Origin of the sequence: Xenorhabdus griffiniae (assembly GCF_015163655.1) — a bacterium.
GTDB classification, from domain to species: domain Bacteria; phylum Pseudomonadota; class Gammaproteobacteria; order Enterobacterales; family Enterobacteriaceae; genus Xenorhabdus; species Xenorhabdus griffiniae.
In genome coordinates, this window is record NZ_JADEUF010000001.1 from 1 (window position 1) to 57,671 (window position 57,671).

Annotated in this window: 51 protein-coding genes and 5 tRNA genes (1 of these 56 running past the window's edge); 14 read left to right on the top strand and 42 right to left on the bottom strand. The window is 43.2% G+C overall.

Annotated features, from left to right (window positions below; translation table 11 throughout):
* The first annotated feature begins 201 nt into the window (after positions 1–201).
* The gene (locus tag IQ211_RS00005; RefSeq protein ID WP_189760394.1) at positions 202–1,545 is read left to right on the top strand and encodes an anaerobic C4-dicarboxylate transporter; all 1,344 of its coding nucleotides are present in this window, start codon (positions 202–204) and stop codon (positions 1,543–1,545) included.
* Between the two features lie 110 nt (positions 1,546–1,655).
* Here IQ211_RS00005 and rplS read toward each other — a convergent pair whose 3' ends face one another.
* The 5 genes from rplS to ffh form a co-directional block, all read right to left on the bottom strand.
* Positions 1,656–2,009, bottom strand: a complete 354-nt coding sequence (gene rplS, locus IQ211_RS00010) for a 50S ribosomal protein L19 (protein ID WP_189760393.1) — start codon at positions 2,007–2,009, stop codon at positions 1,656–1,658.
* A 65-nt stretch (positions 2,010–2,074) separates the two neighbouring features.
* Positions 2,075–2,827, bottom strand: coding sequence for a tRNA (guanosine(37)-N1)-methyltransferase TrmD (trmD, locus tag IQ211_RS00015; protein ID WP_189760403.1), 753 nt, complete (start codon positions 2,825–2,827; stop codon positions 2,075–2,077).
* 37 nt (positions 2,828–2,864) lie between these two features.
* Entirely contained in the window at positions 2,865–3,413 is a 549-nt protein-coding gene (rimM, locus tag IQ211_RS00020; protein WP_189760392.1) for a ribosome maturation factor RimM, read from the bottom strand.
* An 18-nt stretch (positions 3,414–3,431) separates the two neighbouring features.
* The gene (gene rpsP, locus IQ211_RS00025; RefSeq protein ID WP_189760402.1) at positions 3,432–3,680 is read right to left on the bottom strand and encodes a 30S ribosomal protein S16; all 249 of its coding nucleotides are present in this window, start codon (positions 3,678–3,680) and stop codon (positions 3,432–3,434) included.
* Between the two features lie 137 nt (positions 3,681–3,817).
* A complete protein-coding gene (gene ffh / locus IQ211_RS00030; protein WP_189760391.1) occupies positions 3,818–5,179 on the bottom strand; it encodes a signal recognition particle protein in 1,362 nt (453 codons plus the stop codon).
* 195 nt (positions 5,180–5,374) lie between these two features.
* Here ffh and IQ211_RS00035 point away from each other — a divergent pair, with 195 nt between their 5' ends.
* Positions 5,375–6,166: a cytochrome C assembly family protein gene (locus tag IQ211_RS00035; protein WP_189760390.1), complete on the top strand. Its 792-nt coding sequence runs from the start codon at positions 5,375–5,377 to the stop codon at positions 6,164–6,166.
* A 51-nt stretch (positions 6,167–6,217) separates the two neighbouring features.
* On the top strand, positions 6,218–7,480 hold the full coding sequence (locus IQ211_RS00040) for an HlyC/CorC family transporter (protein WP_189760389.1): 1,263 nt from the start codon (positions 6,218–6,220) through the stop codon (positions 7,478–7,480).
* Positions 7,481–7,800: 320 nt separating this feature from the next.
* Here the strand turns inward: IQ211_RS00040 and luxS are convergent, their stop codons facing one another.
* The 19 genes from luxS to gpt form a co-directional block, all read right to left on the bottom strand.
* Positions 7,801–8,316 carry an S-ribosylhomocysteine lyase gene (gene luxS, locus IQ211_RS00045; protein WP_189760388.1) on the bottom strand — a complete coding sequence of 172 codons (516 nt, stop codon included), beginning with the start codon at positions 8,314–8,316 and terminating at the stop codon, positions 7,801–7,803.
* Between the two features lie 162 nt (positions 8,317–8,478).
* The gene (gene gshA, locus IQ211_RS00050; protein ID WP_189760387.1) at positions 8,479–10,038 is read right to left on the bottom strand and encodes a glutamate--cysteine ligase; all 1,560 of its coding nucleotides are present in this window, start codon (positions 10,036–10,038) and stop codon (positions 8,479–8,481) included.
* 192 nt (positions 10,039–10,230) lie between these two features.
* Positions 10,231–10,307, bottom strand: a tRNA-Arg gene (locus tag IQ211_RS00055).
* Positions 10,308–10,393: 86 nt separating this feature from the next.
* A tRNA-Arg gene (locus IQ211_RS00060) sits at positions 10,394–10,470 on the bottom strand.
* 80 nt (positions 10,471–10,550) lie between these two features.
* Positions 10,551–10,627: transfer RNA gene (locus IQ211_RS00065), tRNA-Arg, on the bottom strand.
* A gap of 81 nt (positions 10,628–10,708) precedes the next feature.
* Positions 10,709–10,785: transfer RNA gene (locus IQ211_RS00070), tRNA-Arg, on the bottom strand.
* Between the two features lie 7 nt (positions 10,786–10,792).
* A tRNA-Ser gene (locus IQ211_RS00075) sits at positions 10,793–10,885 on the bottom strand.
* 452 nt (positions 10,886–11,337) lie between these two features.
* Positions 11,338–11,523 carry a carbon storage regulator CsrA gene (csrA, locus tag IQ211_RS00080; RefSeq protein ID WP_010845367.1) on the bottom strand — a complete coding sequence of 62 codons (186 nt, stop codon included), beginning with the start codon at positions 11,521–11,523 and terminating at the stop codon, positions 11,338–11,340.
* 247 nt (positions 11,524–11,770) lie between these two features.
* A complete protein-coding gene (gene alaS / locus IQ211_RS00085) occupies positions 11,771–14,398 on the bottom strand; it encodes an alanine--tRNA ligase (protein WP_189758068.1) in 2,628 nt (875 codons plus the stop codon).
* 341 nt (positions 14,399–14,739) lie between these two features.
* The gene (recA, locus tag IQ211_RS00090; RefSeq protein WP_189758067.1) at positions 14,740–15,816 is read right to left on the bottom strand and encodes a recombinase RecA; all 1,077 of its coding nucleotides are present in this window, start codon (positions 15,814–15,816) and stop codon (positions 14,740–14,742) included.
* Positions 15,817–15,919: 103 nt separating this feature from the next.
* Entirely contained in the window at positions 15,920–16,423 is a 504-nt protein-coding gene (gene pncC / locus IQ211_RS00095) for a nicotinamide-nucleotide amidase (RefSeq protein WP_189758066.1), read from the bottom strand.
* Between the two features lie 25 nt (positions 16,424–16,448).
* Positions 16,449–17,633: a lysophospholipid transporter LplT gene (lplT, locus tag IQ211_RS00100; RefSeq protein WP_189758065.1), complete on the bottom strand. Its 1,185-nt coding sequence runs from the start codon at positions 17,631–17,633 to the stop codon at positions 16,449–16,451.
* Positions 17,634–17,637: 4 nt separating this feature from the next.
* Complete coding sequence (aas, locus tag IQ211_RS00105) at positions 17,638–19,788, bottom strand: bifunctional acyl-ACP--phospholipid O-acyltransferase/long-chain-fatty-acid--ACP ligase (RefSeq protein ID WP_189758064.1); 2,151 nt, start codon at positions 19,786–19,788, stop codon at positions 17,638–17,640.
* Between the two features lie 128 nt (positions 19,789–19,916).
* A complete protein-coding gene (aroL, locus tag IQ211_RS00110; protein ID WP_189758063.1) occupies positions 19,917–20,447 on the bottom strand; it encodes a shikimate kinase AroL in 531 nt (176 codons plus the stop codon).
* A gap of 166 nt (positions 20,448–20,613) precedes the next feature.
* Positions 20,614–21,867, bottom strand: coding sequence for a glutamate-5-semialdehyde dehydrogenase (proA, locus tag IQ211_RS00115; protein WP_189758062.1), 1,254 nt, complete (start codon positions 21,865–21,867; stop codon positions 20,614–20,616).
* A 29-nt stretch (positions 21,868–21,896) separates the two neighbouring features.
* Positions 21,897–23,000, bottom strand: a complete 1,104-nt coding sequence (gene proB / locus IQ211_RS00120) for a glutamate 5-kinase (protein ID WP_455570253.1) — start codon at positions 22,998–23,000, stop codon at positions 21,897–21,899.
* 118 nt (positions 23,001–23,118) lie between these two features.
* Positions 23,119–23,520, bottom strand: coding sequence for a sigma factor-binding protein Crl (gene crl, locus IQ211_RS00125; RefSeq protein ID WP_189758060.1), 402 nt, complete (start codon positions 23,518–23,520; stop codon positions 23,119–23,121).
* A 71-nt stretch (positions 23,521–23,591) separates the two neighbouring features.
* Complete coding sequence (frsA, locus tag IQ211_RS00130; RefSeq protein WP_189758059.1) at positions 23,592–24,839, bottom strand: esterase FrsA; 1,248 nt, start codon at positions 24,837–24,839, stop codon at positions 23,592–23,594.
* A 15-nt stretch (positions 24,840–24,854) separates the two neighbouring features.
* Entirely contained in the window at positions 24,855–25,316 is a 462-nt protein-coding gene (gene gpt, locus IQ211_RS00135) for a xanthine phosphoribosyltransferase (protein WP_074020156.1), read from the bottom strand.
* Between the two features lie 258 nt (positions 25,317–25,574).
* Between gpt and pepD the strand changes: the two genes are divergently transcribed.
* On the top strand, positions 25,575–27,035 hold the full coding sequence (pepD, locus tag IQ211_RS00140; protein WP_189758058.1) for a beta-Ala-His dipeptidase: 1,461 nt from the start codon (positions 25,575–25,577) through the stop codon (positions 27,033–27,035).
* A gap of 63 nt (positions 27,036–27,098) precedes the next feature.
* On the opposite strand, the gene dinB is transcribed toward pepD, so the two are convergent.
* Complete coding sequence (gene dinB, locus IQ211_RS00145; protein WP_189758057.1) at positions 27,099–28,154, bottom strand: DNA polymerase IV; 1,056 nt, start codon at positions 28,152–28,154, stop codon at positions 27,099–27,101.
* A gap of 249 nt (positions 28,155–28,403) precedes the next feature.
* Positions 28,404–30,446, bottom strand: coding sequence for a choline transporter (locus IQ211_RS00150; protein WP_189758056.1), 2,043 nt, complete (start codon positions 30,444–30,446; stop codon positions 28,404–28,406).
* 209 nt (positions 30,447–30,655) lie between these two features.
* Between IQ211_RS00150 and betI the strand changes: the two genes are divergently transcribed.
* The 3 genes from betI to betA are packed head-to-tail and all read left to right on the top strand — an operon-like array spanning position 30,656 to position 34,465.
* On the top strand, positions 30,656–31,252 hold the full coding sequence (gene betI, locus IQ211_RS00155; protein WP_189758055.1) for a transcriptional regulator BetI: 597 nt from the start codon (positions 30,656–30,658) through the stop codon (positions 31,250–31,252).
* Positions 31,253–31,279: 27 nt separating this feature from the next.
* Positions 31,280–32,758, top strand: coding sequence for a betaine-aldehyde dehydrogenase (gene betB / locus IQ211_RS00160; protein ID WP_189758054.1), 1,479 nt, complete (start codon positions 31,280–31,282; stop codon positions 32,756–32,758).
* A gap of 27 nt (positions 32,759–32,785) precedes the next feature.
* Positions 32,786–34,465 carry a choline dehydrogenase gene (betA, locus tag IQ211_RS00165; protein ID WP_189758053.1) on the top strand — a complete coding sequence of 560 codons (1,680 nt, stop codon included), beginning with the start codon at positions 32,786–32,788 and terminating at the stop codon, positions 34,463–34,465.
* A gap of 109 nt (positions 34,466–34,574) precedes the next feature.
* Here the strand turns inward: betA and IQ211_RS00170 are convergent, their stop codons facing one another.
* Complete coding sequence (locus IQ211_RS00170) at positions 34,575–35,015, bottom strand: GNAT family N-acetyltransferase (RefSeq protein WP_189758052.1); 441 nt, start codon at positions 35,013–35,015, stop codon at positions 34,575–34,577.
* Positions 35,016–35,304: 289 nt separating this feature from the next.
* Positions 35,305–35,787 carry a YtxH domain-containing protein gene (locus IQ211_RS00175; RefSeq protein ID WP_189758051.1) on the bottom strand — a complete coding sequence of 161 codons (483 nt, stop codon included), beginning with the start codon at positions 35,785–35,787 and terminating at the stop codon, positions 35,305–35,307.
* A 209-nt stretch (positions 35,788–35,996) separates the two neighbouring features.
* On the opposite strand from IQ211_RS00175, the gene IQ211_RS00180 reads away from it, so the two are divergent.
* Both IQ211_RS00180 and IQ211_RS00185 read left to right on the top strand, forming a co-directional pair.
* Positions 35,997–38,291, top strand: coding sequence for a TonB-dependent hemoglobin/transferrin/lactoferrin family receptor (locus tag IQ211_RS00180; protein WP_189758050.1), 2,295 nt, complete (start codon positions 35,997–35,999; stop codon positions 38,289–38,291).
* A gap of 111 nt (positions 38,292–38,402) precedes the next feature.
* Complete coding sequence (locus tag IQ211_RS00185) at positions 38,403–38,918, top strand: sigma-70 family RNA polymerase sigma factor (protein WP_189758049.1); 516 nt, start codon at positions 38,403–38,405, stop codon at positions 38,916–38,918.
* An 89-nt stretch (positions 38,919–39,007) separates the two neighbouring features.
* Here IQ211_RS00185 and nqrM read toward each other — a convergent pair whose 3' ends face one another.
* The 8 genes from nqrM to IQ211_RS00225 form a co-directional block, all read right to left on the bottom strand.
* A complete protein-coding gene (gene nqrM, locus IQ211_RS00190; protein ID WP_074020165.1) occupies positions 39,008–39,232 on the bottom strand; it encodes a (Na+)-NQR maturation NqrM in 225 nt (74 codons plus the stop codon).
* 17 nt (positions 39,233–39,249) lie between these two features.
* On the bottom strand, positions 39,250–40,233 hold the full coding sequence (locus tag IQ211_RS00195; protein WP_399477613.1) for an FAD:protein FMN transferase: 984 nt from the start codon (positions 40,231–40,233) through the stop codon (positions 39,250–39,252).
* A gap of 157 nt (positions 40,234–40,390) precedes the next feature.
* Positions 40,391–41,617: an NADH:ubiquinone reductase (Na(+)-transporting) subunit F gene (gene nqrF / locus IQ211_RS00200; RefSeq protein WP_189758047.1), complete on the bottom strand. Its 1,227-nt coding sequence runs from the start codon at positions 41,615–41,617 to the stop codon at positions 40,391–40,393.
* 15 nt (positions 41,618–41,632) lie between these two features.
* On the bottom strand, positions 41,633–42,229 hold the full coding sequence (gene nqrE, locus IQ211_RS00205) for an NADH:ubiquinone reductase (Na(+)-transporting) subunit E (protein ID WP_189758046.1): 597 nt from the start codon (positions 42,227–42,229) through the stop codon (positions 41,633–41,635).
* Positions 42,230–42,237: 8 nt separating this feature from the next.
* Complete coding sequence (locus IQ211_RS00210; RefSeq protein WP_047769693.1) at positions 42,238–42,867, bottom strand: NADH:ubiquinone reductase (Na(+)-transporting) subunit D; 630 nt, start codon at positions 42,865–42,867, stop codon at positions 42,238–42,240.
* A complete protein-coding gene (locus IQ211_RS00215; protein ID WP_189758045.1) occupies positions 42,860–43,654 on the bottom strand; it encodes a Na(+)-translocating NADH-quinone reductase subunit C in 795 nt (264 codons plus the stop codon). The genes IQ211_RS00210 and IQ211_RS00215 overlap by 8 nt, the downstream gene beginning before the upstream one ends.
* Positions 43,647–44,885, bottom strand: a complete 1,239-nt coding sequence (locus IQ211_RS00220; protein ID WP_189758044.1) for an NADH:ubiquinone reductase (Na(+)-transporting) subunit B — start codon at positions 44,883–44,885, stop codon at positions 43,647–43,649. The genes IQ211_RS00215 and IQ211_RS00220 overlap by 8 nt, the downstream gene beginning before the upstream one ends.
* A gap of 3 nt (positions 44,886–44,888) precedes the next feature.
* Entirely contained in the window at positions 44,889–46,232 is a 1,344-nt protein-coding gene (locus tag IQ211_RS00225; protein WP_189758043.1) for a Na(+)-translocating NADH-quinone reductase subunit A, read from the bottom strand.
* Between the two features lie 107 nt (positions 46,233–46,339).
* Between IQ211_RS00225 and IQ211_RS00230 the strand changes: the two genes are divergently transcribed.
* Entirely contained in the window at positions 46,340–46,624 is a 285-nt protein-coding gene (locus tag IQ211_RS00230) for a hypothetical protein (RefSeq protein ID WP_189758042.1), read from the top strand.
* 167 nt (positions 46,625–46,791) lie between these two features.
* Here IQ211_RS00230 and IQ211_RS00235 read toward each other — a convergent pair whose 3' ends face one another.
* Both IQ211_RS00235 and lpcA read right to left on the bottom strand, forming a co-directional pair.
* On the bottom strand, positions 46,792–47,559 hold the full coding sequence (locus tag IQ211_RS00235; protein ID WP_189758041.1) for a class II glutamine amidotransferase: 768 nt from the start codon (positions 47,557–47,559) through the stop codon (positions 46,792–46,794).
* 23 nt (positions 47,560–47,582) lie between these two features.
* Positions 47,583–48,164 (bottom strand): D-sedoheptulose 7-phosphate isomerase, encoded by a 582-nt coding sequence (gene lpcA, locus IQ211_RS00240; protein WP_189758040.1) that lies wholly within the window; start codon positions 48,162–48,164, stop codon positions 47,583–47,585.
* Between the two features lie 253 nt (positions 48,165–48,417).
* Between lpcA and fadE the strand changes: the two genes are divergently transcribed.
* Entirely contained in the window at positions 48,418–50,865 is a 2,448-nt protein-coding gene (gene fadE / locus IQ211_RS00245; RefSeq protein ID WP_189758039.1) for an acyl-CoA dehydrogenase FadE, read from the top strand.
* Between the two features lie 105 nt (positions 50,866–50,970).
* On the opposite strand, the gene IQ211_RS00250 is transcribed toward fadE, so the two are convergent.
* Entirely contained in the window at positions 50,971–51,462 is a 492-nt protein-coding gene (locus IQ211_RS00250; RefSeq protein WP_189758038.1) for a hypothetical protein, read from the bottom strand.
* A 145-nt stretch (positions 51,463–51,607) separates the two neighbouring features.
* Positions 51,608–52,870 carry a diaminopimelate decarboxylase gene (lysA, locus tag IQ211_RS00255; RefSeq protein ID WP_189758037.1) on the bottom strand — a complete coding sequence of 421 codons (1,263 nt, stop codon included), beginning with the start codon at positions 52,868–52,870 and terminating at the stop codon, positions 51,608–51,610.
* A gap of 135 nt (positions 52,871–53,005) precedes the next feature.
* Between lysA and IQ211_RS00260 the strand changes: the two genes are divergently transcribed.
* A complete protein-coding gene (locus IQ211_RS00260; protein ID WP_189758036.1) occupies positions 53,006–53,935 on the top strand; it encodes a LysR family transcriptional regulator in 930 nt (309 codons plus the stop codon).
* Here IQ211_RS00260 and IQ211_RS00265 read toward each other — a convergent pair.
* Entirely contained in the window at positions 53,918–54,832 is a 915-nt protein-coding gene (locus IQ211_RS00265) for a LysR family transcriptional regulator (protein WP_189758035.1), read from the bottom strand. The two genes, IQ211_RS00260 and IQ211_RS00265, sit on opposite strands and share 18 nt — an antisense overlap.
* A gap of 140 nt (positions 54,833–54,972) precedes the next feature.
* On the opposite strand from IQ211_RS00265, the gene IQ211_RS00270 reads away from it, so the two are divergent.
* On the top strand, positions 54,973–55,857 hold the full coding sequence (locus IQ211_RS00270) for an MBL fold metallo-hydrolase (RefSeq protein ID WP_189758034.1): 885 nt from the start codon (positions 54,973–54,975) through the stop codon (positions 55,855–55,857).
* A gap of 702 nt (positions 55,858–56,559) precedes the next feature.
* Here IQ211_RS00270 and IQ211_RS00275 read toward each other — a convergent pair.
* The gene (locus IQ211_RS00275; protein WP_189758077.1) at positions 56,560–56,994 is read right to left on the bottom strand and encodes a prepilin peptidase; all 435 of its coding nucleotides are present in this window, start codon (positions 56,992–56,994) and stop codon (positions 56,560–56,562) included.
* A 360-nt stretch (positions 56,995–57,354) separates the two neighbouring features.
* Here IQ211_RS00275 and rsmE point away from each other — a divergent pair, with 360 nt between their 5' ends.
* On the top strand, positions 57,355–57,671 hold the start of the coding sequence (gene rsmE / locus IQ211_RS00280) for a 16S rRNA (uracil(1498)-N(3))-methyltransferase (RefSeq protein ID WP_189758033.1). 415 nt of this gene lie beyond the right edge of the window; only the first 317 of its 732 coding nucleotides appear in the window; its start codon is at positions 57,355–57,357; the stop codon falls past the right edge of the window.

Here is a 57,671-nt window from a genome sequence, read left to right on the forward strand (position 1 = left end):
TTTATATAAATATTCTAATAATATTAATATGCGTTTTTAATGTTTACTTGAAACTATAAAACAATATTTATAAACAATAGCTATATCCAATAGATCTGAAGTTACGACTAACAGCTTGTAAATGAAGTTATAAGTTATGCAGATGCAAGAGTCTGTATTACCAACTTTTATTTATTTTTCAAACACTTGTTAAGGACAGATATGATAACGCTGCAATTTACCATAATAATCATATGCTTATTGATAGGTACGCGTTATGCGGGAATGGGATTGGGACTGATCAGTGGTATTGGGCTTTTTATACTGACATTTGTCTTTGGCTTGGAACCAGGTAACCCCCCTGTTGATGTAATGCTGACTATTCTTGCTGTAATCGGTTGTGCTTCCGTTTTACAAACAGCAGGCGGGCTAAATGTTATGATGCAATTTGCAGAACGCTTACTGCGCCGTCATCCACAACACATCACCATTTTGGCACCACTGACCACTTGGATGCTCACTTTTCTTTGCGGTACTGGTCATGTGGTTTATACCATGTTTCCAATCATTGGCGATATTGCATTGAAAAAAGGTATTCGCCCTGAACGGCCAATGGCTGTTGCTTCTGTCGCTTCCCAAATGGCAATTACCGCTTCTCCTGTATCTGTCGCCGTTGTTTCTTTAGTGTCAATTATTGCTGCCAGCCATGGTATTGGGCAGGCGTACGGGATCTTGGACATTTTGGCTGTTTCAATACCAGCATCACTCACTGGAGTAATACTTGCTGCATTATGGAGCTTACGTCGAGGAAAAGATCTTGATCAGGACGAAGAATTCCAGGCGAAAATCAAAGATCCAAAGCAACGTGAGTTTATTTATGGTGGTTCTGACACACTATTAGATCAAGTCTTTCCTAAGCAAGCTTATTGGGCAACCTGGATTTTCTTTTCCGCAATTGCTGTCGTAGTCTTATTTGGTGCATTCACCGACTTACGCCCTGCTTTTGAAGTAAAAGGTACACTAAAACCCCTTTCTATGAATCTGGTGATCCAGATGATGATGTTAATTGCAGGCTCCATTATATTGATGGCCTGTAAAGTCAAAACCAGTGAAATCGCCAACAGTGCCGTGTTCAAAGCAGGTATGGTTGCGATTTTTTCTGTCTTTGGTGTGGCATGGATGAGTGACACCTTCTTCCACTCACATTTAGGTGAATTAAAACTCGTCCTGGAAGATGTGGTTCAGGCACAACCGTGGACTTATGCCCTTGTACTGTTTTTGGTATCAAAATTGGTTAACAGCCAAGCCGCCGCCTTAACAGCTATTGCGCCAATGGGATTACAACTTGGCGTTGATCCTAAGCTTCTTATCGCTTTCTTCCCTGCTGCCTATGGCTATTTTGTTTTACCTACTTATCCAAGCGATTTGGCTTGCATTGGTTTTGACCGTTCAGGTACAACAAAAATCGGGAAATTCATTATTAACCACAGTTTTCTGTTACCAGGATTGATTGGCGTCAGTAGCGCCTGTACAGTAGGGTATATTTTAGCCAGTGCGTTTATGTAGCTTACTCCCCCTTATCTGACTTATCACTGAAAAATCAGTTGTCTGATTTAGAATGTAAAAAGGCCAGCATGTGCGCTGGCCTTAAAACTTTCGGATGTAGCGAAAGCGTATTATTTTGCGTTCAGACGCTCTTTAATACGAGCTGCCTTACCAGAACGCTCACGCAGGTAGTACAGTTTAGCTCTGCGAACAGCACCACGACGTTTCACAGCGATGCTGTCTACGACTGGGGAATGAGTCTGGAATACACGCTCAACGCCTTCGCCGTTAGAAATCTTACGAACAGTGAATGCAGAGTGCAGACCGCGGTTACGAATCGCAATAACCACGCCCTCGAATGTCTGCAGACGCTTTTTAGAACCTTCAACGACCCATACCTTAACTTCCACGGTGTCACCCGGACGGAATGAAGGTACGTCTTGCTTCATCTGCTCTTGTTCAAGTTGTTTAATAATGTTGCTCATAATAACTCTCTTACCCTAGGTAAACTGATATATCAAAGACATCCCTTCAACGGGATATGTCTGGATTAATTCGTTGCCTGATCTCGATATTCCCGTTGGAACTCAGATAGCAACATCCTTTGCTCGTCAGTCAGAGCTAGGTTTTCTAGAAGTTCGGGCCTTCTTAACCAGGTTCGGCCAAGCGACTGTTTCATTCGCCAGCGATTAATTTCTGCATGGTTTCCCGACAGCAAAACTGAGGGAACTTCCATACTATCTAACACTTCAGGGCGAGTATAATGTGGGCAATCCAACAATCCATCAGCGAATGAGTCTTCTTCTGCCGATGCTTGACGCCCCAATACTCCCGGAATAAACCGTGATATCGAGTCAATCATCGTCATTGCAGGAAGCTCTCCCCCGCTAAGAACGTAATCACCGATAGACCATTCTTCGTCAATTTCGGTTTGGATGATACGCTCATCAATACCTTCATAACGCCCGCAAACCAGAATTAATTTCTCATTTGCTGCCAGTTCACAAACTCCCTGTTGATCGAGTTTGCGTCCCTGAGGTGAAAGATAAATCACCTTTGCACCATCACCTGCCGAAGCTTTAGCTGCATGAATGGCTTCCCGTAATGGTTGCACCATCATCAGCATGCCTGGACCACCGCCATAAGGGCGATCATCAACAGTACGATGCCGGTCGTAGGTAAAATCCCTGGGATTCCAGCATTCGATACTCAACAGGCCATTTTTTACTGCCCGACCAGTTACCCCGTAATCGGTTATTGCGCGGAACATTTCAGGAAACAGGCTAATAACCCCAATCCACATACTGCGTCCCACTCATTTAAACCGTTTTTACCGGAGATTAAAAACCAGGATCCCAATCTACCTCAATGGTTTTGGTAGCGAGATCGACTTTCTTGATAACCTGCCCATCAAGAAACGGAATCAACCGCTCCTTGATACCGAATGCATCTTTCAGGTTTGCTTTGATTACCATCACATCATTAGAACCCGTTTCCATCATGTCATGAATGGTCCCAAGGTTATAACCGGCGGTATTTATTACTTGGCAACCAATAAGGTCTTTCCAGTAATAATCACCCGCTTCCAGTTCTGGTAATTGGCTACAATCCACCACAACTTGACAGTTAGTGAGTAAATTCGCCGCATCCCGATCGTCAATACCTTTAATTTTGACAATAATATCTTGGTTATGGTATTTCCATGCTTCCAGTTCAACATGTTGCCACTGGCCTAAGCGTTGAATAAACCACGGTTGATATTCAAAAATGTCTTCGGCGTGTTCGGTGGAAGAAAAAACTCTGAGCCAACCACGAATGCCATATGCAGATCCTAATTTTCCCAATACAATTGGCTCAACAGGGTGCTTCAGGCCAGATTGTTTGCTCATTGTTACCACCGCGACAGATTAAGCTGCTTTCTTAGCGTCTTTGATCAGTGTAGCAACACGATCAGACACAGATGCACCCAGACCAATCCAGTGTTCGATACGGTCCAGATCTAAACGCAGAGTTTCTGCTTTTCCTGAAGCGATTGGGTTGAAGAAACCAACACGCTCAATAAAACGACCATCACGCGCATTGCGGCTATCGGTCACGACTACTTGATAAAACGGACGCTTTTTTGCGCCGCCACGAGCTAAACGAATTGTTACCATAACATCCTCATTAGTTAGCAAAACAACCAGACGCCATCGAGGAATGGCGTCCGGCTGTCCATTTAAAAGCCCGAAAATTTTACTCACTTTGGCGCAAAAAGCAATCCAAAGAACATTTTCTTTCGCAACTTTATTGATTATCGCCCCATAAATCCTGGTGGCAGCATACCTTTCATGCCTCGCATCATTTTTGCCAACCCACCTTTCTTCATCTTTTTCATCATACGCTGCATTTCATCAAACTGTTTCAATAAACGGTTGACATCCTGCACTTGTGTGCCCGATCCCATCGCAATACGACGCTTACGGGAACCTTTGATGATTTCTGGTTTTTCACGCTCTTTACGCGTCATGGAATTAATGATAGCTTCCATTTTGACCAGAATTTTGTCATCCATTTGAGATTTGACCGCATCAGGGATCTGCGACATTCCCGGCATTTTGCTCAACATGCTAGCCATTCCGCCCATATTACGCATTTGTTTAAGCTGTTCTAGAAAATCGCTTAAATCAAAACCGTCACCTTTTTTCAGTTTGGACGCCAATTTTTCCGCTTGGGTACGGTCAACTTTGCTTTCAAGTTCTTCAATCAGTGAAAGCACATCTCCCATGCCTAAAATACGAGATGCAATGCGATCAGGATGGAAAGGTTCTAATGCATCCGTTTTTTCACCAACGCCAAGAAATTTGATGGGCTTACCCGTAATATGGCGGATGGAAAGCGCAGCACCACCACGTGCATCACCATCGACTTTTGTCAGAACAATCCCAGTTAAGGGCAATGCTTCATTGAATGCTTTTGCTGTATTTGCCGCATCTTGACCTGTCATTGCATCAACAACAAACAGGGTTTCAACAGGATTGATAGCTGCATGAACCGCTTTGATTTCATCCATCATAGCTTCATCAACATGCAGACGACCTGCTGTATCGACTAACAGTACATCATAGAATTTCAACTTAGCATGTTGGATCGCTTTATTGACAATATCAACAGGCTTTTCCTGTGGATCAGAAGGGAAAAAGTCAACGCCAACTGTTTCAGACAAAGTTTCAAGCTGTTTGATCGCCGCGGGTCGGTATACGTCAGCAGAAACAACCAAAACTTTTTTCTTGTTTTTCTCTTTCAGCAACTTACCTAGTTTAGCCACGCTGGTCGTTTTACCTGCACCTTGCAAACCAGCCATAAGAACCACCGCGGGAGGTTGTGTGGAGAGGTTCAGTTCACTGTTGACTTCTCCCATCGCCTTAACCAATTCATTTTGAACGATTTTGACGAATTCCTGACCTGGTGTCAGACTTTTGTTAACCTCATGCCCCACAGCGCTTTCTTTGACTCGTGCAATAAAATCACGCACAACAGGTAATGCAACATCCGCTTCGAGCAAAGCCATACGAACTTCGCGCAGCGTATCTTTAATATTATCTTCAGTCAGTCGTCCACGACCGCTGATATTGCGCAATGTGCGCGATAGTCTGTCAGTTAAATTATCAAACATTGTCTCAGCTCAGATATCTACAAATGGGTCTACCTGTAAGGCAAATTTCGCAAATTATAGCACGATGATTATGTGATCTCTGCAAAGAGATTCCCAAGTATGATTAACAACGGTTGGAGGCTACTCCTGCTAGCGGTATACTTAAATTTCAGGTTCAATCCATACCCGGATTCCATTGCGAAAACGATACACGTTATGCTGATATTTTCAATTATTGCTCTACTTGCCTATCTCATTAGCCTGACGCTCATCGTGCCAGGTTTATTGCGCCAACAAAACAGTTATCAAAAACTGGCACTTTCTTTTGCCATTGTTGCGTTAATCGCTCACGCGATTGCATTAAAATATCAAGTGTTTCATGTTAGCAGCGGGCAAAATCTCACTTTATTGAATTTAGGCTCAATTGTTAGCTTACTTATGTGCATCATCATGACAGTCGTCGCTTTCCGTGGACGTGCATGGTTTTTACTGCCGATTGTTTACAGTTTCTCCATGATCAATTTGATACTGGCGAGCATGATGCCGGGAGAATTTATTACTCATCTTGAAGGCAGTATCGAGTTATTTATTCACATTGGGCTGGCATTACTTGGCTATGCTACGTTACTCATTGCAGCGCTTTATGCATTGCAACTTGGTTGGTTGGATCATCAGCTTAAAAAGAAAAAACTCACATTTTCCGCTGGTATTCCCCCATTGATGACAATTGAGCGAAAAATGTTTCACATTACTCAAGTTGGTGTAATTTTACTAACATTGACGCTCTGCACTGGCATCATGTACATGGATGATATTTTCAGTAAAGAAAATATCCATAAATCTGTTTTATCTATCATTGCATGGTTTACTTACGTTATTTTACTTTGGGGGCATTATCATGAAGGATGGCGTGGCAAGCGTGTTATTTGGTTCAATTTGATTGGCGCATTTATTCTCACGCTGGCCTTTTTCGGTAGCAGGCTATTACAGGAAATGATGGTTTATTAATAAGTTATTTATCATCGCCAATTTGTATAATTATTAGGAAGGAATTCTGTTTTGGAGAGTATCTCAACAAGTACACTGATTATTATTCTTGTTGTTATGGTTATTGTTTCGGCTTATTTCTCTGCCTCTGAAACTAGCATGATGACAATCAACCGATATCGCTTACGCCATTTGGCTAAACAAGGGAACAATCCCGCCCGCAGGGTGGAATCTCTGCTACGTCATCCAGACAGACTCATTAGCCTGATACTTATCGGTAATAATCTTGTCAATATTTTGGCGTCTTCTCTTGCTACTATCGTTGGTATGCGACTCTATGGTGATGCCGGTGTTGCTATTGCAACAGGTGTACTCACATTCATTATTCTTATTTTTTCTGAAGTGATGCCAAAGACCATTGCAGCACTTTACCCTGAAAGGATTGCATTCCCAAGTAGCTTCCTGTTACGCCCCCTAGAAAAAATTATGCTGCCTCTTGTCTGGTCATTTAATAAGATCAGTTTGCTGTTTATGCGCTGTTTGGGTATCAAAACCTCTAATATCCGCAGTGATGCTGTCAGTAAAGACGAGCTACGCACAATTGTAAATGAATCAAACGGCAATCTATCACGCCGCAATCAAGACATGCTGCTCTCAATATTAGATCTTGAGAAAGTTACCGTTGGTGACATTATGATTCCACGCAATGAAATTGTCGGCATTGATATTAACAATGATTGGAAGTGCGTTATCAGGCAACTGACACACTCCCCACATGGACGTATTGTGTTATATCGAGACTCCCTTGATGATGCCATCGGTATGCTCCGAGTGCGTGAAGCCTACCGACTGATGATGGAGAAAAAAGAATTTACAAAAAGAAATTTACTCAAAGCCGCAGATAAAATCTATTTCATCCCAGTTAGCACACCATTAAATATCCAACTTGTTAATTTCCAACGTAACAAACAAAAAGCTGGCCTAATCGTTGATGAATATGGCGATATTCAAGGACTAGTGACTGTCGAGGATATTTTGGAGGAAATTGTCGGCGATTTTACCACTTCTATGTCGCCAACTCTGGCAGAAGAAGTTCTTCCGCAAAGTGATGGTTCCGTTCTGGTTGATGGCACAGCCAATATCCGTGAATTAAATAAAGCTTTCAGTTGGGCGCTTCCCGAAGATGGCCCAAGGACAATGAATGGAATGATTCTGGAAGAACTAGGTGAAATTCCTGAATTAAACGCTAACGTGCAGATTAATAAATATAATTTTGAGGTTCTTGCGGTGCAAGATAATGTTATCAAGCAAGTTCGTGTAACACCGATAAACTAAAATACAAAATAAAGTATAAATTTAATTCAGTGAATCATCAGTTAACCGCTTCAAGTTGCAAATCAATGTGATTGTTTATATCTCCCCGCTACGCGGGGAGATATCACACGCATTTTGAAATTAGATTGGTATATGTAACTAAAGAAAAATAATTAATAAAATTAATGATTTTAAAAATATAGAGAGAAAAGAACACGAATATAGGTATAAGGGCTAGCGGAATAAGCTAGCCCCTCAATAACATAAAGCCGATCTGATTACTTAACCACAAGCTCCATCACTAAATGTAATAGTCGTTATCATATACAATATCTAACAAACTAAACTTGAAGCTCCACCAGTTTTTCTTCAGGCAGTGCCAATTCATCGTTATAATTGACACGAACACCAGAATCAAGGATACGCTGAGCAATATCTTGAGCTTCTTTCAATGAGTGCATTTCATATGTACCGCACTGATAAATGTTTAATTCCGGAATCTGACTCTGATCTTGAACTTTTAGCACATCTTCCATTGCCGCTTTCCAAGCCTCAGCCACTCTCAATTCTTCCGGAGCACCAATTAAGCTCATATAAAAACCAGTACGACATCCCATTGGGGAAATATCAACGATTTCAACACCATCACCATTCAAATGATTGCGCATAAAACCCGCAAACAAATGCTCAAGTGTGTGAATACCCCGTTCTGGCAACACTGCTTTATTAGGAACACAAAAACGTAAATCAAATACTGTGATAGTATCGCCGTGAGGCGTTTTCATTGTCTTGGCAATTCTAACAGCAGGTGCAGCCATACGAGTATGGTCAACTGTAAAACTATCCAATAAAGGCATAATACTACCTCCTAAGGTATCAGATTTTTTACGAAGATTTTTCCAGATAAGTGAAACCTTTTCATTTGCGGCTGGTCATAAGATATGAAGACGCGCAAAATTGTTATCATCCCTATTCTCTAAGATATTTTATTTGGCCACCAGTGGTGGCCATTTTCTTTTTTAACGCTCAGCATGAAGCTTTAAATACTCTTCAAAGCTCATATTATCTTGCTGTTCAAGATCATACTGACGTGATACAGAAACGTCACGTTCAACAGAAAAATTTTCATCACTCAAAATTGAATAATGTTTTTCAATCAATTCGTTATGATACTGACCTGCCAGTTCCAATCCAAAACCCACTATCCCCTGAGATTTCATTTTGTCCAGGACACGTGCAGAGAACGTTAGTGATGGATCTTCAAACATATTAACTAATTCTTTACAGACTGATTGATATTGCGTCCCTGAACAGGCATCCAGGACTTCGGCAACCCGCTCTAAATCCCTGAATAATTTTTGTCCCACAATCTTAAGCGGTTGTTGCTCAATCCCACAACCAAGACCAATAGACAACCCTGGTTTACGCCCTTCTAAGATAACTTTATTCCAGTTTCCACGGCAACAGGCAAGTTCCTCATTTCCCATTTCAGGGGCATCAGCCAAAGCACACCATATCAAAAATAAGTCAAGAAAACGAATTTGCGTCTCATCAACCCCAACGGAGGAAAAAGGATTGATATCTAAAGAACGCACTTCAATATATTCTATACCACCCCTTAACAAAGCATCTGCAGGTGATTCGCCCTCTTTCGTGACGCGTTTGGGACGAATTGGTGCGTACAACTCATTTTCAATTTGAAGGACATTAGTATTGAGCTGTAAGTATTTATCTCCTTTTTTGATACCGATTGCCGCAAATTCTTCAGATGGCTTATGAATGGCTTTCTTAAGTCCCTCTACATAGGTATGAAGATGATTAAAAGTAATATTCAGATCACTTTGCGATTTATTGGTATACCCCAGGTCACTCATCCTCAACGAAGTTGCATAGGGCAGGTAACAAGTCCCTCTCTCGGTTTTCTCGAAAGATAATGCGGTATTTCGTCCACGTAAGAATGAAGAACAAATTGCCGGTGATGCACCAAATAAATAAGGGATCACCCAGCCAAAGCGGTAATAATTGCGGATCAAACGAAGGTAACCATCTGAAATCTGCTCTTTTCCTGTTTCAGCGTCTTTAATACCTAACCATGCCTGCCAAAAACTCATCGGCAGAGAAAAATTATAATGCACACCAGAAATTGTTTGCATGAGTGCGCTATAACGATTCTTTAACCCTTCACGGTACAAGGTTTTAAAACGGCCCAAGTTTGACGTACCATATTGAGCCAAAGTGATATTTTCTTCTTTGTCGATAAAACATGGCATACTTAAAGGCCACATTTTCTCATTGTGCAGATTCCGGGCAGTATAGATATGCAAATCTTTAAGGAAAGCAATGGTTCTATCTATATTGCTATCAACAGGGGTAATAAACTCTAGTAGAGATTCAGCAAAATCAGTTGTAATCCATTTATGCGTTAAAGAAGCACCAAGTGATTTTGGATGCCCCGTCTTAGCTAAATGACCGTCTGGAGTAACACGCAATGTTTCACGTTCAATGCCACGACAAATACCGTTTAATATGGTTGGGTTTGCCTCTAACCATGACAATGCTTTTGATACGTCCGGGATCAATTTGTCCTCCCGTGGAGTTTAAAAGATTATTACTAAAAGTTTACTTTATATGAAACAACTCAAGTTGTCGCTGCTTACATAGAGGTAGCAATGCACTTCCGCCCAAATTATAAACAGAATTAATAAAACAAATGTTATATTTAAACGGAAATAAAGAAAAACCCCTGCCTTGATAAGGCAGGGGTTTCAAGCTGGTGCATCCAGGAGGATTCGAACCTCCGACCGCTCGGTTCGTAGCCGAGTACTCTATCCAGCTGAGCTATGGATGCATTGTCAGTTTTCTATTTCTTTTCAGGCACTATTGATTGCCTGAATTGATACAATCTTGATCTCCCAAAATCGGGACATCTAAAAATGGTGCATCCAGGAGGATTCGAACCTCCGACCGCTCGGTTCGTAGCCGAGTACTCTATCCAGCTGAGCTATGGATGCATTGTCGGTTTTCTATTTCTGCTCAAGCGCTATTGATTGCCTGACTAGAATTGAGATACCTAAAAATCGTGGTATTTAAATGGTGCATCCAGGAGGATTCGAACCTCCGACCGCTCGGTTCGTAGCCGAGTACTCTATCCAGCTGAGCTATGGATGCGTTGTCGGTTTTCTATTTCTGCTCAGGCGCTATTGACTGCCTGACTAGAATTGAGATACCTAAAAAATCGCGGTATTTAAATGGTGCATCCAGGAGGATTCGAACCTCCGACCGCTCGGTTCGTAGCCGAGTACTCTATCCAGCTGAGCTATGGATGCATATTAATGGCGGTGAGGGAGGGATTCGAACCCTCGATGCAGCTCTTAACCACATACTCCCTTAGCAGGGGAGCGCCTTCAGCCTCTCGGCCACCTCACCATTTTTAAAACCTGCGACTTAGAAGTTTTCACTCCGTAGCTTTTAGAATCTTTACTTCTGGTGTTCACCCCGAAGCTTTCCTTCAAGCTCTTCGTCGCTGCGATGGCGCACATATTACTTTCCCTGCCTGATAAGTCAAACAATTTTTCGAAACTTTTTTTCGTTTGAACACTTAGCACGCAAAGTGCTTGGTTTAGCATCTAAAAGATTGTTTTACCAACAATGAAATTATCTAAAAGCCGTTAAAATTTATGAAAATGATTATTCATCTCTATAGCCTCATGAACGAGGCTTTTTCAACAGATAGAAAATAAGAAGACATGAGAGAATAGAAACAAGGTATCAAAAAGAGATAAACATAGTAGGAGTGACAAAACAGGGAAGTAGAAAGAAGCAGAGAAAAGAGTAGAGTAGCGCCCAAGTCTTATAAAAGCGTGGACGCCATTCTTGAATTAAAAAGTTGTAGGCTGAGATTTCTCCGCCTGAATCCGTTGATAAATTTCTTCACGGTGAACAGAAACTTCCTTGGGCGCATTTACACCAATGCGAACTTGGTTGCCTTTAACTCCCAGTACTGTGACTGTTACCTCATCGCCTATCATGAGCGTTTCACCAACTCGACGAGTCAGAATAAGCATTCTTTGCTCCTTGAAAATTTAAAAGAGTCGGGTCTCTAGGTTTCCCCGCTATTATCCATCAAACACCGTGAAAACGTAAAGCAATGATATCTACTTAAAGTATAAGCAGTTTTGAACACATTTCCTATATCTATAGGATAGCTAAAATATAAGTATGTGCCCAACATTTCAACAATTTCACAACAAAAAACATTCGGCACCATAAAAAAATGCTTTCATGGTGCCACTGCTGTCACGGCAATACCAACTATAACCGCAATGTTACCCACTCTTCTACACTAGCTAATGCGGAAGGAAGAGCGGTTACATCGGTCCCACCAGCCTGAGCCAGATCAGGACGACCTCCTCCTTTACCTCCAACTTGTTGGGCGACAAAAGAGATTAAATCACCTGCTTTTATTCTAGCAGTCAAATCCTTCGTTATACCAACAATTAGACTGACTTTATCACCAGTCACTGTAGAAAGCACAATAATTGCTGATCCTAACTGATTTTTTAGATCATCAACCATCGTCCTAAGCATTTTGGGCTCTATATCACCTAATTGTGTCACCAGCAGACGAACACCTTGGATTTCCTTGGCTTGGTTTGCCAGGGAAGAACTTTCCTGAGCGGCTTGCTGAGATTTCAACTGTTGCAACTCTTTTTCCAACTGTTTCGTTCTGTCCAGTGTCGTTTTCACTTTCTCATTCAGGCTACTGATATCACCTTTCACCAGATGAGCGATGTCTTGCAGTAAATCAGCCTGCTGATAGATAGCGTTTAGTGCAGTTTGCCCCGTAATAGCTTCAATACGGCGAATTCCTGCTGCTGTACCCGATTCACTAGATATACGGAACAACCCTATATCACCTGTGCGACTCGCATGAGTACCACCACATAATTCGGTAGAAAAGCCACCCATACTGAGTACACGTACTTTTTCGTCATACTTCTCGCCAAACAGTGCCATAGCACCTTTAGCTTTTGCTTCTTCCAGCTCCATTAATTCTGTAACAATTGGTGAATTTTTGCGAATCTCTTCATTCACCAAGTTTTCGACTTGACGGATCTGTTCTGGCTTCATGGCCTCAAAGTGAGAAAAGTCAAAGCGCAGATACTTATCATTTACCAAAGAACCTTTTTGGGCAACGTGTTCTCCCAAAATTTGCCGTAATGCCGCATGTAATAAATGGGTCGCTGAGTGATTCAAACGAATCGCATCTCTGTGTACCACATCAATTTCAGCATTAACTGTCTGATTAACGCTCAAACTACCACTTATCAACTTACCAATGTGACCGATTGCCTGAGCATATTTTTGTGTATCGACAACGTCGAATACACCATTGCCGTTCGACAATTTACCCGTATCACCAACCTGTCCACCAGATTCAGCGTAGAATGCGGTTTTATCAAGTATAATGGTCGCTTCTTCACCAGCGTGAATTTGCTCAACGGCTTGACCATTGCGGAAGATAGCGATAACAGCAGCTTGCTGTGAATTATGTTCATAACCACAAAAATCACTGCGTCCATCAACTTTGATCAGTTCATTGTAATCAGTACCAAAGCCACTGGATTCACGAGCACGACGACGCTGGTTTTCCATCGCTGCATCAAAACCAGTTTCATCTACTTTGATATTGCGTTCGCGGCAAACATCCGCAGTCAGATCAACAGGGAAACCATAGGTATCATACAAACGGAAAGCGGTTTCACCATCGAGCGTATCACCAGATAATTTAGCCAGCTCTTCATCCAGCAACTGTAAACCACGTTCCAAAGTACGAGCAAACTGTTCTTCTTCGGTTTTTAATACCTGTTCAACCAAAGTTTGCTGTTGTTTCAGCTCTTCACCAGCCGCCCCCATGAATTTAATCAATGGTGCAACGAGCTTGTAGAAGAAGGCTTCTCTTGCCCCCAGCATGTTGCCATGACGAACAGCACGGCGAATGATGCGGCGAAGTACATAGCCACGGTTTTCATTGGATGGAATAACCCCATCACAGATCAGGAACGCACATGCACGGATATGGTCTGCGACAACACGCAGAGATTTATTGGTAAGATCTGTCGCTCCGGTCACTTCTGCAACCGAAGCAATTAAGCTTTGGAATAGGTCAATCTCGTAGTTGGAGTTGACGTGTTGCAAGACAGCTGTGATACGTTCCAGCCCCATGCCGGTATCAACGGAAGGTTTTGGCAACGGCTCCATAGTGCCATCGGCATGACGGTTGAATTGCATGAAAACGATGTTCCAAATTTCAATATATCGGTCACCGTCTTCTTCTGGGCTGCCTGGAGGACCACCCCAAATATGTTCGCCGTGGTCATAGAAAATTTCCGTACAAGGACCACATGGGCCAGTATCCCCCATTTGCCAGAAATTATCTGACGCATATGGAGCACCTTTGTTATCACCTATACGAATGATTCTTTCTGCTGGAACTCCGACTTCTTTATGCCAAATGTCATAAGCTTCATCGTCTGTCTCATAGACAGTAACCCACAGTTTTTCTTTTGGCAGGTTAAACCACTCTTCGCTGGTCAGTAACTCCCATGCGTATTTAATTGCATCTTGTTTAAAATAATCGCCAAAACTGAAGTTGCCCAACATTTCGAAGAAAGTGTGGTGACGGGCTGTATAACCCACATTTTCTAAATCGTTATGTTTACCGCCAGCACGAACGCAGCGCTGAGCCGTTGTTGCTCTAGAATAAGGTCTATTATCCAATCCTAAAAAGACATCTTTAAACTGGTTCATCCCTGCGTTGGTGAACAACAATGTTGGATCATTGGTTGGCACCAACGAGCTGCTTGGTACTATCTGGTGCCCTTTAGTATGAAAAAAGTCAAGAAACGCTTGACGGATCTCAGCGGTGCTTTTGCTCATAATTGTCCCGAAATCAAGCTGAAAAAACAGATCTATGAATGGTTGAGGTGGTATATCGCGTCACCATTTCAACTCACGAATAAATTAAAGTGGGGTTAAGATAGAGTGTCTTCCATAAGAAGTAAAATCCCATATAAATCCATTCGCCTTCCAGCATTGTAATTCGTCTAAAGATTTTCTGAAAGTCTGTTCATTACACCTGTTTCAATACGCCTATTTCAAGGATGTTTATTTCCGCCAGGGAAACGGGCGTAAAAATAAAAAACCACACCCGATATAGATGTGGTTTTTAAAAGCCAGATTAGCTCTGTACTATGACTGAATTGGAAGACAAATACGTATTAAAACTCTTCGTGATTCACTTCTTCGCCGTTGTCTTCATAATCTGTCACGTAATCCGTCGCTGCACTACTGAACTCACCTGTATTATTCAACAGTAAATCGCGTAGTTTTTTATCCAACTCGGATGCAATTTCTGGGTGTTCTTTCAGATACATAGTAGCATTGGCCTTACCTTGTCCAATTTTTTCGCCATTGTAGCTATACCATGCACCTGCTTTTTCTACCATTTTGTGTTTAACACCCAGATCGACCAACTCACCAAAAGTGTTGATACCTTCACCATAGAGAATTTGGAATTCGGCCTGTTTAAATGGTGCAGCAACCTTGTTCTTGACTACTTTCACACGTGTTTCGCTACCAACCACTTCGTCGCCATTTTTCACCGAACCAGTGCGGCGAATATCCAAACGGACAGATGCGTAGAACTTCAGTGCATTACCACCTGTAGTCGTTTCTGGGTTACCAAACATCACACCAATTTTCATGCGGATCTGGTTGATAAAAATCAACAGGGTATTCGAGTTTTTCAAATTTCCCGCTAATTTACGCATCGCTTGGCTCATCATACGTGCAGCCAGGCCCATATGAGAGTCGCCGATTTCACCTTCAATTTCTGCTTTTGGTGTTAATGCTGCAACAGAGTCAACAATAATCACATCAACAGCACCAGAACGTGATAGGGCATCACAGATTTCCAATGCCTGTTCGCCAGTATCAGGCTGAGAACACAACAGATTATCAATATCTACACCCAGTTTTTTCGCATAAACCGGATCAAGAGCATGTTCGGCATCAATAAAAGCACAAGTTCTGCCTTCACGCTGGGCAGCGGCAATAACTTGCAAGGTCAGCGTTGTTTTACCGGATGATTCTGGCCCGTATATTTCCACAATACGGCCCATTGGCAAACCACCCGCACCCAATGCAATATCCAGTGACAGGGAACCGGTAGAAATGGTTTCAACATCCATTGAGCGATTTTCACCCAAACGCATGATGGAACCTTTACCAAATTGTTTCTCAATTTGGCCCAGCGCTGCTGCTAATGCTTTTTGTTTGTTTTCATCGTTAGCCATGTTGACTCCTTCGCAAGCAATGAAGGGGCTGCCTCACTGCTGATAAACTGTTTCTGATACCAAAGTGCCGTATGATTATACTGTATAATCATACAGCATCAAGCTAATTTTTTATGATTTCATCCAATAAAGTTTTCAAAGAAAAAATGACGGCTTGTAGACGCACAGCATTGCGATCACCCGAAAAATGCTGGCGATATGTTACAGTCTGGATGTTTTCATCAATGTAAAAGGCAAACCCAAACCAAACTGTGCCAGTCGGTTTTTCCTCACTTCCTCCTTCTGGCCCAGCAATGCCGCTAACCGCAACAGAAACGTCTGCCTTAGCGACGATTAATGCCCCTTTAGCCATTTCTTTTACGATCTGCTCACTGACCGCTCCAAATTGCGCCAATGACTCTGGTAAAACGCCCAGCATTTCATGCTTAGCATCGTTGCTGTAAGTCACAAAACCACGATTAAAGTAAGCTGAGCTTCCCGCAATATCTGTGATCACTTTAGCTATCCAACCCCCTGTGCAAGATTCTGCACAGGTCACAGATAATTTTTTTCGTTTTAATCTCTTTCCAAGTTCAATACTAAGCTGATTCAGGATTTTTTCATCCATAACAGACCTTCAATTTTATAAGAAATTAATTTTTCCGAAGCAGATCCCAAATCCACAGCCCCCCAATTGCCAAAGAAAGTAAGGTACCAAAACCAATGCCAACAGCAACGACCGAAACGCCCGCCATAACGGAAACCGAATACAATCCTAACATTATCAGCATAGCACTATTTTCGCCCAGGTTTTGCACAGCAACAGCTTTGCCTGCCCCCATCGAATGCTTGCCATGTTCTTGCAATAACGCATTTAATGGAACAACAAAAAGGCCACCAAATACGCCAAGGACGATCAAAATTAAGTAGGAAAATACTATTGATTGCTGAGTCGCAAAAAGAATGACCATGAATCCAATTAAGATCCCTGCAGGCATACAACGACGCACGGTTTTCAATGTAATAAACCGCGCAGCTAAACCTGCTCCAACAATGATACCAATCGCAACTATTGCATTCATCAATGTAGGGGTTGTATTGCCATCAATCCCCAGCACAACAGGCACCCATGCGACTAACAGGAAGCGTAGCGTGATACCCGCTCCCCAAAATAGGCTAGTCCCTACCAGTGAGAAGCGCGTTTCCTGATGACGCCAAAGTGTCACACAAACCGTCATGAAATCCACCAACATTTTTGTGGGATTCCACCCCTTGCCTTCACGAGCCGCCGCCAGACGAGGTATAAAGAAATTCGATACGACTGCGGCACCATACAATAAGGCACAAAGTCCTAATGCCAGCACCAGGCTAATATCAGAGAGGAAACCGCCAGCAACTGAGCCAATCAAAATAGCTGCAATAGTAGAAGCCTCCATCATGCCATTGGCTTTTACCAAACGCCCACCATCTGTTAGCTCCCCCAAGATCCCATATTTAGCAGGAGAATAGGCCGCTGCCCCAATTCCCACTAAGGTATATCCCAGAAAAGGATTTATATCGATACAGATGCTGATAGCCCCAAGCAATTTGACGCCATTAGAAAAGAGCATGACACGCCCTTTTGAAAACCGATCAGCAATTTGCCCGACAAAAGGGGCAAGTATGATATAAGCCAGAACAAAAACAATTTGCAGTGCTGGCCAACTCCATTCAGGGTAAGACTCTGCCTTTAATTGGGCTAAGATGGCAAAGAACAGCGCATTATCAGCAAAAGCAGAAAGAAATTGTGACAGCAATACTGCTTTCATTCCACGGTTCAGTAGCGGTTGTGTCTCCATTTCCTTACTCCTGTTCGGCCATTTCTCTTAAGGTGACAAAATCCGGTTTGCCACTGCCGAGCAAAGGAAGTTGCTTCACATAACGAATATCGCGTGGAACCGACAACTCAGGCATCCCTATTTCGCGTGCCACTCCCAGCATTCTGTTTCTATTCAGATTCGCATCTGTAGTGAACAATACCAGTGCTTCGCCTTTGCTTCGATCACTTCTGGTTGTAGCCGCATGTAGCGCATCGGCAGAAACATGAGAAGCAACTTGTTCTACCGCTTCGAGAGAAACCATTTCCCCTGCAAGCTTAGCAAATCGTTTCACACGTCCTTTGATCGTACAAAAGCCCTCTTCATCAATGGAAACGATATCTCCGGTATCATACCAGCCGATTTGATGATTCCCTTCAGCGTCTTCGGCAGAAGGTGGTTCCAAACGATCAGGTGCTTCAACTCGCAAATATCCTTTCATAACATTTGGTCCACGTAGCTGTAAGCGACCACCTCCTTCAATGCCCTGTATAGGCAATAAACGGGCTTCCATACCCGGTAAGAGCCGCCCAACTGTTCCTGTTTTTGCCGCCATCGGTACATTGATTGCCACGACCGGCGCACATTCCGTCACGCCATAACCTTCCAGGATACGGATGCCAAATTTATCTTGCCAAATGTGCTTGGTGTTTTCGGACAATTTTTCTGCACCAGCCACCACATAACGCAGCCGAGCAAAATCATAAGGATGGGCAAAACGAGCATAGTTGCCCAAGAAAGTCGAAGTTCCGAATAACACGGTACAATTTCGGTCATAGACCAGTTCAGGTACAACACGATAATGTAAGGGGCTTGGGTAAAGAAATACACGACTGCCTGTCATTAATGGAGTCAATAGACCAACTGTTAAGCCAAAAGCATGAAACAGTGGCAAAGAAGACATAAAGCGATCCAGCGGAGTAAAATCAGCAACAGTTTTTATCTGCTCAACGTTCGCCAATAAGCTGGCATGGCTGTGAACAACACCTTTGGGTGCACCTTCAGAGCCTGACGTAAACAGAATCAATGCATCATCATCCGGCTTTTGCGACGTCAGAATAGCTTTGGCAGGGAAAATCAGATGCCACAATATCCAAAGCTTATCTTCCCGCGTGATCGTGTCCTTTAAATCTTCGAGATATACCCAATTAGCTTCAGTCACCTGTTCTGGCAGATGAGCCAATTGTCCTTTTTCCAGAAATTGGCGGGATGTTACGATGGTTTTAATGGTTGCAGCCCGCATGGCATTCTTAATACCGCGGCTTCCTGCCGTATAGTTCAAAAGCGCGGGTATTCGCCCTCTTAACGAAGCACCATATAGGGTAGCCGCCATCACAGTTGTATTTGGCAACAGCAGGCCGATACGCTCACCTTCCTGTGTAAAACGCTCTAAGATCCGGCTAATTCCCAATATTTTTTTCAGCAATGAATGATAGCTATCCTCTTTAAAATTCACATCTTCAATGCAGGACTTAAAACGGCCAAAGCGTGTTTGTGCAGTTAGGTAAGCGCTGAATAACGTTTCTTTTGGGCGCGTCTGCATTCTCACAGCCATCATAATGGCGTGGAGATGTTCTCCTGCTAAACGGCGACGTGTTGTTGAATCAGGTGCATCCGGCATTGGCAGATCGACGGCCGGTAAAATTTTGAGAGTGATTTTCGGCAACCAATGCCGCTTCACAATGCCTTTTAACCGGCCAAAAATCGTTTGCTCTGCCCCCTCAATTCGGATTGGTACTACTTTTGCGCCTGATTTCGCGGCAATAAAAGCGGCACCATCATAAATTTTCATAAGGGAGCCAGTTACGGTGATCCTCCCTTCAGGAAAAATCACAATCGGGCGCCCTTTATCCACTTCTTTAACCAATGTCCTGACTGCCATTGGATTAGTAGGATCGAGAGGTACAACATCCGCATACGGCTTGATAAATCTGAGAAAACCACGAGTTGCAATATTAGAATAAACAGCAAATACAGGCTTTACCGGCAGGAATAGCCCAATTAGCAGGCCATCCAGAAATGAAACATGATTAGGAGTGATAATGCACTTGGTGTGTTGTTGTAACTGTTTGGTATCACCTTCAATGGTAACCCTGAAGAGTACACGAATAAGTAACCGAATAAAATTTAAGAGCATATCCATATCTCAAATATAATTAATAAAATTAAAGTGAGTAAACAGAACGATACTATAAGTTGTATGGACGATTTGTTATATCAGATTTCCCTATCAGCTAGAAAATAAACTTAAACACCGTTGATATATCAAATTAGTTTGGTTTTCTGGTTTAAAATGTAAGATTTAACGTGGGATACGATATCTTCTGTTGCGAGGCTGGCATCAACGATGAAATTGGCACACTCTTGGTATAATGGTTCTCTTTCAACCAATATTTCCGCCATTTCTTCTATGATGGACTTTCCGGTCAGACTAGGACGCTGTGAATTTTCTGGGTTGAGAGATAATCGCTGACTCAAAACTTCTGCGGAGGCTTGCAAATAAATCACAATACCGTTTTGTTGCATATACTGACGATTCTCAAGCGCCAGTACCATTCCTCCACCTGTTGAAATGACGCGCTCACTCTGACTAACTGCTTTCAACGTTTGGCTTTCTAATTTTCTGAAATGTTCCCAGCCATATTGTTCGACAAGCTCAGCTATCGTCATTTTATTCATGGCCTGGATACTTTCATCTGTGTCAATAAATTTATACGACAGCGCTTCAGACAACAACTTACCTATTGTCGTCTTCCCTGCACCTCGTGCACCTACGATGAATAGAGTTTGTTTCATTTCGTTGTTTTCCCGAAGAGTCTATAAAATTAAGCCTAAATATAAAGTATAGTAACTAAATATTTACACTCGTGTAAAAAGGTATTTTTGATGGATCAAAAAGTCACACTGAAAATTAAGTGTGACCTAACAAAGTTCAATGAAATCTAATTAAAGTAGAATATGGTCAACTACGCGGTAAATAATCACCATAACCAATCCACTTATACGTTGTCAGTGCATCAAGCCCCATTGGGCCTCGGGAGTGCAATTTCTGAGTGCTGACAGCCACTTCAGCCCCCAAACCAAATTGTCCGCCATCAGTAAAACGCGTACTGGCATTTACATATACCGCGGCTGAATCCACATGACGTACAAAGTAATCGGCTTGCTGCAAAGATTCCGTCAATATCGCATCGGAATGGGCTGTGCCATAAGTACGAATGTGTTCAATAGCTCGATCGATATCGCTAACAATTTCTACATTCATATCTAAAGATAACCATTCATCACAGTAATCTTCCTCTGCCACTTCAACAACAGTTGCAGGGCCATCTTTCAGCAATGTCATCGCTGATTTGCTGGCATGTAATGTCACGCCCTGCTCTTTCATTTTGATACTCAAAACTGGCAGAAAATTAGCTGCTATTTTTTCATGCACCAATAATGTTTCTAGTGAATTACAGGCACTTGGACGCTGGACTTTCGCATTAGTAATGATTTCCAGTGCTTTTTCAATATTGATGGTTTCATCTACAAATGTATGACAAACGCCAATACCGCCAGTAATCACAGGGATTGTCGATTGTTCCCGACACAATTTATGTAACCCCGCACCGCCTCTTGGGATCAACATATCGACATAACGATCCATTTTCAGTAATTCAGCCACCAACTCACGATCAGGTTTATTGATAGCCTGAACCGCAGCCGCCGGCAATCCACTTTGTTCCAATGCCTGCTGGATAACCTTAACCATCGCTTGATTTGTATGGTGAGTCTCTTTGCCACCACGCAGTATCACAGCATTACCGGTTTTCAGACACAACGACGCCACATCAATGGTAACATTGGGCCGGGCTTCATATATCACACCAATCACGCCCAACGGAACTCGGCGACGGCTCAATTGCAATCCATTATCCAATAATTGTCCATCAATAACTTGCCCGACAGGATCAGCCAAACGGCAGACTTGGCGCACATCATTGGCAATAGCATTCAGCCGTTCAGGTGTCAGTAATAACCGATCGAGTAGTGCTGCACTCATTCCCTGTTCGTGGGCTTGCTTCATATCTTGCTGGTTAGCAGCAAGAATCACTTCAATCTCTGTCTCCAACAAATCAGCAATGTGATTCAACGCTTGGTTTTTCTGACTGGTACTCAATTGTGCCAATTGCCACGATGCGGCTTTGGCTGCTTTTCCCATCTGCTCTAGCATGGTGAAATCCTTAACTCACGATCAATTCATTAAATTACGATCAAATCATCACGGTGAACCGCAACTGCGCCATATTCATAACCTAATATCTGGCTAATTTGCTGTGAATGATGGCCTGCTATCAGGCGTAATGCATCACTGTTGTAACGGCAAACACCATGAGCCAAATCTTTACCCGATAAGCTACGGATGCAAATAACCTCACCGCGGGAAAAATCACCTTTAACGTTTTTGATCCCTTTTGGCAGCAACGAACTACCTTTGCCAACAATCGCCGCTTCTGCACCATGATCGACAATAATTTCCCCTGCCGGAGGTGCCCCAAAAATCCAACGCTTACGGTTTTCCATTGGGCTAGCCAGGCCATGAAAGCGGGTTCCAACCGACTTTCCTGTAATAACATCAGCAATAACATCCGGCCGGTTACCCGCGGCAATAATGACATCAATGCCAGCACGTCCTGCCACGCCTGCCGCCTGAAGTTTTGTTGCCATTCCTCCCGTACCTAATCCCGAAACACTGTCTCCAGCCATCATTTTCAGCTCATCACTGATGTCATGCACTTCAGGGATCAAGGTTGCATCAGGGTTACTACGAGGATCTGCAGTATAAAGCCCTGCTATATCCGTCAGAAGCAACAATTTATCTGCACTGCCCAAAATAGCAGCCAATGCAGAAAGATTATCATTGTCACCCACTTTAATCTCTGCTGTCGCAACGGCATCATTTTCATTAATAATGGGAACGATGTGGTTATCAAGCAAAGCCTGAAGGGTATCTCTTGCATTCAGGAAACGTTCACGATCTTCCAAATCCGCGCGGGTCAGGAGCATTTGCCCGACGTGAATACCATAAATAGAGAAAAGCTGCTCCCACAATTGGATCAGGCGGCTTTGCCCAACAGCTGCCAGCAATTGTTTGGAAGCAATAGTTGCCGGAAGATCAGGATATCCTAAGTGCTCACGACCGGCGGCAATCGCACCAGAAGTTACAATAATAATGCGATGACCTTTTTCATGCTGTTGAGCACATTGACGAACCAGTTCTACAATATGGGCACGATTCAAACGACGAGAGCCACCAGTTAATACACTCGTCCCCAGTTTCACAACCAATGTTTGGCTGCCATTCATCATATTTCTGCCATTACAGTTAATTTGAAAAAAAACAGTGTCCAGTTTTAACAGGAGAGAAGCGTTATGCCAACTGACATAACGCAAAATTTAGCAAAAGCAGGTTAAAAAAACAGAATTACGCTATCACTTGCGTTTGCAAAGCGACGGTATTTTTAGATGGGATCAATGTCAGTTTGAGCGTTTCACAAGAATCAACCAGACGTTTGTGGAATGCTTGTAGCATTGATTCAAGATGCTCAAGATCGGCCTTTTTTTTGATATTCATGGCATTCCATTCACCTTGTTTATCGAATAAGCCTATCTGATAGTGATAAACAAAACCTTGATCCTGCTCTTCTAGCTCTAACCACCATCCCAAAAATTCACGTTTTTCCGGTGCTACTTTGGCACTGACACAAACAGCTAAACAGTCAAAGAAAAAATAACCATTTTGACACTTTAATTCACGTACATACGGCCCTAATGCAGAAAAACGCTTTAACAACCTATTTTTAGAATAACTTGCGGGTAAAGTCATACAAAGGTCTCCTTATATACAGAACACCTTTGTATCAAATGATTAAAAAATATCAAGTGATAAATTTATTTTTATAAAACTTTATCTTTCAACCATACACTTATTTCGTGTAATGCCTTATTGAAACCACCATAAATTGAGGTTGCAGGAATAGCTCGTACTGAACCTTCCATTGATGACATCGCAATCAACTTCGAGTCTTTCCTTGGGCTGAAAATATCATCCTCCCAATACACCGAAAACATGGGTACAGTACAACGACGGCCCAATAGTCCTTGATTCTTCAACGAATAACACGCTAATTCTGAACGTAATCTCTTTTCATCAACGTGATAAATACCTAAACGACTAGCCAAGACATCAATATACATTGACGGGATTTTCTGCTGTAATTTTTCATCATGCAGTAATTCATGCACAATCGGGCCTACTACCGATACGCCTTTAATCAGTTTCGGTTCCAGATAAGCAAGCCGGACAGCGATATTCGCGCCAAAACGAAAACCAAATACACCTACACGGGTATGATCAATCCACGGCACACTATCTAGCTGTTGTAAAACTTGTTGATGAAGTACGCATGTATCCTGCGTCAAGGTAAATTTCGCGGAATAACCAACAGAAGGCATATCCAGCGTTAGCATGGCAAAACCAAGAGGCGAGAAATGTTCACGAAACAACCGCCAGCAATCACTCTGGACATTATCAAGGCTGGCACAAACTAATATCGTTGGACAAGGTCCTTGTACATGGGAAGGCAAATGCAATAACCCAGTAACACTTTTGCCCCCTTCCAACTGGAATTCCAGCTTTTTTAATTCGTAGTCAGAAAAACGTGCCGCGTTTTCATAGGCTTTATTAGCCAGCACGATGGCCTGATCGGCCAGTTCATCACCGCGCAAATGAGGATAAGCTGCAATACTATATAGCGTTGCAGCCTTTAACCAACATGACCCGGCTTTTTCCGTATCTTCAGTATGCAACGCTTCCTGTTGCCAGTACATTGCCTGCTGAGACCACTCAAATGCCCAATTTCCTTTACGATAGCCGATCACAGTATCTAACAAATGTTCAGTACTGCGTTCGGCATCCGTCACGGCAATCCGGCTGAGGACATCTTGAATTTCTAGCGGATTGACTCCCCTCCAGATCCAAGCGAGCCAATTAATCATACGATACCAACGCTCGCGGCGCTCCCCACCAAGCATACTATCACTGGTAGTTATAGATTGTGGGCGAGTATATTTTACCAGTGTAGAGGTTTCTCGATGTTTAAACCGAGGCTTAAACAGCGATTCTGAAAGGTTTTGTTTCGTCATGACAAAAGAAAAATCTTACTGCTTTTCACAAACAGGTGGAACAAACACGACTCCCATATCCCATGGCTGCTCAATCCATGTGTTTTGGGGAATGTCAATAACATAATCATCCACAAGAGGGCGACCGGCGGGTTTGGCAAAAATCGTTACAAAATGAGCTTTCGGATACATTTCACGGATTGCCTGGGCTGTACCCCCAGTATCAACCAGATCATCAACAACAATGAACCCTTCACCGTCACCTTCAGCTTTTTTCAATACTTTCAACTCGCGCTGATTATCGTGATCATAACTGGAAATACAAACCGTATCGACATGGCGAATTCCCAATTCGCGAGCCAGTAACGCTCCCGGAACAAGACCACCACGGCTAACAGCAATAATGCCTTTCCACTGCTCTACGGGAAGTAAACGTTGTGCCAATTGACGGGCATGTATTTGTAACATATCCCACGTTACGACATATTTTTCACTCATAAAATTAGATCCTGGAAACTAAAGAATATTTCAGAAAAGCGTTTTTTGCGGAAAAAAGGTTGCGCGAGATTATAGTGATTTGAACCAACAAAAACCAGTAAAAACAGGGTAAGCCCTCATTCTCACAGCCCATTGCTGACAATAAAATGATATTCTCAAGCCTAGCATGGATATTAGGTCAATGCAGATGATAAAAACTCCCTGATGCATCAAACATTACCATTTTTCTCACCAAGATTCAGTTATAGGAGATTCGCCGTGTCCGAATTATCAACGCTATCCCCACAACCTTTATGGGATATTTTTGCTCAGATCTGTTCCATTCCTCATCCGTCTTATCATGAAGAGGCTCTCGCATCCCATATTATTGCGTGGGCAAAAAGCAAAAGATTCCATGTAGAGCGGGATGAAGTGGGTAATATTTTGATCAGAAAGCCAGCGTCAAAAGGTATGGAAAATCGCAAGTCGGTTGTCCTTCAAGCACACCTTGATATGGTTCCACAGAAAAATAACGATACTCAACACGATTTCACAAAAGATCCTATTCGCCCTTATATCGATGGTGACTGGGTTACGGCTGATGGTACAACTTTAGGCGCAGATAACGGTATTGGTATGGCTTCTGCTCTGGCGGTCTTGGCGGACGAATCCGTTAAACATGGACCATTGGAAATTTTACTGACCATGACCGAAGAGGCTGGCATGGATGGTGCATTCGGCCTGAAATCTGGCTGGCTGCAAGCTGACGTTCTGATCAATACGGATTCAGAAGAAGAAGGTGAAATCTACATGGGTTGTGCAGGCGGCATTGATTTTTCCACAACCTTACACCTGTCTCGTGAAGCGCTGCCAGCTAACTATAAAACGCTACAATTGACGATTAAGGGATTAAAAGGCGGTCATTCTGGCGGTGATATTCATCTGGGGTTGGGTAACGCCAACAAATTACTGGCTCGTTTCCTGTCCACGTATTCCGATGAGTTGGAACTGAAATTAATTCATCTACAAGGTGGAACCCTGCGCAATGCTATTCCTCGTGAAGGTTCTACCGTGATTGCGGTTCCTGCTGACAAAGTTGAAAAACTCCATCAATTAAAAGACAACTATCTGGAGACATTGAAAAACGAATATTCTGTCGTTGAAAACAATCTCACTTTCTTGTTGGATGAAACCAAAGCATCATCACACGCATTAACCACGGATTGCCAGACACGCTTCATATCCATGCTCAATAGTATGCCGAATGGTGTTATTCGTATGAGCGATGTTGCCAAAGGTGTGGTAGAAACTTCGCTAAACGTAGGCGTCGTAACCATGGACGAAGAGAAAGCCGAGGTTATTTGCCTGATCCGTTCACTTATCGAAAGTGGCAAGGTTTATGTTGTTGAAATGCTGCATTCTCTGGCAAAACTGTCCGGAGCAGAAACCGTAGCAAGTGGCAGCTATCCGGGCTGGCAACCTGACGCCAATTCGCCCATCATGCATTTGGTACGTGAAACTTATCACCAACTCTTCGATAAGACACCGAATATCATGGTAATCCACGCGGGTTTGGAGTGTGGCCTGTTCAAAAAACCGTATCCTGATATGGACATGGTTTCTATCGGACCAACTATTCGGGGTGCCCACTCCCCTGATGAGAAAGTACACATTAAGAGTGTCGGTCAATATTGGCAGTTACTCACCGCAATTCTCAAGGCTATTCCGGCTAAAGAATAATAGAAAATGATATTACCGCTCCCCTGCCATCTTGTTTGTGGGGGAGATTGCGTTCTTTACACCTTACCATTCCAATAAAAGCTGCCGCTCCAGTTGTGGGTTTTGTAACGTCACCTGCAACCCAACCAGCCTGACTCCCCGCCCTTCCCTGCGTATTTCCCAAGCCTGCTTTGCTATTTGGAGCAGATCGCGTTTATCCAATATAGGATGGACATGTTCCTGTGTTGTCAATTGAAAATCGTCAAACTTTAATTTGATGCCTTGACGAGCTATGCGGAGATCGGGTTTTACCTTTTCCAATCGTTTTTTCAGTTCAGGATAAAGTTTTTCAATGAGTTCAACACATTCATGCCATTCATGGATATCCTGCGCCAAAGTTTCCTCCACCCCAACGGACTTACGCAAACGTTCTGGCGTAATCTGTCGTTCATCAATACCATGACAGCGCTCCCAAAGCGTCAAACCAAACTTACCTAAACTTTTTATTAGTGCCAGCTTGTCATAACGCTGCACGTCAGAACAGGTCGCTAACCCCATGTCTGACAACCGCTTAGCGGTGACCTTTCCAACACCGGGAATTTTGCATAATGCCAGCGACTTGATAAAAGTTTCAACTTGTTCAGGAGAGATAACATATTGCCCATTGGGTTTATTGATATCAGACGCTATTTTGGCTAAAAACCTCACTGGCGCTACACCAGCCGAGGCCGTTAACTGCAATTCATCAAAAATGACCTGACGGATTTCTTGAGCAATCAACGTGGCGGAACCGTGACAATAATGGCAATCCGTCACATCCAGATAGGCCTCATCTAAAGAAAGTGGTTCGATCAGCTCAGTATAATGGGAAAAAATTCGACGAATATGTTGGGACACTTCTTTATAATGCGCCATTCTGCCAGGAATGACTTTCAATTGGGGACAAAGTCTTAATGCTGTAGCCGTAGACATCGCACTATGCACCCCGAAACGGCGTGCAGGATAATTTGCCGTACTAATTACCCCCCTTCGATCAGCGCTTCCCCCGACAGCAATGGGAATATTACGGAGTGATGGATTATCCCGCATTTCAACGGCAGCAAAAAAGCAATCCATATCAATATGAATAATTTTGCGCATTTGATCTCCTCACATCAAAATACTGTATAAATATACAGAAAGAGATCATGAAACTCTAGTCAATTTTTCAGCAAAACTTCAATGAGCTGATTTCTTCGGATGTAAACAGACATTCGATTCCCGCCAGGATGAAATAAAATCAACTCATTCTCTGTTTTAATAAAAAATCGCCTGTCATTTCAGATAACGCAGGCGATTTTTTATCATTTACTCTTATCCTTTACTCTATTTCGCTTATCTTCCTGCCAATTAACCTCCACTGGGAAAAATCAATGTTTGCCCCGGTGCTTCTCGGTTCAGGTGAATAAAATTCAGATGTTTTTCATAGTGATCAAGAATATCGCTAATGATTTGCTCTTTCGTATAGTCCATCAAATCATTACCCTGTGTTCCTTCCATCAGAAAAGTCTCCAACCGATAATAGTGAGACTTGCCCGCTCTCGCCCGATAGGTAAATCCAGGTACAGAATAGCGTTGCGGCCAGATTTGATAGATAAAATTCTGTTCATCCCCTAAATCAACAATTAATTCCAGTGGATTCAGCCGTTTGTTCTCTTTAGCGGGCAGTGCATTAAACTGCACTTTCGCACCACGTACAACTAACTCTTTAGCCACTTCTAACATCGCGGGACGGCACACCATATCCAGCATTCTCTGAGTGTTTTTCGTACCAGGAAAGTGCATCATACGGCTCAAACGCTGCTTCCAGTTCAATGAGCCATTGTCATGCATAAGAGTGGGGGAGGTATTTTGCAGCGAGCTGGCTTTACGGAAATCCTCTACCCGCAAAGACTTATATAGCCCCGCCATGACAAAGAAGATCACAAAACTAAAAGGTAGCCCCATGATAACCGTGGTATTTTGCAAAGCAGGAATACCATCCGTCATGAGGATACCCAGCGTTAATACACCGATTGCCACCGACCAAAAAACACGTAACCAATTCGGTGCATCATTATTGATATCACTCAGATTAGAAGTGAAATTTCCCAACACTAACGAACCAGAATCTGCCGACGTGACATAAAACAGCAATCCGGTAATGGTGCCCACAGAAGCACTGAACGTGAATGCCGGATAAAGTGCCAGTAAACGATAAAAACCTTGTTCTGGGTGTTGTAGCACGGTTTCCGCCAATTGGCGATTACCATGCAGAATTTCATACAACACACTGTTACCAAAAATCGATAGCCACAGCAGTGTAAAAACAAATGGTATGACTAATGTTCCCATAACAAACTGGCGAATCGTTCTGCCACGGGAAATGCGCGCCAGGAACAGCCCTACAAACGGCGACCAGGCCACCCACCATGCCCAGAAAAACAGAGTCCAGTTATTCATCCATTCAGTGGGGCGTTCAAATGCAAAACTGTTCAGCGTCATACCCATAAAACGGCTGATATAATCCCCGACGTTCTGCACTAATCCGTTAAGCAGGAATTCGGTATCGCCCATAAACAAAATGAATAAAACCAGGCCAAGAGCCAACAGGACATTCAATTCAGACAAAAATCGAATGCCTTTGTTTACGCCGGAAGTTACGGAGATAATGGCTATCACCACAGATAATAGTATCAATCCTCCCTGAACCCCCAATCCTTGCGGTAAGTCGAAAAGAACTTTCAGACCATAATTCAACTGCACAACCCCAATTCCCAGCGTCGTTGCAATGCCAAAAATGGTCCCTATTACTGCCGCAATATCCACCGTATGACCGATTAATCCTTTAATGCGATCACCAAAAATAGGATAAAGTGCCGAGCGGATAGTCAAAGGCAAATTATAACGATAACTAAAATATCCCAATGCAATTCCCATCAAGGCGTACATAGACCAGCCCGTCAGGCCATAATGGAACAGCGTCCACACCATCGCCTGACGAGCTGCTTCAATAGTTTCCCCTTGACCCGTTGGTGGTTGCATATATTGCGTGACAGGTTCAGCCACCGAGAAAAACATCAAATCAATGCCGATCCCAGCGGCAAACAGCATCGCCGCCCAACTTAGCAAACTGAATTCCGGCTTAGATTGTTCCGGTCCCAATTTGATTGAACCAAAACGGGAAGCCGCGACAAAAACAACGAATACAATGTAAAGCGTCGCAGCCAGTAAATAATACCAACCGAAAGTTTTGGACACCCAATTCAGGGTGTTTTTTATCCAAATACTGGTTGCATCTGTGAAAAAAATAGTGAACAGAGAAAATGCAATAATCAGTCCGGCAGAGGTAAAAAAAACGACAGAATTCAGGGTGTCCTTCTGGGTGTTTTTTGGACTGTCTTGTGTATTCATAGGCAGTTCCTGAAATTAATAGCATTAAAACAGATGAAAAACATAATTCATATAACAGTTTGAATTAAATATAAAATTTAAGATACTTTAAACAAATTCATTCCCTCATTGTAAAATTATTGTGATAAAACATATTTAATTTTGATTGAACATTCAATTAAAAAAAAGTTTAATACTGTCCGAATAATTGATTTTCTGAGCATAAAATCATGCCAAAAATTGGAATGCAGTCGATAAGAAAACAACAACTCATTGATGCAACATTAATCGTTGTGAATGAAGTGGGAATGCAGGAAGCAACTATTGCACAAATAGCCCGAAAAGCGGGGGTTTCCAACGGAATTATCAGCCACTATTTCAAGGACAAGAACGGCCTATTAGAAGCGACCATGCGTTATCTATTGCATCAGTTAAAAATAGCTGTCGCACGCCGATTACGCTTGCTAGATAACGCAACGCCCACGCAAAGGTTGAAAGCCATTGTCGAAGGGAATTTTGATACCAGCCAGATAAACAGCGCAGCAATGAAAACCTGGTTGGCATTCTGGGCGAGTAGCATGCATCAACCAAAGCTGTATCGGTTACAACAAATCAATGAGCGCCGTTTGCATTCCAATCTTTGTGTTGAATTTAAACGTGCCATGCCAAAAGCAGAAGCGCGGCTAGCTGCACAAGGTCTTGCTGCATTGATTGACGGCATTTGGCTGCGAAGTGCATTAAGCAGGAAGCCTTTTGATATAGCAGGGACATTCAAAATTACTATCGATTACATCGAACAGAAACTCGGAGCATCTGATAAGTTCTGACTTGGATAGACGCTTTAAGGAGAATCTATGACCTATTTTGGATTACAAAAACTTTATATCCACGGTGCTTATGTTGATAGTACCAATCCTAATAATACAATTTTTGACGCAATTAACCCAGCTAATGGTGACGTTATTGCTCAATTTCAGTCTGCAACAAAACAAGATGTTGATTTAGCAGTCGAAAGCGCCCATAAAGGACAGAAAATCTGGGCAGCCATGACCGCAGTGGAACGTTCACGGATCTTACACAAAGCGGTGAATATCTTGCGTGAACGCAATGATGAACTGGCTGAATTGGAAACACTGGATACCGGCAAACCCCTTTCTGAAACCCGGCAGGTTGATATCGTCACAGGTGCCGATGTACTGGAATACTATGCGGGCTTAATTCCAGCCCTTGAAGGCCAGCAGATCCCACTACGTGAATCTTCTTTTGTGTATACACGCCGTGAACCATTGGGTATCGTAGCAGGCATCGGCGCATGGAACTACCCTATCCAAATTGCCCTGTGGAAATCAGCACCCGCACTGGCTGCCGGTAATGCCATGATTTTTAAACCAAGTGAAGTCACTTCCCTTACCGCTTTGAAGTTGGCTGAAATCTACACCGAAGCCGGTTTACCTGATGGTGTTTTCAATGTGTTGACCGGACCTGGCCATGAAGTCGGACATTATCTGACTGTACACCCTAAAATCGCCAAAATGTCTTTCACCGGCGGTATTGTGACCGGCAAAAAGGTGATGGCAAATGCTTCCGCTTCTACCCTAAAAGAAGTCACGATGGAATTGGGTGGTAAATCTCCACTAATCATTTTTGATGATGCCGATCTGGATCGCGCTGCTGATATTGCCATGATGGCCAACTTTTTCAGTTCAGGTCAGGTTTGTACGAACGGAACACGCGTCTTTGTCCCCAAGGCACTGCTTTCACCGTTTGAAGCAAAAATTCTTGAGCGTGTTAAACGCATTCGAATTGGCTCACCTCTTGATCCCAACACTAACTTTGGTCCACTGGTAAGTTTTCCACACATGGAGTCCGTTTTACGCTATATCGAAAACGGTAAAAACAGCCATGCCCGCCTGCTGTGTGGTGGTGAGCGTCTGCTGGAAGGTGAATTAGCAAAAGGGGCATTTGTTGCACCGACAGTATTCAGTGACTGTACCGATGATATGTTGATCGCACAGGAGGAAATCTTTGGGCCTGTGATGTCTATCCTGACCTATGAAACGGAAGATGAAGTCATTACCCGAGCCAATAATACCCATTATGGCCTGGGTGCAGGATTAGTCACCAAAGATCTTTCCCGCGCACATCGTGTGATCCACCAGCTAGAAGCTGGGATCTGCTGGATCAATACCTGGGGAGAATCCCCGGCAGCCATGCCTGTCGGAGGCTATAAACATTCTGGTGTTGGCCGGGAAAATGGACTGGCCACACTACAAAATTACACACAAACCAAATCAATACAGGTGGAATTAGGCAATTTTGAATCCCTATTTTAATCCACGCCTGAAACAGAGGAGATAACAATGGTTTTTGATTACATTATTATCGGTGCTGGTTCAGCGGGTAACGTGCTTGCAACTCGTTTAACGGAAGATACCAATGTGACGGTCCTGCTGCTGGAAGCCGGTGGACCAGATTACCGGTTCGACTTTCGTACTCAAATGCCAGCGGCGCTGGCATACCCCTTGCAGGGAACCCGTTATAACTGGGCTTATGAAACCGATCCCGAACCCCATATGAATAACCGACGCATGGAATGCGGGCGCGGTAAAGGGTTGGGGGGATCTTCACTTATCAATGGCATGTGCTACATCCGTGGCAATGCACTGGATTTTGATCATTGGGCAACACAGGCAGGGCTGGAAGACTGGACTTACCTTGATTGCCTTCCCTATTTTCGCAAAGCGGAATCAAGGGATATTGGCGCAAATGACTATCATGGTGCAGATGGGCCTGTCAGTGTCACGACACCCAAAGCAGGAAATAATGAACTCTTTCATGCAATGGTAGAAGCAGGTGTTCAGGCGGGTTATCCCGTTACTGACGATCTGAATGGTTACCAGCAAGAAGGCTTTGGTCCTATGGATCGTACCGTTACCCCTCAAGGACGCCGCTCCAGCACAGCCCGTGGCTATCTGGATCAAGCTCGTTCACGCGCCAATCTCACCATCATGACTCATGCGTTAACGGATACCCTCGTCTTTGAAGGAAAGACGGCTGTTGGCGTCAATTTTTATCAAGGCCATAGCTCAACGTTAACCCAGGCAAAAGCACGTAAAGAAGTTTTACTCTGCGCTGGTGCCATTGCATCGCCACAGATTTTGCAACGTTCAGGTATTGGTCCCGAAGAAGTATTGAACGAGCTTGGTATTTCTGCTGTGCATGTCTTGCCTGGGGTTGGACAAAACCTGCAAGATCACCTTGAAATGTACTTGCAGTATGAATGCCTCAAACCCATTTCCCTTTATCCCGCATTGAAATGGTACAACCAACCTCAAATTGGCGCTGAATGGCTATTCAAAGGAACAGGTATTGGTGCCAGCAATCAATTTGAAGCAGGTGGCTTTATTCGCACCGATGAAAAATTTGCCTGGCCAAATATTCAGTTTCATTTCCTGCCTGTTGCCATTAATTACAATGGCAGTAATGCCATCAACCAACATGGTTTTCAGGCTCATGTTGGCTCTATGCGTTCCCCAAGCCGTGGTCGGGTGAAAATTAAGTCGCGAAACCCACGTCAGCATCCCAGTATTTTATTTAACTACATGTCAACAGAACAGGACTGGCAAGAGTTCCGCGCGGCTATTCGCATTACGCGGGAGATCATGGCACAACCTGCGCTAGCGCCTTATTGTGGACGTGAAATCAGTCCAGGTGTTGAAAATCAGTCAGACGAACAGTTGGATGCCTTTATTCGTCAACATGCTGAAACCGCATTTCACCCCTCATGCAGTTGCAAAATGGGGACAGACGAAATGGCGGTCGTGGATGGTCAAGGAAGAGTACATGGCATTGAAAATCTACGTGTTATTGATGCTTCTATTATGCCAACCATTATTACCGGTAATTTAAATGCCACAACAATCATGATGGCTGAAAAAATAGCTGATAACATCAGGGGAATCTCTCCTCTGCCACGCAGTCAGGCAAAATATTATGTTGCCAATAATTCCCCTGTCCGCCAATCGGTCAAAAATAGTTAATCAATTCATTCTCACAAAAATTAGATAAATCACTAATACGGGAAATTGAGATATTCAAGGAATACTCATTTTTCCCGTATTTATATTACTCATAGTGATTATTATCTTATTACGATATTAAATTCAAAGTCATAAAGATATGTTCTGCGCCTTCTTCCAAATAAATCTCACCCTGAGCTTGATAACCAAGGCTTTCATAAAATGGTTGAGCATGGCATTGTGCAGATAGAATGGTAGCCTCAATGTTATTTTTTCTGCCGAAATCTTTAATAAACTCCATAACCTTACGACCTATCCCTTGACCACGATAATGTCTCAATACTGCAACCCGCCCAACTTTAAGTATGTTATTATCTTTCTGGATTGCCCGTAATACGCCTATTGGCTTTTCACCATCAAATACCACCACATGCAAAGCGATATCATCATATTCATCAATATCAATCTCTGCATCAAATCCCTGTTCATCCGTAAATACTTGTTTGCGAATAGAAAATGCTTGCTGAATTAATTCGGGGTTCTGTCTTCCTATGCTGTACTTTATTTTCATTATTATATCCTGTTTATACACGTTACCTTTCAAGTTGCTCATTATAAGACAACATAACTCATTGTTTCTCCCCGCTTCGCGAGGAGAAATCACCCGCATCTTGAAGTTAGATTAGTATATAATTTACAAAGTCCGTCCCTAACCTACTTTTAAATAGATAAGTAAGTCAAGCCAGAATAAGAAACCAAGACTTGGTTTAAATTGAAAATAATAAGGGCGACCATTTTTAGATCACCCTTATGATGCAATCCACTTTTATACTAACAATAGATTGAAGTAAGAAGATAAATTACTTTTCCTCTTTTTTATCACTGTCATCTTTAACATCATGACCTTTAAGACGATTGATTAAGTCATCTGCCTTTTTATCAGCCTCAGACTTTATTTCTTCCGTCTTCGATTTCATCGTATCTGAAAGCTGATCGAGTTTATCATTAGCCTGATGCCGGATATCATCCGTTTTCGCTTTCATTACCTCCATCACATCATTCGCTGTTTTAGTCGCTTGACTCTGTATATCCGTCGCAGCTTCCTTTGACTTATCAATCAAACTATGGCCTTCGCGCGAAGCATTTTCCTTTATCTCCTGTGCACTTTCTTTTGCATTATCCATTATGCCCGTGGCCGTTTTTTCAGCATCAGTTGTCTTTTGTGCTGCACTTTCTTCAGTTTGCTGAACCGGATCTTCCGCTTTTTTAGATGCGTCATCACAGCCAGCGATCAAGGCTACGATAGCAGCCAAGATCAGAGAACCAAGGATCTTTTTTTTCATTGACGAACCCCCTTTGTACGTAAGGAAATTGAACTTAAATTTCAATGTCAAAAATCACCCAATCCATGGGATAAATCTCATTATCGTATGGTATGCTTCCCAAGATCACACGCAAACAAAAATAATTCTCATTTTTATTTACCTTTTTTAATTTCTCAGGTGACTTATTACTTTGAAAATATTTCACTTGATCACATTTCAGGAAATTTATGGCAAATAATAGTCAAAAATTAGAAAAACGCCCAATCGCTACCATAGTTCAGAAAATTTTAACCGGTACATTAGTATTGGGAGCGGCATTCTCCAGCGCTGTTTACGCAACTGAAGATCCCAAAGAACAAAAGCCAGAAAAGAAAAATGAGGTGATAAAATTACCCACACTTTCCGTTGTTGAGAATTTACACAATAGCACCAGTGCGGGAAGTTCTGTGCTCAAAAAAGCGGATATTGACCGTACTCAAGCCGATAATATTGCCCAGTTACTCGACCAGCTCCCTGGTGTTTCAATGTCAGGCTCTCCACGCCCTGGTGGGCAAACACTGAATATCTGGGGGATGGGTGACCAGGAAGATATCAAAATCACGTTGGACGATGCGCCAAAAGGATTTGAAAAATATATGCAGGGTTCCGTCTTTATTGAGCCTGAATTAATCAAACGAGTCGAAGTTGATAAAGGGCCACACAATTTACTTAACGGCAATGGTGGATTTGGTGGTTCGGTCAAACTGGTGACAAAAGAAGCGAACGATTTACTACGCCCCGATGAAGATTGGGGGGGTTTTGTCAAACAAAGCTACCACACAAATGACAGACAGTGGATCAATAGTGGCGCACTATACGGCAGGGATCCCGATGGCTTTGCCGATGGGTTGCTCTATGTGAGCAAGCGAAATGGGCACAATATTAAACGTCCTGATGGCACACGTTTTGAGTTTTCACAAAATAACCAAATATCTTATTTACTGAAAACCAACTTTTATCCCAGTGACGCTCATACGATTAGCCTGTCTGCTATGCGATCTGAATCGGATGGCTGGCAACCTTGGTCGGCCAAACGTGATGAGATGCCCGTTCCATCAGCCGCTGATATAAAGAAATACGGTTTGGATGGCGCCTGGAAAAGAAAATTGGTCTTTCGTGATCAACTTGATCAGAACTACACTGCCAAATGGAATATCGCACCAGAAAATAACCCGTGGTTAAACCTGACGATGCTCTATGCCTATTCCAAAACCAAGCAAGACGATACTCGCCCAGAAAATGCTTCCCCCTATTTTAGTAGCTCAATGGGTAATAAAAGCTGGGTTGATTACACCGATAATCTGATTGATATCAACAACAAAAGTGTATTCTCAACCGGTATGATTAAACACGAATTACTGGTGGGAACCCGTTGGCATAAAAATGAACGCAATGTACTGATGTTCAATAAGGAAAAAATAAAAAATAAAAACTATAACTATGGTTATTATCAACCAGGCTATATGCCTGCTGGAGATCAATTCGCTTACAGCTTCTATATGCAAGATTCCCTGAAAATAAGCAGCGTCACCGTCACACCGGGTGTTCGTTATGATCATGTCAAAAATAGGGGTAGAGAAAATAACGCGCCACTGTATAACGATACATCGCCAGAATCTAATCATGACTATAGCAGTGTAACCTATACCGGCTGGTCACCCCATTTAGGCATTCTGTGGCAAGCAAATAAAAACCTTTCATTGTTTGCAGATATCAGCCGTACATGGCGTGCACCAATAGTTGATGAACAATATGAAGTACAAGGATTAGGTAACCTTAAAGGTTCCAGCCGTGATCTTGGTGTTGAACGAATGGCAGGAATACGCCTCGGTGCAATTCTCGATTTCGATAACTTAATACTTGAAGAGGATAGCCTGCAAATCCGTACCACCTTATTCCGTAACCGTGGTAAAGATGAGATCTTTAGAAGACGTGGTATTTACTGTGAAGCCCAACTTGATAGTGGATCAAGTAATTCATGTAGAACATCATTGGGAAATTATCGCAACTTGCCAGGATATACGATTGAAGGCTTAGAAATAGAAACGTTCTACGACAGCTCCACACTGTTTGGAAAATTATCGTTCTCTACTATGCGTGGGCAACGTGACGCTTCTCCACGTGATCCGTGGTTAGGGCATAAAACCTGGATTGCGGAAATACCGCCAACTTCTGCCCATGCCATGTTAGGGTTTAAAATTCCACAATGGCAGATGGCAATGGGATGGAAAGGTGATTTTATCCGCAAACAAGATCGCTCCCCTATAGATGGAGATCCAAAAGCAGATTCTTGGTCACTGCCTAAAAGTAAGGGCTACGCCCTGCACGGCCTGTTTGCAAGCTGGCGTCCTTCTTTTATAAAAGGATTTGAAGCACGAGTCACTATCGATAACCTGTTCAACCGTGATTACTCTCCGTACCTAGGAGAGAATGTTTCAGGTATCGGCCGGAATTACAAATTCAGTATCTCACAGCAATTCTAACTGACACGTTCCTAACCCTCTTAACCTAAAGAGGGTTAGACTACATTGACTTCCGCCCAGTAAATACAAATAATAACTATTATCAGTTATATCCCATCAGGCAATATCATTATGGCGGTGCAAAAAAGCACATTTAAGCACAATCAAATCACCCAGAAACTTTATACCGATTACCATCACTGGTTACGCAACTGGATCAGACAAAACAGTGCTTGTCCCTATCAGGCTGAAGATCTCGTCCATGAGGTTTTCATCAAATTGATGCAATCTTCGGATCTTGAAAATATCCACCAGCCAAGAGCCTTTTTAATGACGATAGCGCGCAGAACCCTCTCCAATTACTGGCGCAGGAAAAAACTGGAAGACCATTATCTGGAATATGTCAGTGAACAACCTGAAATCTCAGCAAACTCTTCTGAGAATCAACTTATGCTGTTAGAACAGCTAGAAAAAATAGATGAGACCTTGGATAAACTTCCGGCAAAAGTCCGACAAACATTTCTACTCATCCAACTCCAGGGCTTACGTTATCAAGAAGTTGCGGAAAATTTGGGTATCTCAATAAGCTCGGTGAAAAACTATTTACACCAAGCCCACAGGGAATGTCATTTTTTTAATACACATTGAGTAGTCATATCTCTAAACAAACAACCCCGCTGTTTATCTGGCAGCAGGGCACTTGTTTTAACTGCAAATTTACTTGACGGAAAACAGTGTCAAAGAATACGATTCTTCTCTAGCTGTGCCTGACGGGCGGTTTCCCTCGCCATGCGTTTTTTACGGGCATCGCAAGGTTCAGGACAATCACACACTTTTTCTACGCCGATGCTTCCCAAACCACCACAGCTTCCCTGAATGCTTTTGCGCTTAAAAATATAACCCAGCGCCATGCCAGCAAAAGCCAGCAAGAAAAAGATAAAAGTGGCAATAAAGACTTCCATCGCCTTTTCCCCCTTTCTTATTTCTTCTGTAAGTATGCCTTAAAGGCGGTATTATAACGCTCTTCAAAGCCGTCTTTGGTTTTAACGATCATAAAAACTGGAATATTCAGCTTCTCAGCCACTTCCATGCCCTTCTCTGGTCCCAATACATCCAGGCCAGTAGAAAAACCATCAGCACTCATACAAGTTGGTGCTATCACGGTAATTGAAACCAAATTATGCGTTATTGGCTTGCCGGTTTTCGGATTAATGGTGTGAGAATAACGCACGCCATTCTGTTCAAAATAGTTGCGGTAATCACCCGATGTTGCCACAGACATATTGCCCGGCTCAATAATCTCCTGAGCGCTCTGCGCCATGCCACTATCCGATGGTTTTTCGATCGCTATCCGCCATGGATTTCCTTTGCCATTGCTGCCCGATGTGCGAACTTCACCGCCAATATCAACCATGTAATTTTTGATATTTTGGGATTCCAGATACTCAGCAACAACATCAACGCCATAACCTTTGGCGATGGAAGAGAGATCAACATACAGCTCAGGGATGGATTTAACTAAATTATTGCCTTCAACAGACAAATTATCGATCCCCGTCCAGGTACGGCGCATCGCTAATTCTTCATCCGTCGGTGCCTTGGTAATGCGTCCTTCCGGCCCAAATCCCCACAGATTTACCAGTGGACCAACAGTCACATCCAGCGCACCTTCTGTCAGTTTATTGATACGAATAGCTTCTTTGACAACTTTCGCTGTAGCGGCAGATACCGGAAACGGTTTATTCACTTCACGGCTTTGATTAAAACGACTCAATTCAGAATTTGGCCGATAAGTAGACATCTGATCGTTCACTTCTTCCAGCAGGCGATCAATCTCTTTTTGCAGGTTTTCTGGGGCAGGTGTCGATGAATCAGCAACATATTTGACGGAGTAATAAGTCCCCATCGTCTGCCCATTCAGGTTTTGCTGTTTAGGGCCACCACATGCCGCCAGCATCATCATTGCAAACAGCAATGCTCCCCAGTTGATCATTTTTTTACTCAGCATAACTTACTCTTTCTGGCTTATTTTGGCTGTTTCTAAATCGCAGCGCCCACAAAATGTGGGCGCTTGTCGTTAAATCATGTTAGCTGCAACCCAAAATTTATTGGGTATACCATCAGCCGCCGAAATCATCCAACATGATGTTTTCATCTTCTACGCCAAGATCTTTCAACATCTTAATGACCGCAGCGTTCATGACTGGAGGTCCACACATATAGAATTCACAGTCTTCGGGCGCTGGATGATCTTTCAGGTAGTTCTCATACAGAACATTGTGGATAAAACCCGTATAGCCATCCCAATTATCTTCCGGCAGAGCATCTGACAATGCCACGTGCCATGTGAAGTTCTCATTTTCCGCTGCCAACTTATCAAAATCTTCGGTATAGAACATTTCACGCTTAGAACGCGCACCATACCAGAAGGAGATTTTACGTTTGGAGTTTAAACGGTTAAGTTGGTCGAAGATGTGAGAACGCATTGGTGCCATACCTGCACCCCCGCCGATGAAGATCATTTCTGCATCAGTGTCTTTCGCGAAGAATTCACCAAACGGGCCAGAGATCGTCACCTTATCACCTGATTTCAGCGACCAAATATAAGAAGACATGATACCCGGAGCAACGTCTGGATTTCTTGGTGGAGGTGTTGCAATACGGACGTTCAGCATGATAATGCCATGCTCTTCTGGATAGTTCGCCATTGAATATGCACGAACCGTCGGCTCTTTGACTTCAGAGACATAACGGAACAGATTAAATTTATCCCAATCTTCACGATATTCTTGTGGAACATCATAATCCGCATAACGGGCAACGTGGGGCGGACATTCAATCTGAATGTAGCCACCAGCACGAAATGGCACCACTTCCCCATCAGGAATTTTCAGCTTCAATTCTTTAATGAAAGTCGCTTTGTTATCGTTGGAGATAACTTCACATTCCCACTTCTTAACACCGAAAATTTCCTCTGGCAGTTCGATTTTCAGGTCTTGTTTAACATTAACCTGACATGCCAATCGGCAGCCCTCTTTTGCTTCGCGCTTGTTGATGTGAGAAAGTTCCGTTGGCAAGATATCACCACCGCCTTCCTTAATTTTCACCCGGCACTGGCCACAAGAACCGCCACCACCACACGCAGAAGAAACGAAAATCCCCTGATTGGAAAGCATACCCAATAATTTATCGCCGGCAGGAGCAGAGAAACTTTTATCCTCATCGCCATTGATTTCAACTTTTATATCCCCGGTGTTTACTAACTTAGATTTTGCAAACAAAATCATGGCCGTTAGTACCAACACAATCAGGGTAAACATGACTACGCCTAGAATAATTATATCCATGAATTCTTCTCGCCTTTAGAGCTGCACACCGGAAAAGGACATGAAGCCCAATGCCATCAAGCCGGTGGTGACAAAGGTGATCCCCAATCCTTTCAGACCTGCCGGAACATCCGCATATTTCATTTTTTCACGGATAGCAGCCATCAGAACAATTGCCAGCATCCAGCCCATACCTGAACCAAAACCATATACGATGGACTCACTAAAGTTATAGTCACGCTGTGCCATAAATGAAACGCCACCGAAAATCGCACAGTTCACCGTAATCAACGGCAGGAAAATTCCCAACGCATTGTAAAGTGTCGGCACATAACGGTCTAAGATCATTTCCAGGATCTGTACCAATGCAGCAATAACACCAATAAAGGTAATGAAGTTCAGGAAGCTCAAATCCACCCCATCCATCAGCGCTCCATCACGGAGAACCAGATTGTAGACGAGGTTATTGGCAGGAACGGAAATTCCCAATACGACGGTTACAGCCACACCGAGGCCAAAGGCCGTCTTAACGTTCTTTGATACCGCCAAAAACGTACACATACCGAGAAAGAAAGATAACGCCATATTCTCGATAAAGACTGCGCGGACAAACAAACTAATATAATGCTCCATTTTGTTTGTTACTCCTTCTCAACCTGCGCAGGCTTCAGAGTCCGTAAACCCCAAATCAGCATACCAATAATGAAGAATGCGCTCGGTGCCAGCAGGAACAAGCCATTGGGTTGATACCAACCGCCATTCTTGACAGATTCCAGCACCGTAACACCGAACAATTTCCCTGAGCCAAACAGTTCACGCAAGAAACCAACCAGCAATAGAATGACGCCATAGCCCAAACCATTGCCGATACCATCCATAAAACTTTCAACCGGTGGTGCTTTCATGGCATAGGCTTCAGCACGTCCCATAACAATACAGTTAGTGATGATAAGGCCCACAAACACCGATAGCTGTTTGGAAATTTCGTAGGCATAAGCCCGCAAGATCTGGTCTACGACGATAACCAAAGATGCAATGATCGCCATCTGTACGATGATTCGCACACTGCCAGGAATATAATTACGAATTAATGAAATAAAAAAGCTAGAAAACGCAGTTACCAGGGTAACTGCAATGGTCATGACTAACGCCGTTTCCAATTTGGTAGTCACAGCCAGCGCTGAACACACCCCTAAAACCTGCAATGCAATGGGGTTATTATCAAACAACGGCCCAAGCAGGACTCGTTTTATTTCTTTACTATCAGCCATCTTTCAAGGCTCCCTCACGTACTTTTTTCAGGAACGGGCCAAAACCGTTATCACCCAACCAGAAATCAAACATATGCTGAACACCGTTAGAAGTCAGGGTTGCTCCGGACAGCCCATCTACACCGTAAGGGTTATCACCGGCACCACCACGGACGATCTTAAGTGCCGGCATACCTTGCGGGTTATAGAGTTTTTTACCTACCCACTGCTTGCGCCACTGTGGGTTATCAACTTCACCACCCAAACCAGGGGTTTCACCATGAGAGTAGTAAGTGATGCCGTGAGATGTGACACCATCGATATCAATGGAAATAAAGGCATACATCATTGACCACAGGCCAGAGCCGTATATTGGCAAAACCAGCTCCGTCGTTTTACCGCTCTCATCCTTAACCAAATAGATTTCGGCCATATTGGCGCGGCGGCGGATCTTCGCCAGATCTTGCTCTGGTAACAAAGCAACACTGGTTTCGTCACTGCGCAAAGCATTATTCAGGTCAAAATTACCCGTGCTTTCTTGCAACGTTGCTGTTTTCAAATCGAGCAATTCAGGCTGAATGCGGCTGTTATAGATTGCTTTGATTTCCGCCGCTGTCATGTCCGGTTTTAGCAAGCCCGCGACATCCAGAATATTACGCTGCTTATCCAGCAGCTTCTGCTCTTGCTGCTGCGCTTTCAACCCTACGGCTGAACCGGCAACCACAATCGAACAGACAAGGCACAGCACAAAAACAACGAGGAATGTTCTGCCGATGCTATCATTATTTTTTGGTTTATCATTAGCCACGGGCTTTTCTCCGCTTAATATTGGCCTGTACGACCAGATAATCGAACAGTGGCGCGAACAGATTAGCGAACAAAATCGCCAACATCATTCCTTCTGGATACGCTGGGTTTACCACCCTGATCAAAATACACATAGCCCCGATCAGAATGCCATATGCCCATTTTCCTTTATCCGTAAACGCTGCGGAGACAGGATCAGTCGCCATAAAGATCATACCGAAAGCGAAGCCTCCCAGAACCATATGCCAGTACCACGGCATAGCGAACATGGGGTTAGTGCCAGAACCAATTGCATTAAACAGATAAGACGTCGCAATCATGCCTAGCATCACACCAGCAACAATGCGCCATGAAGCAATACGGGCAAACAGAATGATGGCACCACCAATAAAAATCATCAAAGTGGATACTTCACCGATTGAACCAGGAATGTTACCAAGGAAAGCATCCATCCAGGTGATTGGCTGTCCGGTAATGGTATTGATCAGGCCGTGACTACCCGCAGTGGCCCATTGGGATAACGGCGTTGCGCCAGAAAAACCATCAGCCGCAGTCCAAACCAAATCACCTGAAATCTGTGCCGGATAAGCAAAGAACAGGAAAGCACGTCCCGCCAAGGCTGGGTTTAGGAAGTTACGCCCCGTACCACCAAAGATTTCTTTCGCAATCACCACGCCGAAAGTAATCCCCAAAGCCGCCTGCCACAATGGCAGTGTTGGTGGAACAATCAATGCGAACAGAATGGAGCTAACAAAGAAACCTTCATTGATTTCATGTTTACGGATAATGGCAAACAAAACTTCCCAGAAACCACCTACGACGAACACAACCGCATAAATTGGCAGGAAGTAAGCCGCTCCCAATAGCATTTTACTGCCCCATCCTGCATCTGGTGTTAATGACGCACCAAGATACTGGGCCAGCATATAATGCCAATCAGAAGCCAGAACCTGCTGTAAGGCATCTCCGTTATATAAATGAGTCAGAGCAGGTATTGCCTGATTTCCGACGTTATACATGCCCCAAAACATCGCAGGGAAAACTGACAGCCACACCAGGATCATCATGCGCTTGAGATCGATGGCATCACGGACATGGGCATTCCCTTTTGTCACGGTGCCCTGCGTATAGAAAACGGTGCTTACTGCCTCATAGAGAGGATAATACTTCTCCAGTTTGCCACCGGCCTCAAAGTGGTGCTCTACTTTTTCAAATAAATTTTTCAGGCCCATGAATTACCCTTCCAGCTCAATCTTAGTCAGCACTTCACGCAGTACTGGACCGTACTCATATTTGCCTGGACAAACATAGGTACATAATGCCAAATCTTCTTCATCCAGCTCCAGACAACCCAGCGCCTGAGCGCTATCAGTATCACCTGCAAGCAAATCACGCAGCAGATGAGTTGCCATGATATCCAGTGGCATGACACGCTCATAGTTGCCAATGGGCACCATAGAACGTTCTCCACCGTTTGTTGTGGTTGAGAAAGCAAAACGTTTCTTTTTCAGGAAGTGGCCGATTGTGGTACGGGTAATCGAGAACTTATTCGCGCCCGGCGCAATCCAACCAAACAGCTCCTTTTCCCGCCCTTCAGCAAGTACAGAAACTAACGTATGGAAGCGGCCAAGATAATGGCGAACGTCATCGGATTTTGTACCATAGAGTACGGAACCAGAAACAATACGGTTTTCACCCTCTTGCAACTGATTTTGCGTCAATTCCAGCAAATCAGCCCCCAACCGAGTACGTATCAAGCGCGGTGATTTAACCTGTGGCCCTGCCAGGGATACCACACGATCAGTATAAAGCTCACCCGTGGTAAACAATTTGCCGATAGCAATGACATCCTGATAACCCAGATGCCAAACCGTTTTTTGAGCACTAACAGGTTCAATAAAATGAATATGCGTACCTGCCAAACCCGCTGGATGGGGGCCAGAAAACTGGTTATAGGTGATTTGAGCGTTATTTCCCACTGTTGGAATATTTCCAGCGCCGTGGCAAACGTGGATTTTCCCCTCTGTCAATCTTGACAGAACATTCAGACCATCAACAAAAGCCTCTTCCTGAATTGCGATAACGACGAGTGGATCAGCAGCCAGTGGCTGGGTATCCATTGCCGTAATGAAGATTGCCTTTGGTGTGGAACCGGGAACAGGGGTACGGCTGAAAGGACGTGTACGCAACGCTGTCCATAATCCTGACGCCAGCAGATTTTTCTCTACTTGTTCACGGCTTAAGCCAGTAAGTTCGGCACGCTCATAGCGATCAAATGTGACTTTCTCATCGCCATTCACTTCAATAACAACGGATTGCAAAACACGACGTTCACCACGTCCAATAGTGACAACTTTCCCGCTTGCGGGACTAGTGAAAACAACCCCTGGATTCTTCTTATCTTCAAAAAGAATTTGCCCTTTTTTGACATGCTCACCTTCCTTAACCAGCATAGAAGGACGCATTCCAACATATTCTTCACCGAGTAAAGCAACATGGCGAATTGCCGGACCATCTTCTATAACTTGGGCAGGCGCTCCTGCTATTGGGAGGTCGAGTCCTTTTTTAATTTTAATCATAAGATTTGCACAAGTTTATCAGTTAAATCATATACTACAGATTACCTTGCGGTATTTCCGTTAGGTAATGCAGCGACTCTAATAATACAAAAAACCTTGAGCAATATATGTCTCAAGTTATTCACTCCGATAATCGTTACAAAGTTTCTCTGAATTTTCGCCGGGGTAATTCTAACACCTCCCCCACTGACTGTCTGATTAATCAAGTGACACAGTTCAAGCAAATAAAAATAATTTCTCTGCTAAACCGTCAACCATTCGATAAAAACGAATATTTCTATCACTTTTCTCTACGTCAGGGCGGTTTTCAATCAAAAATTAATTACCGCGCCATTAATCTGAGTTTTTCCAACGAGTTCGATAAATCAAAAGGATATGCCGGCAGGAATTGATGAAAGCGGCACCATCAAAGAACGACGATGGCTTGTTTTGGCAACAATAACAGCCCGCCTATGCGTAATTTGCTCAAAATAGCATTCCTGCCACAGTTAACATAATAGGCGGGCCATATGTTATTAATGTAAAAACAGAAAACCAATCACCCTTTTGGAACCACAAATCAAATTATTCTCTCTCCAAGATGAAATAGCACATAGTCACCTGATTCAATACGGTGCCAAACTTCATTTTCGGTTAAAGGTTGGGTGGCAATCACGGATACGACATCCCCTGGCTGGGTGTGCTGCTGGAAATCGATTTCAACATCCTGATCGAGTAATTTAGCCCTGCCGAAAGGGGCACGACGAGTAATCCAATGCAATTGCGTCGAACAGTAAGCCATAACGAACTGCCCGTCTGACAACAGCATATTGAAAACACCTTTCTTTCTCAGTTGATCCACCAGGGAAGCAATAAATTTAAACACCGCAGACCAATTGGAAGGTCGCTTGGGATATTTCAACGATAGTTGATGCAATATCCAGCAAAATGCCCATTCACTGTCTGTCTCACCCACCGGCCGGTAATTACCCGTTTTCAGCTTACTGTATCCCTTAAGTTGACCATTATGGGCGTAAGTCCAATACCTTCCCCACAGTTCACGGGTAAAGGGATGGGTATTAACCAGGGAAACATTACCACTGTTTGCCTGACGAATATGGGCGACAATCACTTCTGATTTGATCGGATAGCCTTGTACAAATCGAGCTACAGGTGAATAGCAACTGGATTGGTGATCTTTAAACGTCCGGTATCCCAATCCCTCATAGAAGGTAACTCCCCAACCATCCTTATGTGGGCCGGTATGTCCGCCACGCTGAATGAGACCACTCAAACTAAATACGATATCTGTTGGCACGTTGGCACTCATGCCAAGTAATTCACACATTGCCTACCCCTAACAAACTACAATCAGGCTTTTACCATCTCTTTTTCAATTAATTGAATCAAGATATGAATGACTTTAATGTGAATTTCCTGAATACGATCTGCATAACCAAAATGTGGTACTCGAATTTCAACATCTGCTGTTCCTGCCATTTTTCCGCCATCCTTGCCAGTCAGTGTAATGACTTTCATACCTTTGGCACGGGCGGCTTCAACGGCTTTAATGATGTTGCCAGAGTTTCCAGAAGTTGAAATACCCAGCAGGACATCGCCTTTTTGACCGACCGCTTCAACATAACGGGAAAATACATAGTCATAACCAAAGTCATTGCTTACGCAAGATAAGTGGCTAGGATCAGAAATCGCAATGCCCGGGTATCCCGGACGATTTTCACGGTAGCGGCCTGTCAATTCTTCCGCAAAATGCATGGCATCACAATGTGAGCCACCATTACCACAGGAAAGCACTTTTCCTCCTGCCTTGAATGAATCAGCCAGCAAAACCGCAGCTTTTTGAATGGCGTCGATATTTGCATCATCATTGAGGAAGTTAGCCAACGTATCTGCGGCTTCGGATAATTCACTGCGGATCAGTTCTTGATACATGGAACTCATACTCCTGAAAAGTCTTCGGGATTAATAATGTCAGCCAACAAGTGTAACGGATTCCCCTATCTGAAAGAAGATATCATCACATCTTGAAAGAATTATCGTTTGCAAAACCAACACAACTTTGTGAGCCAGATTGTAATTAAGATGTAAACATATTGATAAATGCGTTTTCCTCATCTAAAAAAGAAGAACATCACAACAGGTCAGACCTCTGACAACTCAACCTGAGATTTACAGGAGTTTTACTATGACCGCTTTCAGCATTATCTTATTTTTAGTCTTGATTGGCGGGCTTTGTTACCACAAAGTCAGCTTGACACTCAGCAGCTTGCTGCTTGTTGCCTATACGTTCGTTATGAGTATAACTGGCCTTTGGAGTTATTGGTTGTTGTTACCACTGGCTATCATCCTGTTCCCTCTTGTCTTTACACCTGTACGTATATCTTTATTCTCTGCGCCTGGCCTAAAAGCCTTCCGTAAGGTTATGCCAAGCATGTCCAAAACAGAGAAAGAAGCCATTGATGCAGGGACGACATGGTGGGAAGGCGATCTATTCCGTGGTAACCCTGACTGGCAAAAACTGCATAACTATCCAAAACCGCAGTTAACTGCTGAGGAACAAGCATTTATTGATGGTCCGGTAGAAGAAGCCTGCCGCATGGCAAATGATTTCCAAATCACCCACGAACTGGCTGACTTACCACCAGAGCTTTGGGCCTACCTGAAAGAACATCGTTTCTTTGCCATGATCATCAAGAAAGAATATGGTGGTCTGGAGTTTTCCGCTTACGCCCAATCTCAGGTATTGCAAAAACTGGCTGGTGTATCGGGTATTCTGGCAATTACTGTTGGCGTGCCTAACTCTCTGGGGCCGGGTGAATTGCTGCAACACTATGGCACAGACGAACAGAAAAAACGTTATTTGCCGGGCCTGGCCCGTGGTGAAGAGATCCCCTGCTTTGCTTTGACCAGCCCAGAAGCCGGTTCAGATGCAGGAGCTATTCCTGATACGGGTGTTGTCTGTATGGGAGAATGGCAAGGTGAACAAGTGCTTGGTATACGCCTGAACTGGAATAAGCGTTACATCACCCTTGCTCCTATCGCCACCGTGCTGGGATTAGCATTTAAACTGTATGATCCTGATCATCTGTTGGGTGATACCGAATCATTAGGCATTACCTGTGCCTTAATCCCAACCAATACACCGGGCGTTGAAATTGGTCACCGCCATTTCCCTCTGAATATCCCATTCCAGAATGGCCCAACGCGGGGTAAAGATATTTTTGTTCCTATCGACTACATCATTGGTGGGCCAAAAATGGCAGGCCAAGGCTGGCGTATGCTGGTTGAATGTCTGTCTGTTGGTCGTGGCATTACCTTGCCATCCAACGCAACAGGGGGATTAAAAAGTGCAGCTATGGCTATCGGTGCTTATTCCTATATTCGCCGTCAATTCAAGTTGCCTATCGGTAAAATGGAAGGTATCGAAGAGCCATTGGCACGTATCGCGGGTAATGCTTACGTGATGGATGCGGCTGCGACCATGATCACCAGTGGTATCATGTTGGGCGAAAAACCTTCAGTTCTGTCTGCTATCGTGAAATACCATTGTACGCACAGAGGCCAACGTTCCATTATTGATGCGATGGATATCGCTGGCGGCAAAGGTATCTGTCTTGGGCCATCTAACTTCCTTGCCCGCGGTTATCAAGGTGCACCCATTGCTATCACCGTTGAAGGTGCGAACATCCTGACCCGCAGCATGATCATCTTTGGTCAGGGTGCAATCCGCTGCCATCCTTATGTACTGGCTGAAATTGCCGCAGCAGAAAGCAACAATGTGAAACACTTTGACAAAGCGCTGTTTGGTCACTTAGGCCATGTTGCCAGTAACACCCTACGCAGCCTGTGGCTTGGTATCACCAAAGGCAGAACCAGCCGTTCACCAGTCAATGATGCAACTCGCCGTTACTACCAACAAATCAACCGCTTAAGCGCCAACCTTGCCCTGCTCTCTGATGTTTCAATGGGCGTATTGGGAGGCAGCCTGAAACGCCGTGAACGCATTTCAGCACGTTTGGGGGACATTCTGAGTCAAATCTTCCTGGCTTCTGCCACGTTGAAACGCTATGAAGACGAAGGACGCCAGAAAGAAGATTTTCCATTGGTGCAATGGGCAGTAGAAGATAGTCTGAATCAGGCTGAACAGGCTATGAATGACTTGCTGCGCAATTTCCCTAACCGTTTGGTTGCAGGTTTGATGCGATTGATTATTTTCCCATTGGGACGTGTACATACCGCACCAGCCGATAAATTGGATCACAAACTGGCTCAGATATTACAGACTCCTTCCGCAACTCGTAGCCGGATTGGACGTGGGCAATATCTGACACCAAGCAAACATAACCCTCACGGGTTACTGGAAGAAGCATTGCACGATATCATCGCCGCAGAGCCAATCCATGTTCGCTTGAGCCGCGAAGCAGGTAAGAATCTGAGCTTCACCCGCCTGGATAAATTAGCTGAACAGGCTCTGGCTGAGAACAAAATCACTCAGGAAGAAGCAGATATCCTGAAACGTGCTGAAAACAGCCGATTGCGTTCAATCAATGTTGATGAATTTGAGCCGGATGCATTTGCTGTACCCCATTCAGCAAAAAAGCCTGGCAGTCAGTGTCAAGATAAAGCCGCCTGAATACTGACGAAACTAACGGTTTAATAAAGCCTGTATTGTATTTATATGCAATACAGGCTTACTCATCATACTGTTAATATTTTCATTACAAAACAATAACATAACCTAGTACAATGGTCTAAAGAAATTCATTGGCAAAAGCCGGCCAACATAAGGGATAAAATTTCTAGACAAATTAGATGGGGGTTTATAGTGACCGCTATCGTTAGTCCACCACTTCAATTCACCACCACCACCAAATTCAGCTTTACCTGCATAGTAAACCGCTATATTGTCATCAAAACTTTCACCTTGTCTTTGATAGTGATAATAAGTTAACGATGAGTGCCCATAAGTGGGGAATTTCGCCATACGAATAATTCCAGGTTCATCTATCCGATTGACAAAAACATAACATCCTATTGGCTTTGTTTCTTCTTGAGTTTTCATATTGATTAATACGTACCGACCCCACTCAGTTGGATGGAGCCGTAGCTCATAAATGTTACGATCATCAGCTTTTTTCCAAGCTGGCATTTGATTAGGTAAAGCCTTTAGTTCAACGAGTTTTTTAGATAATTCGAAAACTTTATTATGAAGTTTATCTTTATCTTTCATAATATTACTCCTTGAATGATTGTGTTAAGCGCCATTTTTTCATTAACAGAAATTGTGGATGCCAAGCTTATCTCAATAAAAACCCTTGGATTATGACTTCAAACACTTTCGGTGGTTCACCGATATTTTTTGCTTCGTTTTTTATTTAAATGGCTTCCAGCAATAACAACTCTTCGATTGTCTGGCGACGGCGGATCAAACGCGCCTCTCCCTGAGTAAACAAAACTTCCGGGATCAAAGGGCGACTATTATAATTTGAAGACATAGAAGCACCATAAGCGCCGGTATGGTGAAAAATCAGATAATCCCCAACACTAACATGGGGCAACATGCGTGATACAACCTCTCCACCTTCCAACTGTGTAAACACATCGCCTGATTCACATAACGGCCCCGCGACGATGGTTTCTAACAAGGTAGTTTCCGGCAGCGAGTTTATCGGCAACACAGAAATAGGGTGATAACTGCCATACATCGCCGGACGCATTAAGTCATTGAAACCCGCATCTACCAGCACATAACGCCGATTGCCCATAGATTTAACTGCCCGTACTTCCGCCATCAAGATCCCAGATTCCGCCACCAGAAAACGGCCAGGCTCGATTTCCAGCTCAACATGATGCCCCAAATGCTGTTCAATACGCTGGCGAGCCTCATGCCACAAGCTGTAATAGTGTTCGGTATCGACTGACTCTTCACCCTCCTGATAGGGAATTGATAAGCCACCGCCTGCAGAAATGGCTTGAATATCTTCCCCGCACAGCACGATCTGTTCCACCATAGCATTGCAAACACTGGAAAGATGCTGATAATCCACCCCTGAACCAATGTGCATATGCAGTCCCACTAATTCCAAACCATATTGGTGAATTTTTGCAATTGCCAGGGGAAGATCCTGAAACCAGATCCCATGTTTGCTATTTTCGCCGCCAGTATTGGTCTTTTGGCTATGCCCATGCCCAAATCCGGGATTAATGCGTAACCAAACCGGATGTCCAGACTGACGTTCACCTATCTGTGCCAGCATATCAATAGAACCGGCATTGACCGGAATATCCAGCTCAATAACACGCGACAAGGTTGCCTCATCGATCACATCCGCAGTGAATACAATTTCTGATTTATCGCGACCAGGCTGAAAACCGGCATAGAGCGCCCGCTCGATTTCTCCCAATGACACTGCATCAACTTTCACGCCCTGCTCTCTTATCAAGCGTAAAATATGGGTATTGGAACACGCTTTCTGTGCGAACCGAATAACATCAAACGGTTTTAATTTTTTGATTTGCTTGATGATGCTATCGCCGTCATAAACCCACAATGGTGTTCCATATTGAGTCGGCAAACGGAGTAGATTGTCAAGGGTAAAATGTCCCTCTGAGCCATAAGTAAAAGTCGATATAGTCATTGCAGTGTCGTCTCATAAAATCAGCAGATCCTTCATTATTGGCAATAATCAGACAGGAAGAAAAATATCTATTTAGCCATAATCTATTCATTTGTGATATGGTAATGACTGTTTTTTACCCAAAAGGACAAATCTATGCATTCCTGTTCATGGCGACATATTGAAATTTTTCATGCTGTAATGACCACTAACAACCTGACTGATGCAGCATTACTACTGAAAACCTCCCAACCCACCGTCAGCCGTGAACTTGCACGCCTTGAACAATTATTGAAACTGAAATTGTTTGATCGCATCAAAGGGCGTCTGTTTCCCACCGCGCAAGGATTACGTCTATTCGAAGAGGTGCAACGCTCTTATTATGGACTGGAAAGAATAATTAATGCGGCTGACAGCATCCGACAATTTGAACAGGCGCAGTTATCCATCGCTTGCCTGCCAATGTTCTCCCAATCTCTGCTGCCAAAAGCCTGTTGCAGTTTTATCGAACACTATCCTGAAGCCAGGTTGACCATCGTTCCACAAGAATCTCCCCTTTTGGAAGAATGGCTTTCAGCACAGCGTCATGATATTGGCTTAACCGAACATTTGCAGACGCCGGCAGGTACTGAACGAGAAACGTTGATCACCTTAAATGAAGTTTGTGTCTTACCCATTAATCATCCGCTCAGTCAAAAATCACAACTAACACCAGCAGATTTTCACAATCAAAAATTTATCAGCCTTTCAATCACAGACAGTTACAGGCAACTGATTGATACAATCTTTACTGAGCATCAAATCAACCGCAAGATAGTAATGGAAACCCATAGCGCCGCTTCAATTTGTGCCATGATTAACGAAGGTATTGGCCTGTCTATCGTAAACCCGCTCACTGCATTAGATTATTTAGATAACAGCGCAAAGATTTGCATTCGGCCATTCAGTATCGACATTCCATTCACAGTCAGTTTAATCAAACCCATGCATCGTCCCTCCTCAGAGTCCGTTGAGGCTTTCATTACGCATTTAAAACAACAGGCTGCTCTATTTGCCGAAAAACTGACATTAGCATTTCAACATTAATTGCTGCCAATGGGGTGATGTAGCAAACCAATCCACCAGAAAATCTAACAGTGCACGCAAAGTCGCTGGCATATTCTGGCGGCTGGTATAAATGCCATAGATCCCCATCGCCTGGGGTTGGTAATCAGGTAGCAACTCAATTAATTGCCCTGACACCAAATAAGAAGAAACAGAATAGTAAGGCTGCATTGTAATTCCAGCTCCCTGCAAAGCAGCTTCCATTAATACAGTAGATTCATTGGCACTTAACGTACCACTGACAGGGACTGAATAGTGCTCATGCTGTTTTTCAAATACCCATAAACTCTTGCCGAAAAAGTTATAGTTCAGGCAGTTATGTGCTGTTAAATCCATAGGATTGTTGGGAATAGATTTTCCTGCTAAATAAGACGGCGCAGCACAAACAATGGAATGGCAAGTCGATAATGGGCGAGCGATCAGATTTGGCTCCAAATTATTGGTAATACGGATCGCCAAATCAATGCGTTCTTCTATTAAATTGACGGCTTTATTATCCATTTGCAGATTGACGGCAATGTGCGGATATACCCGCATAAATTCAGGAATAGCAACTGCCAGCGCACTAACGCCCAACGATTGGGAACAACTCACTCGCAACAATCCCTTCAAAGTTTGTGTTTCCAAAGATTGCTGTACAGGTATTCCTTCCGTCAATTCCATTAATTTAAGGCTACGTTGATAAACACTCTCACCTGCCGAAGTCAGGCCAATTTTACGTGTTGTACGATGTAATAAGCGAACTCCTGCCCACTTTTCCATTTCAGCCAAATATCGCGATACCATTGCCCTCGACATATCCAATCGTTCCGCTGCTGCAATCAGGCTGCCCTGTTCAACAATCGCAATAAACACTTGTGTTGCGGTGATCCTATCCATTTCGGCCAACCTGTTTTTTGCCCTAATTAGCTCGATTTATGCAACAAATAGTTGCTAGTTATGGGGTTTTTAAATCGAAATATGCAACTTATTATACACGCCATTCAAGCATATAAACTTTTTGCTATAGGAATTCGACGATGGCTCGCAAAACAACATTCAACATCGCTCTGGCAGCGACACTCTCCTTGGGGATGGCATCACTGACTCAAGCAACCGATCTAAAATTGGATATCTACAACCCAGGTGAAAGAGGCGTCTTCCCTGTTTCTTCCGAAATTATCAGTGGTGATCATGAAGTTGTCCTGATTGATGCTCAATTTAAGAAAAATGATGCACAAGAGCTGGTAAAAATGATCCAGCAAACAGGCAAAAAATTGACAACGATCTATATCAGCCAATCCGATCCTGATTTTTATTTTGGCCTTGATGTGATCACCGAAGCATTCCCTGATGCCAAAGTTATTGCATCACCAGAAACCATCAAAGCAATCAATGAAACCAAAGATGGTAAGCTGGCTTATTGGGGTGGAATTCTTGCAGATCAGGCTCCCAAAAAGCTCGTCGTACCAGAACCACTGAAAGGAAACACCTTCACTGTTGATGGTGAAAAACTGATTGTTGAAGGTTTAAATGGCCCAGCCGCAGATCGTACTTTTGTCTGGGTTCCTAAATTAAAAGCCGTTGTGGGTGGTGTGACTGTTTCTGACAATATCCATGTATGGATTGCAGATACCCAGACCAAAGCATCACGCCAGCATTGGCAACAAACATTGGATCGCATCAAGAGCCTGCAACCTAAAACTGTTGTACCAGGCCATTATTTGGGGAATTCATCAATGACATTGGACTCAGTGACTTTTACCCAGAATTATCTGACCACACTGGAAAAAGAGTTACCGAAAGCAAAAGATTCCAATGCACTAATTACAGCCATGAAAAAACACTATCCAGATTTGGCTGATGAATCCAGCCTTGAACTCAGTGCCAAGGTATTAAAAGGCGAAATGAAGTGGCCTCAGTAAGTTAGAAATCATCACGGGCGTTGCGGATAGTAGCGCCCGTATAACAATATTTGAAATATTACCTTAATTCCTCCCCCTTAAATTTCAATGAATAAAAAACGCCAGATAAAAAATAAAACGCCAGTACCAATTCTTAATAAAACCAGTATCAAAATCCATTTTAATACGTTATATTTACCCCATATTAAAACCGATAACACATTAAATTTTAAAATGAAAAAACTTATTAAATAAACACAATTATTTTTGAATTGATGTGATATTTAGCACTTTTTTAAAGTTTGAAATAACCAATAAACTTAAGTTGTGATCAATAATCCATAATCCAATAAATCAGCTTGAATAAAAATCTCAATTTTTTTAAATTTGCAGTCAGCGGAGAGATAAGCCAGCAGCCTAGAGCTAACCAGATGCTTCCAACATCTAGAATATGCAAGGCAAGCAGCTTAAAGCCAACTAGATGCTTCTAACGTCTAGCGCATACAGGATAAACAGCCTAAACCAACTAGATACTTTTAACATCTAACTACACAGGATGCGCTGCTCAAGCTAACAGATGCTTCCAACGTCTGGCATATGCAGAAAAGCAGCTTAAACTAACTAGATGCTTTTAACATCTAGCATGTACAGAATGTGTATCGTAGGTTAGGTTCCGGTTCTCTCCGCCACTTTTTATCTATCTTCCTCACTTTGCAAATAATACTATACCCTGCCAATACCATACCCCAGTAATACTATCGCAGATAAACATAAATAAGGCCCAAATGCGATAAACTCAGGAAAAGATTTTCTTTTCATGCTAATTATTACAAATCCAAATATCCCCAATAATGAAGCCATTAGCATCAATATTGGTATCATTTCCACGCCCAACCAGGCACCGATTGCTGCGGTTAATTTAAGATCACCATAACCAATCCCTTCCTTATTTAAGGTATATCGACACAACCAATACAAAAACCATAAAAAAAGATACCCTGATATGGCGCCGTATATTGCACTCTTTATCGAAACCAAATTACCATCAATATTAACCAAAAGCCCCAACCATAATAAAGGAAGAGTAATAATATCTGGCAAGCAATATGCTTTTATATCGACAACAGCCAATAACAATAAGGTACTACAGAAAAACATAATTATTATATAATCCACATTAATTAAAATAGAACCCTTCCTTTTATCACCGATGAAAAATTAAAATCCATTTATAAATAACATCCCTGTTATTGCCTTCTTTCCTTATTTCCTGACTACAATCAGAACAAGATGAATATTAATTTTTCACCCCAGATATTGGCAATAAAAATTTAGCCAAAAAAGCCATTATAAAATAAATATGCGAACCCGCTCGCAAGGAAATATCTTGTATTCCTTAAACCAAGAGATAACTTGATCACGCAAACAACGCTCATTTATCATGACGATGAATCAATTTTGTCATATGGCTGTTTGCGCCATACCGGAAGAATCCGGAAAAAAGAAGGAAAGAAGAATATGCGAATTCCCCGCATCTATCACCCTGAACTGCTCTCAACAGGAGTGGAAATTTATTTGAATGACGATGCTGCCAATCACGTTGGTCGCGTGCTTAGAATGAGCAACGGGCAAGCATTGCAACTCTTTGATGGCAGTAATCAGGTTTTTAATGCAATCATCACGGAAGCCAGTAAAAAAACGGTTAAAGTGTCTATCCTTGATGGCAAATTATCCGATCATGAATCCCCATTAAACCTGCATCTGGGGCAGGTCATGTCCCGTGGTGAAAAAATGGAATTTACAATCCAAAAATCGGTGGAATTGGGTGTCAATAC

Coding starts and splice junctions, on each gene's coding strand:
- rpsP (WP_189760402.1), bottom strand. CDS start 3,680: ATGGTAACAATTCGTTTAGCTCGTGGCGGCGCAAAAAAGCGTCCGTTT.
- nqrF (WP_189758047.1), bottom strand. CDS start 41,617: ATGGATATAATTATTCTAGGCGTAGTCATGTTTACCCTGATTGTGTTG.
- IQ211_RS00230 (WP_189758042.1), top strand. CDS start 46,340: ATGTCTCAAGTTATTCACTCCGATAATCGTTACAAAGTTTCTCTGAAT.
- IQ211_RS00175 (WP_189758051.1), bottom strand. CDS start 35,787: ATGAAAAAAAAGATCCTTGGTTCTCTGATCTTGGCTGCTATCGTAGCC.
- IQ211_RS00235 (WP_189758041.1), bottom strand. CDS start 47,559: ATGTGTGAATTACTTGGCATGAGTGCCAACGTGCCAACAGATATCGTA.
- luxS (WP_189760388.1), bottom strand. CDS start 8,316: ATGCCTTTATTGGATAGTTTTACAGTTGACCATACTCGTATGGCTGCA.
- IQ211_RS00225 (WP_189758043.1), bottom strand. CDS start 46,232: ATGATTAAAATTAAAAAAGGACTCGACCTCCCAATAGCAGGAGCGCCT.
- IQ211_RS00035 (WP_189760390.1), top strand. CDS start 5,375: ATGCTGATATTTTCAATTATTGCTCTACTTGCCTATCTCATTAGCCTG.
- IQ211_RS00005 (WP_189760394.1), top strand. CDS start 202: ATGATAACGCTGCAATTTACCATAATAATCATATGCTTATTGATAGGT.
- IQ211_RS00250 (WP_189758038.1), bottom strand. CDS start 51,462: ATGAAAGATAAAGATAAACTTCATAATAAAGTTTTCGAATTATCTAAA.
- IQ211_RS00270 (WP_189758034.1), top strand. CDS start 54,973: ATGGCTCGCAAAACAACATTCAACATCGCTCTGGCAGCGACACTCTCC.
- csrA (WP_010845367.1), bottom strand. CDS start 11,523: ATGCTTATTCTGACTCGTCGAGTTGGTGAAACGCTCATGATAGGCGAT.
- crl (WP_189758060.1), bottom strand. CDS start 23,520: ATGACTTTACCCGCAAGTTATTCTAAAAATAGGTTGTTAAAGCGTTTT.
- gpt (WP_074020156.1), bottom strand. CDS start 25,316: ATGAGTGAAAAATATGTCGTAACGTGGGATATGTTACAAATACATGCC.
- fadE (WP_189758039.1), top strand. CDS start 48,418: ATGACCGCTTTCAGCATTATCTTATTTTTAGTCTTGATTGGCGGGCTT.
- recA (WP_189758067.1), bottom strand. CDS start 15,816: ATGGCTAACGATGAAAACAAACAAAAAGCATTAGCAGCAGCGCTGGGC.
- nqrE (WP_189758046.1), bottom strand. CDS start 42,229: ATGGAGCATTATATTAGTTTGTTTGTCCGCGCAGTCTTTATCGAGAAT.
- IQ211_RS00210 (WP_047769693.1), bottom strand. CDS start 42,867: ATGGCTGATAGTAAAGAAATAAAACGAGTCCTGCTTGGGCCGTTGTTT.
- IQ211_RS00170 (WP_189758052.1), bottom strand. CDS start 35,015: ATGAAAATAAAGTACAGCATAGGAAGACAGAACCCCGAATTAATTCAG.
- proB (WP_455570253.1), bottom strand. CDS start 23,000: ATGAATGGCAGCCAAACATTGGTTGTGAAACTGGGGACGAGTGTATTA.
- IQ211_RS00220 (WP_189758044.1), bottom strand. CDS start 44,885: ATGGGCCTGAAAAATTTATTTGAAAAAGTAGAGCACCACTTTGAGGCC.
- betI (WP_189758055.1), top strand. CDS start 30,656: ATGCCAAAAATTGGAATGCAGTCGATAAGAAAACAACAACTCATTGAT.
- nqrM (WP_074020165.1), bottom strand. CDS start 39,232: ATGGAAGTCTTTATTGCCACTTTTATCTTTTTCTTGCTGGCTTTTGCT.
- IQ211_RS00275 (WP_189758077.1), bottom strand. CDS start 56,994: ATGTTTTTCTGTAGTACCTTATTGTTATTGGCTGTTGTCGATATAAAA.
- trmD (WP_189760403.1), bottom strand. CDS start 2,827: ATGTGGATTGGGGTTATTAGCCTGTTTCCTGAAATGTTCCGCGCAATA.
- dinB (WP_189758057.1), bottom strand. CDS start 28,154: ATGCGCAAAATTATTCATATTGATATGGATTGCTTTTTTGCTGCCGTT.
- betB (WP_189758054.1), top strand. CDS start 31,280: ATGACCTATTTTGGATTACAAAAACTTTATATCCACGGTGCTTATGTT.
- IQ211_RS00150 (WP_189758056.1), bottom strand. CDS start 30,446: ATGAATACACAAGACAGTCCAAAAAACACCCAGAAGGACACCCTGAAT.
- aas (WP_189758064.1), bottom strand. CDS start 19,788: ATGCTCTTAAATTTTATTCGGTTACTTATTCGTGTACTCTTCAGGGTT.
- IQ211_RS00195 (WP_399477613.1), bottom strand. CDS start 40,233: ATGATGATGCTGGCGGCATGTGGTGGCCCTAAACAGCAAAACCTGAAT.
- rplS (WP_189760393.1), bottom strand. CDS start 2,009: ATGAGCAACATTATTAAACAACTTGAACAAGAGCAGATGAAGCAAGAC.
- alaS (WP_189758068.1), bottom strand. CDS start 14,398: ATGAGCAAAAGCACCGCTGAGATCCGTCAAGCGTTTCTTGACTTTTTT.
- IQ211_RS00185 (WP_189758049.1), top strand. CDS start 38,403: ATGGCGGTGCAAAAAAGCACATTTAAGCACAATCAAATCACCCAGAAA.
- ffh (WP_189760391.1), bottom strand. CDS start 5,179: ATGTTTGATAATTTAACTGACAGACTATCGCGCACATTGCGCAATATC.
- pncC (WP_189758066.1), bottom strand. CDS start 16,423: ATGGATGAAAAAATCCTGAATCAGCTTAGTATTGAACTTGGAAAGAGA.
- lysA (WP_189758037.1), bottom strand. CDS start 52,870: ATGACTATATCGACTTTTACTTATGGCTCAGAGGGACATTTTACCCTT.
- IQ211_RS00180 (WP_189758050.1), top strand. CDS start 35,997: ATGGCAAATAATAGTCAAAAATTAGAAAAACGCCCAATCGCTACCATA.
- frsA (WP_189758059.1), bottom strand. CDS start 24,839: ATGACGAAACAAAACCTTTCAGAATCGCTGTTTAAGCCTCGGTTTAAA.
- lpcA (WP_189758040.1), bottom strand. CDS start 48,164: ATGTATCAAGAACTGATCCGCAGTGAATTATCCGAAGCCGCAGATACG.
- lplT (WP_189758065.1), bottom strand. CDS start 17,633: ATGGAGACACAACCGCTACTGAACCGTGGAATGAAAGCAGTATTGCTG.
- IQ211_RS00260 (WP_189758036.1), top strand. CDS start 53,006: ATGCATTCCTGTTCATGGCGACATATTGAAATTTTTCATGCTGTAATG.
- aroL (WP_189758063.1), bottom strand. CDS start 20,447: ATGAAACAAACTCTATTCATCGTAGGTGCACGAGGTGCAGGGAAGACG.
- IQ211_RS00265 (WP_189758035.1), bottom strand. CDS start 54,832: ATGGATAGGATCACCGCAACACAAGTGTTTATTGCGATTGTTGAACAG.
- betA (WP_189758053.1), top strand. CDS start 32,786: ATGGTTTTTGATTACATTATTATCGGTGCTGGTTCAGCGGGTAACGTG.
- rimM (WP_189760392.1), bottom strand. CDS start 3,413: ATGAGCAAACAATCTGGCCTGAAGCACCCTGTTGAGCCAATTGTATTG.
- proA (WP_189758062.1), bottom strand. CDS start 21,867: ATGCTAGAGCAGATGGGAAAAGCAGCCAAAGCCGCATCGTGGCAATTG.